Source organism: Kribbella sp. NPDC023972 (assembly GCF_040639075.1).
In the GTDB taxonomy this organism is placed as follows: Bacteria; Actinomycetota; Actinomycetes; order Propionibacteriales; family Kribbellaceae; genus Kribbella.
The window spans coordinates 441,553-497,471 of record NZ_JBEZZH010000003.1 but is presented as its reverse complement, the minus strand read 5'-3'; the positions used below and the strand labels follow the sequence as shown (position 1 = coordinate 497,471).

Here is a 55,919-nt window from a genome sequence, read left to right as displayed (position 1 = left end):
ATCGAGCGACTGCCCGATCGCACCAGCACCGCCATCTCGTGCCAGCCGACACCATCCTGCACATGCGCCCGCCGGAGCAGATCCGCGATGTGCTCGAGCTCGGCCCCGCTGGTGGAGTACAGGTTGGCCTCGACCTTGCCGGCGCCGTAGACACAACCACTCGCATCCGGGTTGCGGAACCGCTCGAAGGTGTCGCGATCCAACGTCCCCGGGACACCCAGCCGGCTGACCACATTGCGTGAGACCCGCTGGAGCGTCGTACCGAACCGTCGCGTCGTGCCGAGCGCGATCTGGGCCGCTTCGGCGCCATCCGCCGTACGGAACTCGTCGGTGAAGCGGAGCAGGCCGCGGACGTCGGCGCCACGAAAGGTGTAGATGGACTGGTCCGGGTCGCCGACGACGACCAGGTCGCCGCCGTTGCCCGCGATCGCCTGCAGCAACTGGGTCTGGCCGGGATCGGTGTCCTGGTACTCGTCGACGAAGACGGCCTTGAACTCGGTGCGCAGCTTGGCCTGGACCTGCGGCTGCTGAGCCAGGATCACCGCGCGATGGATCAGCTCGGAGTAGTCCAGCACCTGCTCGTGGTCGAGGATCTGCAGGTACTCCTCGAAGAAGTCGCCGACCGCGACCCACTCGGCCCGGTCCGCGGAGCGCCCGATCGCGGACAGGTCCTCCGGGTCGAGCCCGAGCTGGCGGGCCTTGCCGATCACCGCCTGCACCTCGTCGGTGAAACCGCGCGTCTTCAGCGCCGGATGCAAACTGCTCGGCCAGTGCACCGCACCGACCTCGCGACTGCCCGACAGAGCCTCACTCAACCGCAACGACTGCTCGGGCCCGGAGGGAAGCCGCAGAGGTACGTCGAACGCGTCGGCCGGAGTGAACCGTCGAAGCAACGCGTAGCAAAAGGAATGGAACGTCATCGACGGCATCACTCGCGTCGTCCGCCCGAGCCGGCCGGTGATGCGGTCGCGCAACTCGGTCGCCGCCTTGCGCCCGAACGTCAGCACCAGCACCTCGTCCGGACTCAGCCCGCGATTGCAGACCCGATCGACAACCGCCTCGACCAGCGTCGTCGTCTTCCCCGTCCCCGGCCCGGCCAGCACCAGCAAAGGTCCGCCGGGATGATCCACGACCGCCTGCTGATCCGCGTCCAGGACAGGAGCATCCGAGCTGCGCTCCTCTGCCCGGACCAACCGGTACCGGGATCCCTGTCTGCTGACCACCGCCACATCCCATCAGACCCCACCGACAATCTCTGACGGCACACACCGCGCATCCCGAACCTCACCGGAGTGCGGACAACTTCGAGCAACTTTCGTGCATCAAGTGGTTCGAAGGCCGGCCACCTCAACGGCGGGTATTCATCGGCGGTGCGGAGGTCCGGGGCGGGGCCGCCGCACCGCCGGTCGTCTTGCTACTCGACCGGTTCCCAGCGCACCTGGCGCAGGTCGACCCGGCCGTTCGTGACGCGTACGCCGTCCGAGCGGAGCCGGTGGAGTTGTTCGTCACCCACCTCGTCGGCGGGCACGCCACTGGCCCGGATCACCCGCCACCACGGCACACCGGCGCCGTACTCGCGCATGATCGCGCCGACCTGGCGCGGCCCGCCTTGGCCGACGTACTCGGCGATGTCGCCGTACGTCGCGACGCTGCCCGGCGGGATCGACTCCACGGCACGCAGTACCGCCTCGACGTACTCCTCCCTGTCCACGGGCCCAAACTTAGCGGGACCGCTCAGGCGAGTAGTGCCAGCGCCTTCGCGAGCGGCTCGACGACGGACGGCGGAGCGTCGAGCGGGAGGTTCATCACGACCAGGTCCACGCCGGCTTCGCCGTACGCCGCCGCCTGGGCAACGGCCGCGTCGAGAGACTGGTCCGGCTCGATCCGGACATTGACCGAGCAGGTGATCTCGTTCACGTCGCGGCCGATGTCCTCACAGTGCTGGACCAGGACGTCCTTGAGCGGCTTCCAGTCCTCCGGGCCGGGCACGATCACGTTCCAGTGCTGTGCCCAGCGGGCGACCGCGCGCAGCGTCCGCTTCGGGCCTTTGCCGCCGATCGTGATCGGTGGGTGCGGGGTCTGCACGGCCTTCGGCTCGCAGTACGCGTCGGTGAGCTTGACGTACTTGCCGTCGAAGTTCGCCACCTTCTCGGTGAGCAGCGCGATCATCGCCTGCACCCCCTCGTCGAACCGGTCGAAGCGCTCCTTCAACGGGTACAGCTCGATGCCGTACGCGGTGGTCTCCATCTCGTTCCAGCCCGCGCCGACGCCGAGCTCGAGCCGGCCGTTCGAGATGATGTCGGTGGTCGCGGCCATGTTCGCGAGTACGGCGGGATGCCGGTAGATCATCCCGGTCACCTGGCAGCCGACCCGGATCCGCTTCGTCGCCTGGGCCAGCGCGGCCAGTGTGGTCCAGGCCTCGAGGTTCGGGCCGGCCATGTCGCCGCTCAGCGGGTAGAAGTGGTCCCAGTGCCACGCGGACTCGAAGATCTCGAAGTCGTCCGCGGCGATCCACACGTCCCGCAGCTGCTGCCAGGTAGTGTGCTCCGGCCTCGTCTTGATCGCGAACCGCATCCCGACCTCCTACTGCTTCGTGGTGGCACTCAGTAATCGTTTGCCGGTTCCGACCTTACTCGTCAGCCGCCGCACATCGGATGGACCGGGCGGCCTTCCTGGAACGCGGTCACGAGGGCGAAGACCTCGAAGATCACCGCGGCGGTCGCGGTCGCGAAAAGGATGAGCGCGATGGGCTGCCGGCTGTGCCTGAACCAGCGCACCCGCAGGAAGAGCGCGATCGCGCCGACCGCCAGCCCGGCGAAGCCCAGCACGTACGCCGTCGTCGGCAACGGGATCGAACCGTCGCAACTGTCCTGCCGTCGGCGGATCAGCTCGGCCTGGGCGTTGGTGGTGATCGTGGACAGCAGCACCCCGACGACCACCAGCCCCAGCACCACGCCCTGTCGGCGCCGGTCACCGACGGGCGGCTCCGCCACGATCGGACCTCAGTCGAGCCCGAGCCGAGCCCGCACCTCGGGACGTCGCAGCGGCGGCACGGTCTGTGGCGGGTTCCGGCGCTCCGGCATCTCGGCCAGCAACTGCTCGGTGATCCGCGCGATCTCGGTCGCGGCCCGCTCGATCGGCTCCCGGGTGGTCGAGCTCAGCGAGCCGACGCCGGTCACCTTGCGGACGTACTGCAACGCGGCCGCGTAGATCTCCTCAGAGGTCGCGGCCGGCTCGAGCCCTCGGAGAACGGTGATGTTTCTGCACATGCCAAGACACTACGTGCCCGAGCGGACAATCCAACCGAAACCTACGAGGTATTGACTTACCTAATACCTTTAGGTTTCCCTCAATCTATGAGCGAGCGGAGCGAGGTCATCATCAAACACTGCGCACCTCGTGTCTCATCCGCGCCCGGAGCGAAGCGAGCACGTGGATGAGCACAACCGGACTGGACCGCAGGACTCGTCGGCGCCAGGAGACGATCGAGGAGATCCTCGAGGTCGCCATCGCGCTGATGGAGACCGAGGGCGTCGCGGCGCTCAGCCTGTCCGCGGTGGCGCGGCGTCTCGGTATGCAGCCGCCGTCGCTGTACCAGTACTTCCCGTCCAAGATGGCGATCTACGACGCGCTCTTCCAGCGCGGCAACGAACAGCTGCGCGACGCGTACCGGAGCGCCTACGAGGCGGCCGACACCGACGATCCGCTCGAGCTCGGCCTGATCGCCGCCACCGCGTTCTGCCGCTGGTGCCTGGAGCACCAGGTGTACTCCCAGCTGCTGTTCTGGCGGACGATTCCCGGCTTCGAGCCCAGCCCGGAAGCGTTCGCCCCGGCAGCGGAGTCGATGCAGGAACTCCGCGACCATCTGCAGTTGATGGTGGACGCCGGGCACCTCCGCCCGGAGGTGGCCGGCGAGGAAGGTGTCGCGCTCTACACCTCGCTGATCGCCGGCCTGCTCTCGCAGCAGATCGCGAACGAGCCGGACGCCTCCTTCGAGGAAGGACGGTTCATCCGGCTGCTGCCCGTCGTACTCGAGATGTTCTATCAGCGGTACGCACCAACCAGGGGGTAAGTCATGACCGCAGTACTCGCGGGGGAAATCGGTCGCGCCGGACGGGAACGGTGCCGGGCGCACCGGGACGCGGAGATCCAGGCGTGGCACGACCTGTTGGCGTCACTCGAGGGGTCCGAGTGGCATCGCCGTACGGTCTGCGACGAATGGGATGTCGCGGACATCGCCGGGCATCTGATCGGCCAGGCGGAGGACGTGATCAAGCCGTGGTCGTTCCCGCGGCGGTTCCGCAAGGCCAGGCGGGTCTATCCGGACAAGCCCCGGTTCGACGCGCACATGATGGTGCAGGCCGACGAGCACCGCGGTACGCCGCCGGCCGAGCTGCGGGCGTTGTTCGACCGGGTGTGGGCAAAGGCGACGCGGCGCATCTCCCGCAATCCCGAGCTGATCCGGCGGGTGACGATGGAGGTGGAGGGCCTCCCGATGGCCCTCGGCTATATCTGGGACATCCTGCTGGCGCGGGACCTGTGGATGCATCGCGACGACGTGTGCCAGGCAGTCGGGCGGCCGTTCGACGCCGGGCCGTACGCCGAGGAGATCATCGCGCAGGTGGTGTACGACGTGGACACGTTGCCGTTCTGGGGTGAGCGGCCGGCCGTCGTACTGGAGCTCACGGGCCAGGGCGGCGGGACCTACCGGCTGGGGAGGGACGAGCCGGTCGGCCGCGCCGCCGTCGATGCCGTCAGCTACATGCGAACCCTCTCCGGCCGCGACGACAACCCATCCGTCTCCGGAGACCCGCTCGCTGTGGAAGCCGTCGCCACCTGCCGCATGCCGTTCTGAACATGACCGAGGGCTGGAGCACACGCTCCAGCCCTCAGCTCACCGCAGGCGCGGCGTTGGTCAGTAGGCCGGCTGGCTCGGGTCGATCTGGTCGACCCAGGCGACGACTCCGCCACCCACGTGGACGGCGTCGGCGAACCCGGCGCCCTTGGCGATGGCGAGGACCTCGGCGGAGCGGACGCCGGACTTGCAGTGGAAGACCAACTGCTTGTCCTGCGGCAGCTTCTCCAGCGCGGCACCGGTCTGGAACTCCGCCTTCGGGATCAGCACGGAGCCCGGGATCCGGTTGATCTCGTACTCGTTCGGCTCGCGGACGTCGATCAGCTCGAAGTCCTTCTCGCCGTTGTCCTTCAGTTTGATCCACTCGCTCAACTGCTTCACCGAGATGGTCGAACCGACGGCCGCGTCGGCCGCCTCCTCGGTCAGCGCGCCGCAGAAGCTCTCGTAGTCGATCAGCTCGGTGACGGTCGGGTTCTCACCGCAGATCGCGCAGTTCGGGTCCTTGCGGACCTTCAGGGTGCGCCAGTTCAGATCGAGCGCCTCGTAGATGTTCAGCCGGCCGAGCGACGGGTCGCCGATCCCGGTGAGCAGCTTGATCGCCTCGGTCACCTGCGCGGCGCCGACGGACGCGCACAGCACGCCCAGTACGCCGCCCTCGGCGCAGGACGGGACCATGCCCGGTGGCGGCGGCTCGGGGTAGAGGCAGCGGTAGCACGGCCCGTGCTCGGCCCAGAAGACGCTGACCTGGCCGTCGAAACGGAAGATCGAGCCCCAGACGTACGGCTTGCCGAGCAGCACCGCAGCGTCGTTCACCAGGTACCGGGTGGCGAAGTTGTCGGTGCCGTCGACGATCAGGTCGTACTGCTCGAAGATCTGGAACACGTTGTCGTTGTCGAGGCGTTCCTCGTGCAGGACGACGTTCGTGTACGGGTTGGCCTCGAGGATCGACTCCTTGGCCGACTGCGCCTTGGACTTCCCGATGTCGGACTGGCCGTGGATGATCTGGCGCTGCAGGTTCGACTCGTCGACGGTGTCGAACTCGACGATGCCGAGCGTGCCGACCCCCGCCGCGGCCAGGTAGAGCAGCGCCGGGCTGCCCAGGCCGCCGGCGCCGATCACCAGCACCTTGGAGTTCTTCAGCCGCTTCTGCCCGGCCATCCCGACCTCGGGGATGATCAGGTGCCGCGAATACCGGCGAACCTCGTCGATGGTCAGCTCGTCGGCCGGTTCGACCAGCGGTGGCAATGACACGTGTCGGCTCCTCGTGAACGATGTCGGTCAGGCTCTCCGGTTTTCAACCATCCTTCCCTCCTCCATGTTCCCGCACATTTCCAGCCACCCCCGCCGGGGTCCGCATCCCGGGATCGGCGTCTCGGCAATGAGACGTGGACCTCCAGGCCCTCACAACCGCGATCCGGTGAGCGCCTTTACGCTCAGCACTCCCGCCCAGCTGCGATTGATGTGGCCTGGAGGTCCGCCCCGGCCTACCTGCCGGTGTGGTGACCGCGGCGAGCGGTGGCGCTCCCGGACGTCCGCAGCCGCAGGTCCTGCTCCGAGTCCACCGCGCCCTGCGCTGTCTCGGCCGTCTGGGCCGGCTCCGGGCGCAGCCGGGTGACCCGATCGATCGAGGTCCGGTCGAGCTGGCTCTTGGCCGAGTCGAGGAGCCCTGGCGCCGACACCGACGTCCGCGCAGTGTGCCAGAGGTCTTCGCCCGTGCCCGACGCGTTGTCGGCCAGGACGAACTCGTCCAGGTAGGACGCGCCGTTGCCGAGATTCCCCATGGCTCCGCTCACAAGCTGCAACTGTTGGTTGACGTCGTCCCGCAGTCTCTCGAGTTCGTCGTCGTTGAAGGCGAACGAGGTGTTGAGCGGCGCCCGGTCGTGCGACTCTGCGGCCACCCTGGCCTCCTCGATCGCCCCCAAGGCATCGTTCAGGTGCGTGACGGCAGGCTTGATGTTCTCCTGTCCACGCAGCACGGCAGCCTTCAGGGCGGAAGCCGCGTCGACGAAGCGCTGCTTGCCCTCGGGACTGCTGTGCCGGTCGCGGGCCAGACGCAGGAAGTCGTTGCCCTCTTCCACGCCCGGCACGTCGATCTGCTCCAGTGCCTTGCTCGCAGCCTTGAGGGAGGCTCCGGCCTTGTGCACCGCCCGGACGGCCGTCTGCCGGTACTCCGCGGCCTCGGCCCGCTTCTGCTCGATCCATGCCTCCGACCACTCGGCGGGCTCTTCCGTACGCTCTGGTTCCTCGTCCGTGCGCTGTGGCTCCTCTTCTGTGCCTTGTGGTTCGGCAGCGGCCGGGTCCACGGCGGCACCGGCGGACGGCTCAGCTGCCGCCGGTTCGGTCGGCGCGCGGCTGACGGGATCACTGCTACGGGGCACGCGCGGCAGCCGTTGCCCGACACCGGCGAACACCCGGCCGATGGTCGCCTGGAGTTCTTCGAGGTCCCTATCGTCCTGCGCCAAAGACTCCACCTACTCGATCGGTGATGTGAGACGTTGTATCGCTGCCCGCCTGGCACTGTAGGTGCCAGGCGGCTCATCGGCGTGGAGAGCGGTCCTCAGTCGTTGTCGGTGATCGTGGCCTTGGCCGTGACCGGGAGCTTGATGTCGGCCCCGTCGACCGCCTGGACGTCGACGGTGAAGGTCTCGGCGGGCTCCTTCGCCTTGTCGTCGACGATCCGGACGGCCAGCTCACCGGCCGTCTTCCCCGGCTCGACGTACCCGTCGATCCCGCGCTCCGGCGGGTTCGTCCCGTCGTCGTACTCGCTGAGGTAGTCCTTCCGGATCACCGCGGTCCCGTCCTTCAGGACACCGGAGATGTTGACCAACTTGTCGCTCGGCGCGGACAGCTTCACTCCGAACCGCAGCGTGCCCGCATTCTCCCCGGCTCGCGCGTTCCCGACCGTCAGCGTCGGTGTGGCGTCGTCGTCGATCACCAGCCCGTGCCCGAACGACTGGTTCAGCAACCCTTCCCGGGGCGCCGACAACACCAGGCTGAACGGCAGGTCGTAGCTGTCCCGCGTGTTGGCCACGACCGGCACGCTCACCTTCTGCCGCACCTGCCCTGGCTTGAACACGAGCTGCCGGGTCACGTCCCCGACGGCAGTCCCCAGGTCCCCGTTCGTCTCGACGTACACGCTGACCGGACGGATGCTCGGCCGCGACAGCGTCACCCAGAAGTCCATCGACGTCGTACCTTTGTCGCCCTCCTTGACCGTCACGCTCGACGCCGACAGCTGCGGGAGGAGCCGGGCAGGAGCCGACAGCCCGACCCCAGGCGACGAGAACGCGACATCACTCACGTACGCCGACCCGCGCGCGACCCGATCAGTCCGCAGCTCGACAGCACGCACGTCCCGCAGGTCCACGCCCTTCAGCGACTCCAGTGGCATCCGCACCGTCCGCAGCAGGTTCTTCGGCAGCCCACTGTCGTTACGCCCCGGCATCCGCACCAGCGCATCACTGACAGCAGACACCGATACGACCGCCGCCCGGCCCCGGCCGTCGACCACACGGACACTCAGATCAGTCCGAGGCGTACCAGCCGGGTCCGGCGCCGCACGGAACGACAACGCGGCATAGCGCCGTACGTCGCGCTGCCAAGCGGGCAGGTTGAGTCGCAGTACGCCGTCCGTCCCGGTCCAGCTCAGCTTGGTCACCGCAGTGGTCGGTGTGCGAGCGGCGTACCAGGCTGCACCCCAGTGCGGGGCGTTGGCCCAGTCGTTACTCGTCATACACGTCGGAGTCGCGGCCATCCGACCGGACGCCTCAGTCACACCGGCACACACCTCAGCAGACGCCTTGCCAGTAACCGCACCAGCCGGCAGAGCCTTGTCAAGCGCGTTCACATCCCGTCGCGACGCCAAGGGCGCCTGCGACACCACTCGTACGACGGCCCGCCCGGCCGAGGCCGCCCGAGCGTCAGAACCGTCGAACTGCGGCAGGAACTGAGTCTCGCGACCCATCTGCAACCGGAAGAACCCCGCGATGTACGCCGTACCGACCGCCTGCTGCTCCTTGGCGGACAACCGGCCCGCGTACTTCGCACCACACGGCGCCTCCTTCTCCTCACCGAACCAGTCGTCGCTCGACGGCGCCTCGGACTGCCCAGGAGTCCACTCGGTGTTGAAGAAGTTGTGGTTCGCGCCGAGCACGGTCACGGTCGACCGGGGTGCGGTGTCGCCGGTGACGGAGTAGCGAGTGTCGTCGTAGAACTTCTGACCCTGCAGGTCGGAGACGTCACCGTCGCAGTACGGCAACAGCACGCTCATCGCGACACCCGGCACGGTGGCACGGGCGAAGTCGGTCGGCGCGAGCGGCAGGACGGCGCGGATGCCGTACTGCCCGCCGCGGTCGGCGTTGAGCACGGCGGCCCGGGCGACGCCCTCGCCACCACGCGAGTGGCCCATCAACCCGATGTTCTGCAGGTTCACCTTGCCGACGAACTGACGGCCGAACGGCCCACCACCGATCGTCGACCACTTCTTCCACAACGCCAGGTGATCAAGGATCAACTCGGCCCGCGCCTGTGCACCCGAGTCGTAGACGTCACCGTCGTACGCGTTCACGGCGTTCGCGCTGATCGACACGACCTGGTAGCCGTTGCTGGCCAGCGCCTTGGCCGGGTCGTCGTACCCGCGGAAGCTCGGCACCGGCTTCGCGCCGGCCGGGCACGGCCACGGCTTGTCCGACGGGGTGACGTCGTCGCCGTAGCAGTACTGGTGACGACCATGCAGGAAGAGCACCAGCGGCCGCGGCCCCACCGCACCGCGCGGCGTGTAGACCTTGCCGCGCAGCTCGGACTCTTGCTTGAGGCCGGGTAGATAGATAGCTTCGTCACCGAGGTCGTACTCGGCTGTGCCGACCTGATACTTGCCCAGCGCACCGGGGTCGTCCTTCAGCAACGGCCCTTGTCGCGCTTTCAGCCAGTCGGCATCGGTCGGCCCGGGCGCCTGGCTCCGGTTGTTGCCGGCGCTCTTCCCGAGGTCACCCGACCAGATCAGCCGTACGTCGCGCGCCTTCAGCACGGCCGGATCGGTACTGACCAGGGTCAGCGTCCGTAGGTCAGGCGACTGCCTGGCCACTCCGATCGGTACGCCGTCAACGGCCAGCAGCGGCAGCGACGCGCGCATCGGCGCCGGCGCGTTCAGGCGCAAGGTCAGCCGGTAGCCGCCCGCGACCGGTTTCACATCCCAATTGTTGCCTTTAGCAACTGATGATGGCGGAAGTGACGGTGTGGCGGCATTCGCGTGCAGCGCCCCCACACCCAGCAGTGCGACCATCCCCAGCGACAGGCTTCTGACAAGTCCGCCCATTACCCGCACAGTGGTCCTCTCGTTCGACGAACACGGTGTTCGTCCGACTCCATGAGCGAGAGGAAAGTTGATCCGACCAGCCGCTCAACCGTGTCTCAGTCCGGGCACAGCTGTGACTCGATCAACCGATCAGCTGACGGAACGCGCGCTCCACCTGTTCGGGATGTTCCATCTGGGCGACGTGACCCGACTGCGGGATGTAGAGCAACCGCGCGTCCCGGAAGCTGCGCTGGGCCTTGGTCCGGATCCGGGCGTCGACCAGTCGGTCCTTGCCGCCGTAGATCAGCAGCACGGGGCACTCGACGCGCGCCGCGTCCACCCACAGCGACCGCCGTGGCGGCGCCAGATAGGACCGCAGGATGCTCCGGGCGCCGTCAACTGTCGCCTGCATCCCCCACGGGTCCGTGTCGCGGCGGCGCAATTCCGCCTCGTACGCCGCCCGCAGCTCGGGCGACACCGATCGCGGGTCACCGAACACCATCGCCAAGGACGCCCGGAACCGCCGGTCGAACGGCAGCCGCCGAGTCCGCTCCAGCACAACCCGGCCGAGCCGGGGTGTGGCGACCGCGGCGAACCACAGGGCGGTGGCGGAGGCCCGCGGATGCGGCAGCGCGGGAGAGATCAGGGTCAGTGAGGCGACCAAGTCGGGCCGGCGTGCGGCCAGTGCCACCGACGACGCTCCACCCATGGAGTTGCCGAACAGGTGCACCGGCTGGTCGGTCTCACGCTCGATCAGCTCGATCAGTACGTCGACCTGCTCCTCGATCCCCGCGGCTCCGGCCAACGGCGTACGCCCGAAGCCGGGAAGGTCCGGCGCCATGCCGCGGACGGTGTCGTTGAGCAGCAGTCCCAGCGAGGTCCAGTTCAGCGACGACCCGCCGAGGCCGTGCACGAACAGCGCCGGCGGCAGGTCCGCCGCCGCGCCTGGGACGTCTCTGACCAGGAGATCAACCCCCGCGACCGGCACTCGCCGCGCCGGCCATTCCTGCGCACCCAACGGCACGACGTTGCCGGTTACTGCCGCGTAACTCTCCACGAATCCCATGGTAAGACCGCAGCCGCGACGTTAGGAGAGGTCTCGGGTGGAGACTGGGACGCATGGCAGCCGCACCGAAGCAACTGACGACCGAGGTCGACGGGCAGACGATGAAGCTCACCAACCTTGGGAAGGTGCTGTACCCGCAGACGGGCTTCACCAAGGCCGAGGTGATCGACTACTACCACCAGGTCGCCGAACTGTTGCTGCCACACCTGTCCGACCGTCCGCTGACCCGTAAGCGGTGGCCTGACGGCACGGAGGCGGCGTACTTCTTCGAGAAGAACGCACCCCGCGGTACGCCGTCCTGGGTGCGGACGGTGACGCTGCCGACCCCCGGGAGCTCGACCGGGAGGGACGAGGCCGACTTCGTGGTGGCCGACGACGTCCAGACGGTGGTGTGGCTGGCCAACCTCGCCGCACTCGAGTTGCACGTGCCGCAGTGGCGGATCAGTCTGTCCGACCAGGGCAGGGACCCACAGGCCGACCTGATCGTGTTCGACCTCGACCCGGGGCCCGGAGCCACCATCGTCGAGTGCTGCGACGTGGCACTCGCATTGCGCGAGCTGCTGAGCCACTTCGGGCTGGAGGGCTGGCCGAAGACGTCAGGTAACAAGGGCATGCACCTTTACGTGCCGATCGAGCCGGCGTCGTCGAAGAAGACCAGTGCGTTCGCCAAACAGCTCGCGGAGCAGCTCGCCGAGGCGTTGCCGGAGAACGTGACCGCCAACATGACCAAAGCGCTCCGACCTGGCAAGGTGTTCATCGACTGGAGTCAGAATGCGAGCGCGAAGACCACACTGGCGCCGTACTCACTGCGCGGAGCCGAGGAGCCGCGGGTGTCCACCCCGATCGACTGGGACGAGGTAGCTTCGGCCACCGCACCGGAGGAGCTCCGCTTCCTGCCACACGAGGTGCTCGCCCGGATCGAGGAGTACGGCGACGTCCTGGAAGGCATGTACGACGACCCGAAGCCGCTACCGTCGTAATCGTCGTACCAGCTGTAACCGTTCGTGACCGTCGTTGACCGAGAGGAGAGTCAGTCGCATGACCAGCGAGACCGACTATGAGGGTCCCGGCATCGGCAGCGTCCCTGACGACGCCCCCGAGGCCGACGTACTGGAGCAACGCCAGAGTTCGACCGTGGTGGACGACGAGACCGAGGAGACCGGCGTACCGATCGAGGCCGACCCGGCTGACGTGGACGACCAGCGCCGCGAGATCGGCGACGCCGACGAGGACGACTACCGCTGAGCCGCCCGGCGCGGGACACCGGCCACGGGTCGGAGCAGTACGCCGGAACGGTGGTGAGTACCACGATGGAACACCGAACGGTGGGGAAGCTACTGGCCGGAAGGACTGCTGGGTAGGATTCGGGGAACGACCCGGCGGTCGAGCCCGCGCCGCCGGTGCCGCACCATCGAAGGAGCCGACGTGTCGACGACACCCGAGACCGCGCCGAAGCGCGGCAGCCGCCTGCCGCGGCTGGCCCGCCGTGCGCAACTGCTCGAGGCGGCCCAGGAGGTCTTCGTCGCGAACGGCTACCACGCCGCCGCGATGGACGACATCGCCGACCGCGCCGGCGTCTCGAAGCCGGTCCTCTACCAGCACTTCCCCGGCAAGCTGGAGCTGTACCTGGCGCTGCTGGACACCTCCTGTGATGCAATCATCGCCTCGGTCCGGGACGCGCTGAAGTCGACCGACGACAACAAGCAGCGGGTCACCGCCACCATGCACGCGTTCTACGACTACGTGGCGAACGCGCAGGGAGCGTTCCGGCTGGTGTTCGAGTCGGACCTGACCAACGAGCCGGCCGTCCGCGAGCGGGTCGACCGGGTCACCCACGCCTGCGCCGAGGCGGTGTCCGAGGTGATCAGCGCCGACGCGGGGCTGAACCGTGAGCAGTCGATGGTACTGGCGGTCAGCCTGGTCGGCATGGCGCAGGTCAGCGCCCGCTTCTGGCTGGCCGCGGACAACCCGTCGCTGCCCCAGGAGCACGCCGCCGACCTGGTCGCGTCACTGGCCTGGCGTGGCATCGGCGGCTTCCCCCGCACGGAGAGCTGACGCCGTACGGCGACGGCCCGCGTCCCGGCGTCCGCCGTACTCGCGAGGTTCTGCTCTGGGCGGACGGGTGAGAGCTGACGGCGCGCAGCGGATAGGCTCGAACCGTCACCGGCGAGAGCCGCCGGTCGGAACGTGCCCGGAGGGTTTCGTGGAGGTCAAGATCGGCGTGCAGCACGCCAATCGTGAGTTGGTGCTGGAGAGCGAGCAGAGCCCGGACGAGGTGCAGCAGGCCGTGGCCGACGCGCTGAGCGGCAGCTCGGCGCTGTTGCAGCTGACCGACGACAAGGGCCGCCGGGTGATCGTGCCCGCGGACCGGCTCGCGTACGTCGAGATCGGTGAGGTGTCGATCCGAAAGGTCGGCTTCGGCGCGATCTGACCGAAGCCCTCCTGACGCTGAGTTGCAATCCGGCGGCGACTAAACCGCAACACGTTTGGGCAGGTCGGCGACCGGCAACCGTTCGGGTGCGGCGAGACAATCGTCACGCCGCGTGGACGCGGTCGTCACAAGAAGGAGCCAGCGTCATGGAAATCATCGGTGTGATCGTGGCCGGTATCATCATCGGCCTGCTCGGCAAGTTCGTCGCCCCCGGCGACAGGGACAACATCCCGTTGTGGCTCACCGTGCTGTGCGGTATCGGCGGGGTCCTGATCGGTTACTACGTGGCCGCGGCGCTCGGCGTCGAGGCCACCAGCGGGATCGACTGGATCCGGTGGGTCGTCAGCATCATCGTCGCCGCGGTACTCGTCGTCATTGCCGCCATGGTCACCGGACGAGGCAAGGCCCGCTCCGTCTGATCCTCGCCTTCCCCGACCGGCCGCATCCTCTGGTGTGGCCGGTCGGCGTCGTCTAGGGACCCAGGCGACCGAAGGCTGGCGCGGAGACCTAGGCCTGAAGGCCGAGGGCGGCCGTGCGGGCGTGCTCTCGTTTGTCACGGGGCACCGGACAGGGGGAAGGTAGGCATCCCTCAAGGAGGAACCGTGTACTGGGTCTGGATGATCATCGTCAGCCTCATCGCGGGCATCATCTTCGGGCCGCTGGCCCGGCTGGTGCTCCCCGGCAAGCAGAACATCAGCCTCGTCTGGACCATCCTGGGCGGCGGCATCGGCGCCTTCCTCGGTGGTCTGATCGCCTACTTCCTCGGCGTCAAGGACACCAGCGGGCCGGACTGGATCCAGTACCTGATCCAGATCGTCTGCGCCGCGATCGTCATCGCGGTCATCTCCGCCCGCAACACCGGGTCGAGAACCACCGCCTGACCGAGCAACTCACCGGCCGCTGACCCCCTGGGGTGTGGCGGCCGTTGCCATTTCCCTGGCTGACCCAGCAGATTGGGGGTTCAGCACCCGGATTCAGGGTGGCAAACCCACCAAGTGCTGGGTCAGCCAGGGAAATGGGAGCTCAGGGCTGGAGGCCCAGGGCGGTCATGCGGGCGGTGTGGGCCTCGGTCAGGCGGGTGAGCATGCGGCCGATCGCGGCCAGGTCGAGGCCGGGGCGGTCGACGCTGCCGGCCAGCAGTGCGGCCAGGGAGTCGCGGTCGGCGGCGATCCGTTGCGCCTGGCTCAGCGCCTCGCCGACCAGGCGGCGTCCCCACAGCGCCAGCCGGCCGCCGAGTTTCGGGTCCTCCTCGATCGCGGCCCGGACCCGGTCCACCACGAACTCGGCCTGCCCGGAGTCGGCGAACACCTCGAGCACCAGGGCCCGGGTCTCCGCGTCCACGAACGACGCGATCTCGCGGTAGAAGTCGTTCGCCAGGCCGTCCCCGACGTACGCCTTGACCAGGCCCTCCAGCCAGTCCGACGGCGCGGTGTGGTCGTGGAACGCCGTCAGCGGCGTCACGAACGGCGCCATCGCCTCCATCGGGTCCACACCGAGCGCGACCAGCCGGTCCCGCAGTTGCTGGAAGTGCTGGAACTCGGTCGTCGCCAGCGCGGCCAGCTCCGCCTTGTCGTTCAGCGTCGGCGCCAGTTTGGCGTCCTCGGCCATCCGCTCGAACGCGGTCAGCTCGCCGTACGCGAGAACTCCCAGCAGATCCACCGCCGCGGCCCGGTAGGCGGGATCATCAAAGGCCGTCTGCTCCATGCCCGGCACCTTATCTGCCCCCGGCTCCGCGTGGCGTAAAGCACACTCCCCTGCTCCGACGAGGGTCGGGTGGAGCGGCGGAAGGCACACGAAGCGGCGTTGACAGGTCTAGGGTGCGTCTCCCAGTTCCCTGCAGTAGCGAGCAGGTGCTCGGCGGAGTGCAGCGCAAGGCGGAGGGCGAGGCTCGGAGTGGGGTTCTCCGTGCCTCGCCCTCCAACGCCGCGATGTGCCCGCCGAGTGCCGCGCAGCACGCAGGGAACTGGGAGACGTGCCCTAGCGGTTACACTGGTGGGCGATTCGCCGGTGACGCGCCCAGATGGGCAAGCTGGTGCGAGGTGCTTGCACAGTGTCCCCGCGCCTCACGACGGGGCTGAAGAGCCCCAGGCGCCCGGCCACTGATGCAACTGTCCGTACAAGCATGTGAGAGGCGATCAGCCTGACCACCTTCCGAGAGCTCGGGGTGCTGCCCGAGATCTGTGACGCGCTCGACCGCGTCAACATCGTGGAGCCGTTTCCGATCCAGGAAATGACGCTCCCCGTCGCCCTGATGGGCACCGACCTGATCGGCCAGGCCCGGACCGGGACCGGCAAGACGCTCGGCTTCGGCATCCCGCTGCTGCAGCGCACCATCTCCCCTGGCGAGCCGGACTACGAAGAGCTCGCCGCGCCCGGCAAGCCGCAGGCGCTGGTCGTCACCCCCACCCGTGAGCTGACCATCCAGGTCGCCAAGGACCTGCAGACCGCGTCCACCGTCCGCACCGTCCGGGTCCTGACCGTGTACGGCGGGGTGGCGTACGAGCCGCAGCTGGACGCGCTGAAGAAGGGCGTCGACGTCGTCGTCGGCACCCCCGGACGCCTGCTGGACCTGGCGAACCGCGGCGTGCTCGACCTCAGCCACATCAAGGTGCTGGTGCTGGACGAGGCCGACGAGATGCTCGACCTCGGTTTCCTGCCCGACGTGGAACGCATTCTGCGCAAGACCCCCGAGCTGCGCCAGACGATGTTGTTCTCGGCAACGATGCCGTCGGCCGTGATCGCGCTGGCCCGCACCCACATGCGGCACCCGCTGAACATCCGGGCGGAGTCGCACGAGGACACGCAGATGGTGCCGACCACGGCCCAGTTCGTCTACCGCGCGCACGACCTGGACAAGCCCGAGGTGGTGGCCCGGATCCTGCAGGCCGAGGACCGCGGCCGGGTGATGATCTTCTGCAAGACCAAGCGCGAGGCGTCCCGGCTGACCGACGATCTGCAGGACCGCGGTTTCCAGGCGGCCGCGATCCACGGTGACCTGAACCAGCAGGCCCGCGAGCGGGCGCTGATGCGGTTCCGCGGTGACAAGATCGACGTACTGATCTGCACCGACGTGGCGGCCCGCGGCATCGACGTCGAGGGTGTCACCCACGTCATCAACAACACCTGCCCCGAGGACGAGAAGGCCTACATCCACCGGATCGGCCGGACCGGCCGGGCGGGGGCCAGCGGGATCGCGATCACCTTCGTCGACTGGGCGGACGTGACCCGGTGGAAGACGATCAACAAGGCGCTCGACCTGCCGTACGACGAGCCGCAGGAGATCTACTCGACGTCGACGGAGCTGTACCACGACCTGGGCATCCCGAGCGAGGCGAAGGGCCGGATCAAGCCGGCCCGGGAGCCACACGAGGACAAGCCGGCGGGGCGTCGTACCGAGCGGGCCGGCGAGCGTAGTAGCGAGCGTGGCGGCGAGGAGAGCGGCGAGCGTACGACGCGGAAGCGGAACCGGAGCCGGAAGCGTTTGCGGTCCGGACAGGTGGTGGAGGTGAAGTCCGAGGCCGACGTCACCGCGAAGACGCAGGTGCCGCCGACCGAGGAGTCCTCGACCGAGGCCGCCGAGGCACCCCGCGAACGCAAGCCCCGCAAGCGCACCCGCACCCGCAAGGCCACGGAGCCCGCCATTGAGTCGGCTGCCGCGAAGCCGACCGCTGCTGAGCCGACCGCGGCCGAGCCGGCCGCTGCTGAGTCGGTGACTGCCGAGGTGGTTGTGGACGAGGCGGCCGAGAAGCCGGCCAAGCGCACCCGGACCCGGAAGTCCGCAGAGCCCACCGCTGCTGAGCCGGCGACTGCCGAGGCTGTGGTGGACGAGCCGACTGAGAAGCCGGCCAAGCGCACCTGGACCCGGAAGTCCGCAGAGCCCACCGCTGCTGAGCCGGCGACCGCCGAGGCCGTGGTGGACGAGCCGACTGAGAAGCCGGCCAAGCGCACTCGGACCCGGAAGTCCGCGGAGCCCACCGCTACTGAGCCGGCGACCGCCGAGGCCGTGGTGGACGAGCCGGCAGACAAGCCGGCCAAGCGCCGAACCCGAAAGTCCGCGGAGCCCACTGCGGAGGCGCCTGCCGAGGAAGCCACGACCGGTGAGGCAGCTGACGCGCCGGTCAAGCGGACGCGGACCCGGGCTCGCAAGGCCGCGGAGTCGAAGACGGCTGAAAGCGATGCGCCGGCCGCGCCGGCGCCGGGGACCAGCCCGACGGTCCCGTTGTTCACCGCTCCGGAGTGATCTGCCCGTCGCCCGACCGTGGCTGAACAGTGATCTGAACCTGCAACACCCTGCCCCTCGGTTGCCGTCCTAGCGGTAACCACGAGAGAGGGGCATGGGTGATGAGGCGGATCAAGACTGCCGCGGCCGGGGTGGCGTTGCTGGGGATGGTGCTGCTGGCGGGGTGCTCGAGTGGCGGCGACGACAGCGTGTCGGGAGCGGCCGCACCGGCCGACCGGCAGGATGCCGGCTCCGGTGAGGCGTCCAAGGGCAAGGAGAGCGGGAGCGCACCGCAGGCGCAGGACAAGCCGGGCGCCGAGCCGACGTTGACGCGGGCGATCATCAAGACCGGATCGCTGACTATCGAGGCCGAGGACGTGGACGCCCAGCGGCAGAAGGCGATCACGGTCATCACCGGCCTGAAGGGACAGGTCGCCTCCGAGGACACCGGTAGCGACCACGGGGGCAAGATCACCCGGGCGAATCTCGTCCTGAAGGTGCCGACCGCGTCGTACGAGACCGCGATCCAGCGGCTGTCCGAGCTCGGCAAGCGGATGCAGATCCACCAGGAGTCCAGTGATGTCACCGAGCAGGTCGTCGACGTGGAGAGCCGGATCGCCTCTCAGCGCGCCAGCCTGGAACGGATGCGTACCCTGCTCGCCAAGGCGAACACGATCGGCGAGATCGTCTCGGTGGAGACCGAGCTGACCCGGCGCGAGGCCGACCTGGAATCCCTGCTGGCGAAGCAGAAGAACCTCGCCCTGCAGACCGAGCTCGCCACGCTCGCGCTCACGTTGACCGCGAAGGGCGAGGCGCCGCCGGTTCCCCAGGACCCGGAGCGCGGGTTCATGGCGGGGCTCAAGGGCGGCTGGGGCGCCTTCGCCGCCACGTTCGTCGTGCTGGCCACGGTCCTCGGCGCGGTGTTGCCGTTCCTGGTCCTGCTCGCTCTGATCGTCGTACCGCTGTACCGGTACCGGCACCGGCTGCGCCGTCAGCCGGCGCTCGCTCCCGCGCAGACTCCGGACAACAGGCAGTAGATCAGAGCAACGCGCCGGCCAGCGCCCGGTACGCCTTCGCACCGGGCGAGGCCGGCGACGTGCTCAGGATGGTCTCGCCGATCGCCGGCGCCTCCGCGAACCGGATCGACTTCGGGATGGCCGGCTCCAGCACGTCCAGCGAATAGGTGTCGGCGATCGTCTCCAGCACCGTCCGGGCGTGCGTCGTACGCCCGTCGTACAGGGTCGGCAGGACGCCGAGCACGTTGAGACCGGGGTTCGTCAGCCGCTGGACGTCGTGGACCGTGTCGAGTAGTTGCCCTACGCCACGATGTGCCAACGTCTCGCACTGCAGGGGAATCAGTACGTCGGACGCCGCGGACAGCCCGTTCACCGTGAGCAGACCGAGCGTCGGCGGGCAGTCGACGATGATCCAGTCGTACGACGCTCGCAGCGGGCGTAAGGCGGTCCGCAACATCTGCTCCGGGCCGCTCTCCCGGGCCAGCTGCACCTCCGCCGTCGCCAGCTCGATCGTGGCCGGCAGCAGATCCGGCCCGCCCTCGAACTCGACCAGCACGTCGCGGGCCTGCACACCACCGAGCAGGACCTGATGGATCGACTTGTCCAGGTCCTCGGGGTCGATCCCGAGCGAGAACGTCAGACAGGCCTGTGGGTCCAGGTCGACGACCAGCACCCGTTGACCGCGCTCCGCCAGGGCAGCGCCGAGCGTCGCGACCGTGGTCGTCTTGGCCACGCCGCCTTTCTGGTTGGCAACCGCCATCGTGCGAGGCACCCGGCCATTGTGCCGTACCCCGGAACGCCGGAACGCACCCCGGGGGGTGTTGACCTCAACTATGCTTCAACTTTCACCATGATGGGCATGACCGGAACGACACTGTGCCCCGATCCGCCGACCCCCGACTGCGATGACGACACCCGCGCCGGCGTTACCCCCGCGGCCGATCCTGTCCCGCTCCGCGCCGGCCGCCGGGAGTGGCTCGGGCTGGCCGTGCTCGCCCTGCCGACCATCCTGATCGGCCTGGATGGGACTGTGCTGCACCTCGCGGCGCCAGTCGTGAGCACCGACCTGGCTCCCAGTTCGTCCCAGTTGCTCTGGATCATCGACGTCTACGGCTTCGTGGTGGCCGGTCTACTCGTCACGATGGGCACGGTCGGCGACCGGATCGGCCGCCGCCGGCTGCTGATGATCGGCGCCGCCGGGTTCCTGGCCGCGTCGGTCCTGGCCGCGTTCGCGACCAGTCCCGAGCTGCTGATCGCCGCTCGCGCGCTGCTCGGCCTGGCCGGTGCCACCTTGATGCCCTCGACGTTGTCACTGCTCAGCAACATGTTCCGCGATCCTCATCAGCGCCGGCTGGCGATCGCGATCTGGATGACCAACTTCATGATCGGTGGCATGGCCGGACCGCTGATCGGCGGCGTACTGCTCGACCATTTCTGGTAGGGTTCGGTGTTCCTGATCGGCGTACCGCCGCTGATCGTGTTGCTGGTGGCTGGTCCGATCCTGCTGCCGGAGTTCCGGAACGTGCGGGCCGGCCGGGTCGACCTGCTCAGCGTCGCGCTCTCCACCGGGGCGATCGTCACGGTCGTGTACGCCATCAAGGAGACCGCGAAGAGCGGGCCGCACCTGGGCAGCTTGGGCATCGCGCTCGTCGGTGTCGTCCTGGGCTGGGTCTTCGCGCGGCGACAACTGGTGCTCGCGGACCCGCTGATCGATCTGCGGCTGTTCCGGCGGGCCACGTTCAGCGCGTCGCTCGGAGCGCAGATGTTCGGGTTGTTCGTGCTCGCGGCGATGCAGTTCCTGACGGTTCAGTACTTCCAGCTCGTGCTCGGCATGTCCCCGCTCGAGGCCGGGCTGTGGATGCTGCCGATGATGGTCACCGGGATCATCGGTACGCTCGGCGCGCCGTGGGTCGTCCGCCACCTCAGGTCCGGTACGGCGATGACCCTCGGCTTCGCGGCCGCCGTACCAGGGCTCGCGCTGATGGCCATCGCCGGGCGCTTGCCAGTCGTGATCGGCCTGGCAATCGTCAGTCTGGGCATCCAGGTGGTCCTTGCTCTGACGTACGACGTTGTGGTGAGCAGTGCACCGCCGGAGCGAGCGGGTGTCGCGTCTGGGATGGGTGAGACCGGCACGGAGCTCGGCATCGCTCTTGGGATCGCCATCGGGGGCAGCATCGTCACCGCTGTCTACCGCGCTGGTGTACCAGAGTCCGCAGGCGACACGCTGGGTGGTGCGGTTGCGGCTGCTGAGCAATTGCCTGGCCCGGTCGCGCAGGAGCTGTTGTCGGTCGCTCGTGACGCCTACACGAACGGTGTTCAGCTGGCAGTCGTGGTCAGCGCCGCGATCGTGGTTCTGCTCGGGGTGGCCACGGCCACACTGGTTCGGACGGACTGAGCGGATACCCTCTTTACTTGTGAGTACGCCGCGTTCGCTGACGTTGCCCGACGGGGTTCGCCCTGCGATCCTCGAGACCGACCGTGGGTCCTTCGCGACCCTGATGGCCGTGCCCGACATCGGTACGCCGCTGGGGACGGTGCTGCTCGTGCCGGGATGGACCGGCAGCAAGGAGGACTTCACCCCGCTGGTGGACCACCTGTGCCGCTACGGCTGGCGTACGGTCGCGGTGGACCAGCGCGGCCAGTACGAGACCCCGGGCCCAGCCGACCCGGCGGCATACACGCTGGCAGAGCTCGGCGCCGACGTGGTCGCGATGAGCAAGGCACTCGGCGGCTACAGCCAGCTGGTCGGGCATTCGTTCGGTGGCCTGGTGGCGCGCGAGGCGGTGCTCACCGATCCGTCGGTGTTCTCGACGATCAGCCTGCTGTGCTCCGGTCCGGCGGCGTTCACCGACGAGGTGACGCTGCAGGGCCTGCAGATGCTCGCGTACGGGCTGGACAACCTGCCGATCGAGCAGGTGTACGACCTGAAGCTGCAGCACGAGAGCACCGGCCCGCGGTACGTCGCACCACCCGAGGAGATCGCGGCCTTCCTCCGCAAGCGCTTCACCGGCAACGTCCCGGTCAGCCTGGCGGAGATCACCCGGCGGCTGATTGACGCGCAGGACAAGACCGATCAGCTGGCGAAGTCCGGCGTACGCGCCCAAGTACTGTACGGCGAAGGTGACGACGGCTGGCCGATCGAGGTGCAGCGCGCCATGGCCGAGGCCCTGGGTGTGGAGCCCCAGGTCATCCCCGAGGCGTTCCACTCCCCCGCCATCGAGCAGCCGGCCGCCACGGCAGGGCTACTGGTGAGGTTCTTCCACGACCGCTGAGCTACTTGACCGGTCGGACCGCTGGCGCGACCTCCACCATGTCCAGGCCCACCGGGGTGAGCGCGGCTTTCACCTGCTCGGTGTAGGCGAGCAGCTGGACCAGGACACGGCCGCCGTCCAGCCCCGAACCGCCGGACATGGTGATGCCGAGCTCCCGTTGGCTCATCAGGTCGCCCACCTGCTGGTTGACCCGGTCGGTGTCGGTGCGGCTCAGCAGGACCGGGGCCACGCACAGGTTGCCCTCATACACCTTCTCGAAGGCTGTCCGGAAGGCTTCCAGGTCACCGTGGGCGACGCCGACCATCATCACGACCGGCGCACCCCGGGACGAGCCGTTCGGGTAGTACGTGACCGGGCCGTAGATCTGGTCCGCGCGCGCGGCCAGGAAATCCACCACCGCGGGCGAGTTGATATTGCTCGGCTTCGATACCCAGCCACCGGCCGGCGGCGGGCACGGCAGGGGCGCGAGCGGCTTGCTCACCGGTACGACGGGTGCCTTCTGCTCCTGCACGTCGATGGAGCGGTCACCCCAGAGCCCGATCACCGCGGCGCGGCCGGTGCGAACACCCTTGATCATCTTCGGGTCGGTGAGGCGGTCGAGGTTCACGCCCTTCAGCGTGACCGCGAGAGTGTCCGGACAGCTGGGCGCCGGTTCCTTGCCGGGCGGGTAGCCGATGGCCGGCTTGGCCAGCGGCGGGCAGAACACCGGAGCCTTCCCCGGTACGGCGATCACGTCGCCGCTGACCTGGACCTTGTCACCGGGGCGGATCAGCAGGTCGTCGTTCGACGACCCGGACTGCACGGTCCGCGCTTCCGGTTGATTGCTTTGAGCAACCGACTGGCTCGGTCCGGCAGTGGGCTCCGGACCACCCTCGGGCAGCACGGTGAGCGCGGCGGCGGCGATCGCGGCAACGCTCGCGGCGGCCAGCGCCGGCACCCAGGCGCGGTTGCGGCGGCCGCCGAGCATCCGTTCCAGGTCGGGTTCGGGAGCTGACGGCTGGTCCGCGCGCCACCGCACGCCGGCCCTGGTCAGCAGGTCGTCGACCTCGTCGGTCGGGTTCATTCGCTGATCTCCAGAAGGGTGCGCAGGCGAGCCCGCGCATCGGACAGGGTGGACTTGACGGTGCCTTCGGAGCAGCCCATCACCGCGGCCGTGTCGGCGACCGACAGGTCCGCGAAGTAGTAACAGTCCACCGCGAGGCGTTGCCGTGCCGACAAGGTGGCGAGCGCGTGGTCGACGTCCATCCGGGCATCCAGATCCGGCCGCGACACCGGACCGTCGTGGTAGTCCAGCTCCCCGACCGGCCGCAACCGCCGGGCCGCCTTCCGGGCCTGGTCCGCGGTGATCGCGAGCAGCCAGGCCGACGCGGTCCCCCGGCTTGCGTCGTACTGACTCCGCTTGGACCACGCCCGCGCGAGCGCCTCCTGCACGATGTCGTCCCGGTCCGCGCCCATCGCGAGCCGCCCCGCCAGCCGAGCCATCGCCGGCAGATGCGGCCGCACCCACTCCACGAACCCGGACCCATCCGCAGGCGGACCCACCTCCACCACCACCGCCGGCTCATCCGTCATCGTCGGCATACCCTGTCTACCCCCGAATCCCACTTCCGGTTGGGTCCCTACCCGACTTCCAACGACCCCGCCCACTCCAAGTCACACCCCCACCCCGATCCGTAACCTCCCCGAGTTATCCACAAATCCCCAAAACCCACCCCGAACCCCCTCCCCCACTCACTACGGTCAAAGAACCAACCGACCTGGGGAGAACACATGCCACCCGCTCCGGACCGCCCACCCGAGCCCTCCGCCCTCCACGAAGCCTTCGAACGCAACGGCCCTCTCGACTGGGGCGAGAACTCCCTCTCGACAGCCGATATCGCGCACCTCCACGGGACCGACGCCGCCTGGAGGAGCCTCTGGCTTCTCGAACGAGCTGCCATCGTCGAGCCGAACGTGACCGCGCAGTTCTTGGAGTCCCTGCCCCCGACCGCTTCGGCCCACGAACTGGCGAAACGGGTGAAATCGCCGGTGTCGCTCGCTCGCAAGATCCGGGACTGGTCGGAGGCCGAGAGGCGCTTCCCGATCGACGACGTGCTGCGGTACACGGTGCTGACAGAGACGCCAGCCGACTTGGTAGCCGCAGCTCGTCACACCGTTGACGAGCTCGGCGACCATGGATGGCGGGTGACCTATGCGATGCAGTCATATACCGACGGCTCGCGGTACAAGGGCATACACGCGTACCTGGCCTCACCGGAGATAGCTCAGGCTGAAGTTCAGTTCCATTCGGTAGCGTCTGCAAAGGTCAAGGAGCTGACGACCCGCTGGTACGAAATCGAGCGCAGTGCCACGGCCACCCCGGAGGAGCGCGCAGCCGCGCGGCAGCGGTGCGTCGACCTGTCTGGGACACTCCGACCGCCCGAGGGGATCAGCGACCTGAAAATGCTTGGCGGTAAACGGGTCGCGGTCAAGAACTACAGTGACTCCAGAGATCCGGTGGACCAGCGGGGAACTCTTTCTGCCAGCACTACACGGCGGGCAGCACACCCGACAGCACTCGACAAGCATGATGGGATCGCGCGATGAAGCTCTATCTGGTGAAGGAAGGAGAGCGCCGGGTCTGGGTGGCGGCGTTGGCGCACGAGACGATGTACGCGTACGTCGCCAATACGGGCAAGTTTCACGACAACAATGCTTTGCGCAACGACTTCTACATGGAGCGCTGGTTCACGTACGAGGAAATCGGCCCGTCCGAGGCGCGTCGGTTGATCGACGATGGGGTCGGTCGGCTTGATGAGCGTTCCGACGCTCTCGAGCGATGGCGGGCCGATCCCAACCCCCTCGACCCAGCCGACGTGCTCTCGATCGCGGCCGGGTACAACCGCTGATGACGCGGTTGTATTTGGTGAAGGATGGGGAACGGGAGCTGTGGGTGGCGGCGTTGGTGGACGAGGATGTCTGGACCTACGTGGTGAACACAGGGAAGTTCCACCGCAACGAAGGTGCGCGACATGACTTCTACTTCTTGAATGAGTTGGAGTACGTCGACATCGGGATCGCCGAGGCGCAGCGGCTGATCCGGGCCAGGGTGGGGACGGTGGACGAGCAGGAGTTTCCGGACTCGGCCCGACGGTGGCGGGAGGACGAGCACGCGATGGACTCGGAGGTCGTCTTCGCCTCCATGGCCGCTGATCTCGGTTAGCTGGGGGTTGGGGTGTAGAGCTGGGTTATGACTGATTCGATGGTGGGTTCGGCGAGGGTCAGGTCGACCAGGGGGTAGTTGGCGGCTATGTGGGAGAGGAGTGGGGCGGCTTTGGTGGTGGTGGGGAAGGTCAGGTGCTGGCGGGGGCCGTTGACTTTCACCACGGTGGCGCCGGGGACTTCGATGGGTGGTAGCGAGGTGGCGAGGTCGACGACGAGGGTGCGGGGTGCGGATTGGCTGGCTTTGAGGCGGTCGAGGGTGCCGTCGAAGATCTGGTGACCGTGGTCGATGACCATCACCCGTGAACACAGCGCCTCGATGTCGTCGAGGTCGTGGGTGGTGAGGATGACGGTGGTACGGCGTTCCGCGTTGACCTGGGCGAGGAATTCGCGCAGCCGGGCCTTGCTGATCACGTCGAGGCCGATCGTCGGCTCGTCCAGGTAGACGATCTCCGGGTCGTGCAGCAGGGCGGCCGCGATGTCGCCACGCATGCGTTGACCCAACGACAGTTGGCGGACCGGTACGTCGAGCAGATCGCCGAGGTCGAGCAGTTCCACGAACGTCGCCAGGTTCTCCGCGTGCCGTGCTCGGGGTACGTCGTACATCTTCTGCAGTACGGCGAACGAGTCCTTCAACGGAAGGTCCCACCACAGCGTGGTGCGCTGGCCGAAGACCACGCCGATCCGTTTGGCCAGCTTGAGCCGGTGGCGCGACGGATCGACGCCCGCGACCCGGATCGAGCCGCCGCTCGGCACCAGGATGCCGGTGAGCATCTTGATCGTGGTCGACTTCCCGGCGCCGTTCGGGCCGATGTAGCCGACCACCTCGCCCGGCTCGACCGTGAACGACAGACCGTCCACGGCGCGGACCTCGCGGCGGGTACGGCGTAATCCGGTCCGCGACGTCACGGTGAAGGCGCGGGACACGTTGTCCAGCTCGATGACTGCCACTGCTCAGCTCCCTGTGCTGCGGTAACGACGGAGACCGGCCCGCCAGGCCAGTGACGCCAGCGCGACCATCGCGACGGCGACCACCGGGGACAGCAGGCCGATCCAGGACGGCAACCCCAACGGGGCCGGTTTACCCAGCACGTAGAGCACCGGGTAGTAGTTGACGAAGGCAAGCGGTACGACGAACGTGACGGCGCGGACGATGTCCTTGCCGAACACCGACAACGGGTACTGCGTCAGCGTCTGACCGCCGTACGTGAAGGCACTGGCCAGCTCGGCGGAGTCGATTGCGAGGAACTGGAACGCCGCGCCGAGGACGAAGATCGCGGCGAAGATGATCGACCCGGTCACCATCGACAGGGCCAGCATGATGCCCTTGGCAATCGTCCAGTCGACATTGACGTTGCCGAGAGCAAACACCAGCACGACACCGGCCTGCAGCGGCCGGCCGAGCCGGCGGAGCGCGAACCCGTCCGCGGCGGTCTGGATGAAGGCCGGCACCGGGCGGATCAGGTAGACGTCCAGCGAGCCTTCGCGGATGCGCTGCCCGACCCGCTCGATCGAGCCGGTGAACAGGTCGGCCAGACCGAGCGTCATCGAAGCTGTTGCGTAGAGCAACGCCATCTCCCCGAGAGTGAATCCGCCGAACGCGTTGATATGGCTGAACATCAGCACGATCGCGGCGAAGTCCGTCACCGTGACCAGCATCGTGCTCACCAGCATCAGCACGAACGACGCCGGGTAGGCCAACGCCGACCGAACCCACATCGCCACCAGCATCCAGTACTGCGCCGGGGCCTGGCGGAGCCGCTCAACCACCGTTGATCACCACCTTCCGGGTCGCCAGGGTCGTGGCCAGCTGAGCGATCAGCAGCAGCACCAGGATCCAGCCGAGCTGGAACACCAGCGCGGACCCGATCCCGCCCGGGTTGCGGCCGAGCCAGATGTCGATCGGCACCTGCAGCGTCGCGGCCCACGGCGTCGCCCGGGCGAACTCGCCGATCCAGCCGGGGAACACCACCAGGGGGAGGATCGTGCCGGAGAAGAACAACGACAGCACCAGCGCGAGTGCCTCCATGCCCCGCGAGTCGGTGATCCAGAACCCGGACAGGGCGACCAGATACCGGATGCCGAAGCTCACCAGGATGCCGAGCGTCAACCCGGCCACGACCGCCAGCCAGGTGATCACACCGGAAGGAAACCTGAGGTCGAAGATCAACGCGCCGACCAGCAGCGGCGCACCGCCGCGGACGATCAGCTGGAACATCGCCCGCCCGAAGTCGACCGACAGCCACCACAGCAGCAGATGGGTCGGCCGGTACAGGTCGACCGCGATCGCGCCGCTGCGGACCCGCTCGCCCAGCTCGATCGTGGTAGTGGCGCCGAAGATCCCGATCGGCATCAGCAACCCCTGCTGCAACCACACGAACGTCAGCGCGTCAGGTACGTCGTACCCGCCGAGACCGGGCCGCTCGTTCCACAGGGTCAGGTAGACACCGCACAGGATGAACCCGAACACGGTGTTGGTGAACGCGCCGGACGCGGTGGCGATCCGGTACGTCGAGAACCGGCGGAACGACCGTACGCCGATCGCCCAGTAGACGCCCACGGCAACCTCCTCATCACGTGCCCAGAGGTGGTGTCCGATCGGTCCAGCGGCACGCGGAACTGCCCCGGACCTGAAAAGACCCGGGGGTTCGGACACCACTGTGACAGGCATGGCTGGCCCACGCCGTTATCAAGGAAAGGATCGGACAGTACGCCGCGCGGCCCTCAACCGTCAACTGGATTTCTTCCATGCGCCGAGCCGCGGGAGGCGGAGAAGCGCACGTGATGGGGGTGGGAACTGTTCCGCTGGTGCTGGGAGGGTCATCCCCGATCCGAGCAGAAACTCCCAGAACACCCGGCTGCGCTGACGCGCAGGCTCAGCCGGCGTCCTCCGTCGGAATGGGCGCGCTGTCGTCGAGGCCGGACCAGGGGTCGCGGGGTGGGGCGACGCGGCGGCCTTGGGGGCAGATCCGGACGAAGTCGCACCAGCCGCACAGCGGCGAGGGCTCGGGTGGGAACGCCTCGTCCGCCTCGGCCGGGGTGAGGCCTTCGTGCCAGCGGGCCTCGGCGGCGGCCGCGTCATCGGCGATGGACTCGGCCCGGCGTTGGTGGCGGGCCAGGGAGGCGTCGTCGTGGTCCGCGGCCGCGACCGTGTTGGTGGGCAGGTGGTGCAGCTCGACGCGGGTACAGGGCTTGTGCAGCATTCGCCGGGCGCCAAGCACGTACAGCGCCATCGCCAGCGACGACCGCGCGTCCGCCGACGTCAGCGGGCGGCGTCCGGTCTTGTAGTCGACGATGGCGAGCTCGGTCCCGCCGGTCCCCTCACGGGCCGGCCGCTCGTCGATCCGGTCCACCCGGCCGCGCAGGGACGCGCGGTCGGTCGTGAAGGCGACCGTGCGCTCCACTCCGCGTGGCTGGTAGTACGGATCGGAGTCCCGCAAATAGCCCAGCACCATCGAGGTCGACCGCTCGCGCCAGTCGATCGACTGCAGTTCGTCCCGGAAGCCCTCGCTCCGCCAGCTGGACCGCATCTTGGCGACCACCTCGTCCGGCGTACGGCGGGAGGTCGGCCACCGACCGAAGAAGTCGGCGAGCACCTCGTGGACGACGGCGCCGACCGTGGTGTGCGCCCAGGGCGGGCCCTTCGGCGGCCGCGGCGTCTCGAGGTACGTGTAGCGGTACTTCCGCTTGCAGTCGGCGAAGGTGAGCAGTTTGGTCGGGGTCGCGACGAACAACCGCGTCGGCATCCCGGGCAGCAGGTCATCCATGTCACCCCGCCTTGATGAAGTCGGTGACCGCGTCCGCGACCAGCTGTACGGCGATCGCACTCAGCAGCAGACCGGCGATCCGGGTGACCAGGAGTACGCCGTTCTCGCCCAGGATCCGCATGATCACGCCGGAGAACCGCAGCGTCAGCCACATCACCAGGTGGATCAGGATGATGCCGACCGAGATCGCGACCACGTCCGGCAGCGACCCCTCCGCGCGCTGCACGAACACCATCGTGGCGACGATCGCGCCCGGCCCGGCGAGCAACGGCGTACCCAGCGGGACGAAGGCGATGTTCACGTTCTTGGTCTGGACCGGATCCTCGGCGGTGTCGGTCAGCAGCTGCAACGCGATCAGCAGGAGCAGCAGGCCGCCCGCGGCCTGCAGGGCCGGCAGCGTGATGCCGAGGTTGTGCAGGATCTGCTGGCCGAACGCGGCGAACACGACGATCACGCCGAACGCGACCAGCACCGCCTGCCACGCGGCCTTCTTCCGGACCGCGCGGGACTGGCCCGCGGTCAGCGAGATGAAGACCGGGACCGTGCCCGGCGGGTCCATGATCACGAACAGCGTGACGACGACCTCGCTGAGCAACCCCAGGTTGATGACACTGTTCACGGCAGGTAGGCCTCGGGCACCGTCGCGCCGACAGCCGCCGCGGCGTTGACCTTCGCGACCTCGAGCAGCCGCTCGAACTGCTCCGGCTCGGTGGAGTTCACGCCCAGGTCGTGGTCGATCTTGCCGACGCCGTGGTGATCGCTCGAGCCGGTGTAGATGATGCCGAGGTCGCGGGCGATCCCGCGCAGCGCCGTCCGGGACGCGTCGGAGTGGTCCTGATGCTCGACCTCGATCCCGGCGAGGCCGTGGTCCTCGACCAGGCGGGCGATGGTGTCGGCGGTCATCACCTTGTAGCTGGACCGGCCCCAGGGGTGCGCGATGATCGGTACGCCGCCGGCCTCGCGGACCAGGTCGATCGCGCGGCCGGGCTCGATCGCGTAGTGCGACACGTGCCCCGGTTTGCCGTCGGCAAGGAACCGGTCGAAGGCCTCGCCGCGGTTGGCGACCGTCCCGTTGGCGACCAGCGCGTCGGCCACGTGCGGCCGCCCGACGGACGGCGTACCGGTCGCCTGGGCGAGGACCTCGTCGACGGTCAGCGGCACGCCGAGGCCGTTCAGCCGGGCCACGATCGAGGGAATCCGGTCGGTGCGGCCGTCACGGACGATCCGCAGCTCCTCGGCCAGTGCCGGGTAGGACGGATCGGGCAGGTACCCGAGCAGGTGGACGCTGATGCCGTTGAGCTTGCAGGAGATCTCCAGGCCCGGGACGAAGCCGATGCCGAGCTCCTCCGCGGCGCGCCGCCCGTCGGCCCACCCGTCGGCCGTGTCGTGATCCGTGAGCGCGATCACGTCCAGGCCGGCCCGCTTGGCCTGCGCCAGCAGGACGTCCACCGGGTCGGTGCCGTCCGAGCGGTTCGAATGGGTGTGCAGGTCGATACGCACGAGCGGGGCCGGATCCCTTCCATGGACAACTGTCACGGCCGATGCTATCCGCGTCCGCCCCCAGAACCGGCCGGTTGTCCCCAGACAGGCCCACAGCCTCCTCGTGGCTCGCGCCCCGGCGGAAGCCTTATCGTGTGGTGGCATGGATGCGCACCGCGTCGACTGCGTCGGGGCTCTCGTGTACGACGACCAGCACCGGCTGCTCGTGGTCCGGAGAGCCAACGAGCCCGGGCGAGGCCTGTGGTCGATCCCCGGCGGGCGGGTCGAGCCGGGTGAGGACGACCCGGCCGCGGTGGCGCGGGAAGTCGCGGAGGAAACCGGTCTGACCGTCGAGGTCGGCGACCTCGTCGGCGAGGTCGAACGCGACGGCCCGAAGGGCATGCTCTACGTGATCCGCGACTACGAGGCGACGGCCGTGAGCGGCAGCCTCACGCCGGGTGACGACGCGTCCGACGCGAAGTTCGTCACCCGCGCGGAGTTCCTGACCCTGCCGACCACCACGCTCCTGGCCTCGACGCTGGAGCAGTGGAACGCCCTCCCGGGGTAGCTATGCGCGAGATCGAGGAGAACGCTGCCGAACTGCTGATGGCGATGGGCGCCGCGGGTGGTGGAGTGCAGCGAGACGACGGCACGGTGCGATGGACGATCGGCGGATCACCGATCGACTATCACAACGCGGTGGTGGCGGCCGATCTGACGGCTGACAAGGTCGACAGCACCATTACCGAGTCACTGGAGTTGATGCGGCAGCGCGACGTACCCGGCAGCTGGCATGTCGGTCCGTCGATGCGACCGGCTAATATCGGCCAGCGTTTGATCGAGGCCGGCTTCAGGTACGACGGCAGCGAGCCCGGGATGGCCGTGAAGTTGTCCGAGCTGCGACGGCCCAGCGTCGTACCCGGGCTCGAGATCACTCGTGTGCGCAACGACGACGACCTCGCGATCTGGGCGGCGACGCTCGGCGGAGGTTTCGGCGAAGGGGAGCGGGAGGCGCGCTGGGTCGGGTCCGTCTACCGCAAGCTCGGGTACGGCGATCCCTGGCGGCACTACCTGGGATGGCTGGATGGCCAGCCGGTGGCAACGACCACCGTCTACCTCGCCGCCGGGGTGGCGGGGGTGTACTTCGTGATGACCATCCCAGAAGCACGTCGCCGCGGCATCGGTGCGGCGATCACGTACGCCGCGCTCAGAGAGGCCGGCGATGTCGAGTACGGCGTACTCGGCTCGTCGCCCGCCGGACGATCGGTGTACGCCGGGCTCGGGTTCCGCGAGTACTGCAGGATCGAGCTATTCGTTGTTCCAGCGGTGGATCGCGGGTGAGCCTCGGTCCCAGCCGAGCACGGAGACGGTGGCGGTGTTGAGGACGAAGTGACGACCCTCGGTGACGTCGAGCTCGAGCCAGCGGGCGGTGAGCGCGCGCAGGGCGTGTGAGTGACCGAAGACGAGCACGTCACCGGGTACGGCGGCGATGCGGGCGTTGACGCGGTCGAGCCGGGCGGCGATCTGGGCGGGGGTTTCGCCGTTGGGTACCGGATTGGCCCAGACCGTCCAGCCTGGCACGGTCTCGCGGATCTCCGCGGTGGTGATGCCTTCGTAGTCCCCGTAGTCCCATTCGACCAGGTCTTCGTCCACCTCGGCCTCCGGGAAGCCGGCGAGTTCCGCCGTACGACGGGCCCGTTCCCGCGGTGAGGTCAGCACCAGCTCGAAGGTCTCGTCGGCCAGCCGCGCTTTCAGCGACGCCGCCACGCGCTCACCTTCCGCGGTCAGCGGGAGGTCGGTGGTCGACGTGTGCCGGCCCGACCTGCTCCACTCGGTCTCGCCATGCCGGATCAGGAACAGCTGGTCCTGTCGCTCGTGTGTGGTCACGCCTTCATCCTCGCAAAAAACGAACCGCATCGTCACAGACGACACCCGACCTCTTGACCAACCACCCCGGACAGGGCAGGGTCGAAAACTGTAAGCGCTTCCACTATGACCCCCGAGGAGCGAGCAGTGCCCTCCGGACCCACCGGCCGGCCGGCGACGATCTACGACGTCGCGGCCTTGGCGAAGCTGTCCATCGCGACGGTTTCGCGTGTGCTGCAAGGAACCGGACCGGTGTCGGAGAAGGCCCGGATCAGGGTCGACGAGGCCGCCCGAGAGCTCAACTACGTACCGTTGCGCGCCGCGCGAAGCCTCGCGGTGCAACGACATGAGGCGCATGGACTCGTGCTGCCCGACCTGGCCGGACCGTTCTACGGCGACCTGCTGATGGGGTACGAGCGCTGGGCCGGCGAACACGGCCAGAGCGTCATCATCACGGTCACCCACGGACATCCGGACCCGCGCCGCAGCATCCGTGACCTGGCCAGCCGGGTCGACGGCATCGTCGCCCACGCGGACGCGGTGGAGCTGTCGCTGATCCAGGACCTGCGCCGCGCCAACGTGCCGGTCGTGCTGATCGCTCATCCGCCGGTCACCGGCTGCGACTCGATCCGCAGCGAGAGCCTGCTGAGCGCGGAGCAACTCACCGGGAGACTACTCGACAGTGGCCGTAGGCAACTGCTCTTCGTCGGTGACCCGGACACCCCGTACGACGCGACGGCCCGCTACGAAGGCTTCACCAACGCGCACCGCCAGCGCGGCCTGTCCGCGCCGGATCCGGCCCGGGTGCGGCTGACCGAGGCCGCCGGCGCCCAGTTCGCCCAGCAGTTGCTGCAGGAGAAGAAGTTGCCGCAAGCACTTGTCTGTGGCAACGACGAGGTCGCGTTGGCGGTGCTGAAGGTCTTGCGGACGGCGGGTGTCGGCGTACCGGACGATGTCGCCGTCACCGGGTGGGACGACGTGATGGCAGCCCGGTACGTGACACCGGGACTGACCACCGTGCGGCAGCCGATCGCCGAACTGGGCCGGCTCGCCGCCCAACGACTGAACGAGCGGGTGACCGGTGAACGGACCCGCGCTCGCAACGACGTACTGGCAACACAGCTCGTGCTGCGGGACAGCTGCGGCACGGTACCGCCTGACCGGGGCGGTGGGGTGGGCGGCGAATGAGACAGCTGCAGAAGTATCCGAGTGAGGAGACACAGATGATCACCCACAGCATCCGCCGCCGACTGGTGATCGGCAGCGCTGCGATGACGGCCATGGCCCTGGCGTTGGCAGGGTGCGGCAGGTCGGAGGACACCCCCAGCGGGGGTTCACAGGCAACGACGACGGTCAGCGAAGGACCTGCCACCGGCAACCTGACCGTCTGGGCGATGGGCACCGAGGGCGAGAACCTGCCCAAGCTGATGCAGCAGTTCCAGCAGGCCAACCCGGGCGTGAAGGTCTCTGTCACACCAATCCCGTGGGATGCCGCGCACAACAAGTTCACCACCGCGATCACCGCGCAGACGCTGCCGGACGCCGCGATGGTCGGCACCACCTGGATGGGCGAGTTCGCCGACCTCGGCGCACTCGACCCGACCCCACAGGGCTTCGACAACGAGGGCTTCTATCCCGGCGCGCTGGACACGACCAAGGTCGGCGACACGCAGTACGGCGTTCCCTGGTACGTCGAGACCCGGTTGGTGTACTACCGCAAGGATCTGGCCGCGAAGGCCGGTTTCAGTACGCCGCCGACGGACTGGGACGGCCTGAAGGCGATGGCCAAGGCGATGAAGGAGAAGGCCGGCGCCAAGTACGGGATCAACCTGCAGCCGGGCGGTACCGGGTCCTGGCAGACGGTGATGCCGTTCGCCTGGTCGGCGGGCGCGGAGATCACCAATGACGAGCAGACCGAGTTCACCTTCGACACGCCGGAGACGCAGGAAGGGCTGAAGTACTACCAGAGCTTCTTCACCGAGAAGCTGGCCGGGACCGACCTGCCGCCGAACCAGACCGAGGCGCAGTTCGTCAGCGGCCAGGTGCCGATGTTCATCTCCGGGCCGTGGATGGCCGGGTCGGTGGCAAAGCTCGGCGGTGACGCGATCAAGCCGAATATCGGTGTCTTCGAGATCCCCAAGAACAAGACCTCCACGTCGTTCGTCGGTGGTTCGAACTTCGTCGTGTTCAAGAACTCGAAGAACAAGGACAGCGCCTGGAAGCTGGTCAAGTTCTTGTCCGACCCGAAGACACAGGCCAGCTGGTTCAAGATGTCGTCCGACCTGCCCGCGGTGAAGAGCGCGTGGGAGGACCCGAGCATCGCGTCCGACCCGCTGCTGCCGGTGTTCGGCAAGCAGCTCGAGTCCGCCAAGGCGCCGCCGGCGATCGTGAACTGGGAACAGGTCGCGACCGTGTTCGACACCGAGGTGGAGAAGATGGCCAAGTCCGGCCAGTCCCCCGCCGACACAGCCAAAGCCATCCAGACCCAGGCCACGTCGATCGGCACAGGTAGCTGATCGCCGATGAGTCAGAAGACAGCTCCCGCCGGGACGCCGCGTGTCCCGGCGGGAGGGTCCCCGCGGGTGAGTGGCGCCGGGTCGCCGCGGCGCCGCCGGCTGCATCATCAGACGGCTGCCGCGTGGATTCTGGTGCTGCCGTTTGCGGTGTTGTTTCTGGCGTTCACGGCGGGGCCGGTGCTGGGGTCGCTGCTGACGAGTTTCACCGATATGCGGCAGCGGGATCTGCGGACGCCGTTCGCGGTGAACGGGGTCGGTTTCGACAACTACGTCCGGGCCTTTCAGGACGAGACGTTCCGGAAGGCCGCGTTCAACACCGCGTACTTCGTCGTTCTCGGCGTACCGCTGACCCTGCTGGTCGCGCTGGCCGCCGCGGTGCTGCTGGACCGCGGGCTGAAGAGGTTCCAGGGCCTGTTCAAGGTCGGCTACTACCTTCCGGTGGTGACGTCGATCGTCGCGATCGCGGTGATCTGGCGGTTCGTGCTGGCCCCGGACGCCGGCCTGCTGAACACCGTGCTCGGCTGGTTCGGCATCGACGGCCCGAACTGGCTGGCGTCGAAGACGTGGGCGATGCCGTCGCTGATCGCGATGGCCGTCTGGCGGAACTTCGGCTCCGCGATGATCATCTTCCTGGCCGGCCTGCAGGGCATCCCGCAGTCCGTCGAGGAGGCCGGCCAGATCGACGGTGCGGGCCCCTGGCAACGGTTCCGGTACCTGATCCTGCCGTTGCTGCGGCTGACCATCCTGTTCAACTGCGTGACGACCGGTATCGGTTACCTGCAGTTCTTCGAGGAGCCGTTCGTGATGACCGACGGCGGTCCGCTGAACAGCACCCTGTCGGTGTCGATGTACACCTACGAGCAGTTCGGCTTCGGCAACTACGGGCTGGCCACGTCGATGGCCTACCTGCTGTTCGTCGTGATCGCGGTCGTCACGTTCATCCAGTTCCGGTTGCTGAGGGAGAAGTGATGCGCCGTACCTGGTGGATCTACCTGATCGGCGTGCTCGGCCTGGTCGCCGTCGCGGCGCCGTTCGTCTGGATGCTGCTCGGCAGCTTCAAGAGCCAGGGCGAGCTGCTCCGGGTCCCGCCGACCTGGTGGCCCGACCAGCCGACCAGCCAGAACTACGTGGACCTGTTCAACAAGGAGAGCTTCCCGCGCTACTTCCTCAACTCGACGATCGTCGCGCTGGTGGTGACGGCCGGGAACCTGGCCTTCTGCTCGATGATCGGCTACGCCCTGGCCAAGCTGCGGTTCACCGGCCGCAACGCCCTGTTCGTGCTGGTGATGGCCACCTTGATGATCCCCGGCATGGTCACCTTCGTGCCGCTGTTCGTCCTGGTCACCAACGCCGGGCTGGCGAACAGCTACCCCGGCCTGATCCTGCCGTTCCTGGTCTCGCCGTTCGGGGTGTTCCTGATGCGGCAGTTCTTCCTCGGCCTGCCGGACGACCTGATGGACGCCGGCCGGGTGGACGGCAGCAGTGAGCTGGGCATCTTCGCCCGGATCATGCTGCCGCTGACCAAGCCGGCCCTGGCCACGCTCGGCATCCTGACCTTCCTCGGTTCCTGGAACAACTTCCTCTGGCCGCTGGTGATCGCCCAGACCCAGGACAAGTACACCCTTCCCGTCGCCCTGGCGCTGTACTCGAAAGGCCAGAACGCGCAGAACTACGGCCTGTTGATGGCCGGCGCGGTCGTGGTCGTCATACCCGTGCTGGTGATGTTCCTGATCTTCCAGCGCCACGTCACCAAGGGCATCGCCGTCACCGGCATCAAGTAGACCCCTTTCTCTGGAGACAAGATGACCGCCAACATCAGTCGCCGCACCCTGCTCACCGCCGCCGGTTCCGCCGCTCTCATCGGGACCACGGCCAGTACGACGTACGCCGGAGCAGTGTCGAACTCTCAGGCTGACCCTGCCGCGCTGCTGAAGGGCAACTGGCAGCCCAGCCGGGCCGACCGCGCCTTGGTCGGCCGCTGGGCCCGGGACACCTGGCGCAGCCTGGTCGCGATGACCGACGAGAGGACCGGACTGCCCGCCGACAACATCGGCGCGTCCGTCACGGACCCGGTCCGCAGCCGCTACACCTCACCCACCAACATCGGCGGCTACCTGTGGAGCACAGTCGTCGCCCGCCACCTCGGCATCATCTCGCCCGCCGAGTCCCTGCAACGGATCACCCAGACCCTGACCACGATGTCGAAGGTCGACCACCACGACCCGAGCGGCATGTACTTCAACTGGTACGACGAGTCGACCGGCGAGGTGCTGTACACGGACCCGGACGGGACCAAGCCGATCACGCCGTTCGTGTCGAGTGTCGACAACGGCTGGTTCGCCGCCGCGCTGATGGTGGTCCGCAACGCCGAACCACGAGCCCGCTCGCTCGCGGAATCCCTGCTGGGCAAGATGAACTTCGCCTTCTACTACAACCCCGCGGCCCGCCCCGGCGGCCTGATGCGCGGTGGTTTCTTCGAGACCCCGCCGCCGGACGAGGAGACCGACAAGGCCAACCACGCCGGCGTCGGGCCGGACGTGTACTACCGCAAGTTCCACTACGACACCTGCAACACCGAGGCGCGGATCGCGCCGTACATCGGATTCGCGCTCGGTCAGGTTCCGCACACGCAGTACTTCGCCACCTACCGGACCTTCCCGGACTCGTGTGACTGGTCCTGGGTGGAGCAGCGGCCCAAGGGCGTGCACCGGACCTACCTCGGCCTCGACGTGTTCGAGGGCACCTACTCGTACCGCGGGATGCGGCTGGTGCCGTCGTGGGGCGGCGACATGTTCGAGTCGCTGATGCCCGACCTGTTCGTGCCCGAGTCGGCCTGGGCACCGCGCAGCTGGGGTGTCAACCACCCGCTCACCGTCCGGGCGCACATCGAGCACGGACTCGACGACGCCAAGTACGGCTACTGGGGATTCTCACCCGCCTCCAACCCTCGCGGTGGGTACTCCGTGTACGGCGTCGACGCGATCGGGATGGACCCGGGCGGCTACCCGTCCGACCTGGAGGCGACGAACTATGACGCCGGCTTCGAGGGCTGCCGGGAAGGCACCAACCCGAACCCGGCCTTCGGCGACGGCGTGGTCACCCCGCACGCGGCCTTCCTCGCGATGCAGTACGCGCCGCGGCAGGCGATCGACAACCTGCGCCGGATCGAGACGGACCTGAAGGCGTACGCCGGTGGTGGCTTCTACGACTCGGTCGCGGTGAAGTCCGGCCTGATCGCCAAGCGGTACCTGTCCCTCGACCAGGCGATGGTGATGGGCGCCATCGGCAACGTCTTCGCCAACGACGTGATCCGGCGGAACTTCGCCTCCCGGCAGGTCGAACGGCGGATCCGCCCCCTGATCGCGATGGAGCGGTTCGAGTCCGGCCTCGAGTGACGGGAAAGAGACACTTCATGCAGCACGACGCCAAAGCTGAGTGGGATGCGCGGATCGCGATCCGGAGCGACGAGGAGCGGGAGTTCAGCTTCCCGGACCTCGACCCGCCCAAGGAGGTCACCGCGGTCGGCGGGGTCGGTCAGGTGACCGTCGACTGGACGCCGGTCGAGGGAGCGGTGGGGTACCTGATCCTGCGCGGGACGGGTGAGCACGGACCGTTCGAGCCGGTCGACCACCACAGCGGTGACGTCCTGTCGGTCCCGGCGCCGCCGTACGTCGACACCACCTGCACGCCGGGGACGCCGTACCGGTACGCCGTCGCGAGCGTCCCCGAAGTGACCGTGACCGGGCGCGCGAGTGCCGCTGCGGGCGCCGTTCCGTTGGTTGCCGACGGCACGGTTCCGGTGGTGTCGGTGACCGTCGATGCGGTGGCCGAGGGCACCGAGCTGGCGAAGCCGTGGGTGCCGATGATCGGCAGCGAAAGGCTCAGCCAACTACTCTGCACCGACCTCAGCGGCGGCTGGGAGATCGGCGCCGAGCTGGAGCAGGCACTGCGCCGGATGCATGACGAGATCGGGGTACGGAGCGTCCGGGCCCATGCGATCTTCCATGACGACACCCGGGTCTACACCGAGGTCGACGGCGTGCCGTCGTACGACTTCTCGGTCGTGGACGCGATCTACGACAAGCTGCTCGGGATCGGGCTGCGGCCGGTGGTCGAGCTCGGGTTCATGCCGCGCGACCTGGCCAGTGACCCGTCGAAGACCGTGTTCGCGTACGGCGCGATCATCTCGCCGCCGAAGTCGTACGAACGCTGGTATCACCTGGTCCGCGCACTCGTACGGCACCTCGTCGATCGGTACGGCCTCGACGAGGTGCTCGGCTGGGACTTCGAGGTCTGGAACGAGGCCAACCTGGAAGTCTTCTGGTCCGGCACCAAGGCCGAGTGGCTCCACCTGTACGACGCGACCGCGGCGGCGGTGAAGTCCGTCGACGAGCGACTCGCCATCGGTGGTCCGTCGTCGGCCGCGGCCGGATGGGTCGACGACCTGCTCGCGCATGCGGCCACGAGCGGCGTACCGGTGGACTTCGTGTCGACGCACACCTACGGGAGTCCGCCGCTCGACGTCCGGGCGTCGCTGGATCGGCACGGGTTCAGCGACGCGCGCATCCTGTGGACCGAGTGGGGTGTGACACCGACGCACTTCAACCCGATCAACGACTCGGTGTTCTCCGGTGTGTTCCTGCTGCGCGGGATGCGGTCGGCGGCCGGACGGGTGGACGCATTGGCGTACTGGGTCGCGTCGGACCACTTCGAGGAACTGGGGCGCCCGCCCCGCTTCCTGCACGGCGGTTTCGGCCTGCAAACCGTTGGTGGGCTGGCGAAACCGCGCTACCACGCGATGAGCCTGCTGAGCCGGCTCGGGCCGGTCGAGTTGCCGGTGACGCTGACCGGTGATGGCGCCGGGAGTCTGGTGGAGGCCTGGGCGTCGCGTGATCGCGACCGGATCGCCGTACTGCTGTGGAATCTCACCCTCGACCAGACGAAAGCCGACGGTGCTCCGGAACTGTCCAGGACGGTCCACGTCGAACTGCCCGGCGTGGATCCGTCCTGGCAGGCCACGGCGACGACGCTCGGCATCGGGGCCGGCGATCTGGCCACGGCCGCGGCCGAGCTCGGGATCGGCGACTGGCCCACTGATGACGAACTCGCGGAGCTGGCCGAGCGCAGCCGGCTGGTCAGTACTCCGCTGGAGTGGAGCGGCTCGGGACTCGAGTTGACCCTGCCGATGCCTTCGGCCGTACTGCTGGACCTAGTGCGATCCGGGCCCGGTAGGGGGCCGGCGCAGGCTGTCGATGATCCGTCCCACTGACGGACCTCGAGCACCCGGGTCAGGGCGAGCGCCTCGTCGGTGACCCGCACACACACCTCCTCACAGGTCGGCGCAGGCATCCGACGTCCGATGCGCACACATCGGATGTCTAGGGCGGGATCTCCACGCTCAGTTCGGAGCGATCGTCCTGAATTAAGGACATGAACTGTTGACTCAGTCAAGACAACGACATATAGATCGGACGAATCAGTTCGTTCTTCGAGGTATCAGTTTCCCCTGGATGTCAGGATGAACCGAACACCGGCGGCTGGGTGGCCGATGAATCTCTACTACTCCGAGGAGTGCTGACATGACCGACGCGCCTCCAGCGTCCTCCGTCGAGAAGTTCCGCGACTGGCGGTTCGGCCTGTTCGTCCACTGGGGCCTGTACGCGCTGCCGGCTCGGCACGAGTGGGTGAAGAACCACGAGCGGCTGACCGACGAGGACTACCAGCCGTACTTCGACCACTTCGAGCCCGACCTCTACGATCCCCGGAAATGGGCCCGCGCCGCGCGTGAGGCCGGCATGAAGTACGCCGTACTGACGACGAAGCACCACGAAGGCTTCTGCCTGTGGGACTCGGCGGTGTCCGACTACACGGTCGCGAACACGCCGTGGGGCAAGGACCTGGTCGGACCGTTCGTCGAGGCGTGCCGGGCCGAGGGGCTGGGTGTCGGGTTCTACCACTCGCTGATCGACTGGCACCACCCCGAGTTCCCGATCGACCTCGTCCACCCGCAACGCGACGACGAGGAGGCGATCGCCAAGGCGGCCGGCCGCGACATCCAGGTGTACGCCGACTACCTGCACGCGCAGACGCGCGAACTGCTGACCGACTACGGTCCGATCGACATCATGTGGTTCGACTTCTCCTACCCGGGCCGCAAGTACCCCGACGGCCGCGACGGGCATGGCAAGGGCAAGGACGACTGGCGGTCCGAGGAACTGATGGCGATGGTCCGGGAGCTGCAGCCGGACATCCTGATCAACGACCGGCTGGACATCCCGGGCGACTTCGTCACCCCGGAGCAGTACCAGCCGGACGGCCCGATGATGCGCGACGGGCAGCCGGTGCTGTGGGAGGCGTGCCAGACGCTGAACGGCAGCTGGGGTTACGACCGGGACAACCTGGACTGGAAGTCGCCCGAGCTGCTGGTGAAGATGCTGGTCGACTCGGTCTCCAAGGACGGCAACCTGCTGCTCAACGTCGGCCCGACCGGGCGAGGCGAGTTCGACCCGCGGGCGCTGGCCACGCTGAGTTCGATCGGCGAGTGGATGAGGCTGCACGAGCGGTCCGTGCGCGGTGCGCGGCCGAGCGAGTTCACCGCACCCCCGGACTGCCGGTACACGCAGAAGGGTGACCGGCTCTACCTGCACCTGTTCTCGTGGCCGATGGGCCACGTGCATCTGCCTGGCCTGGGCGGGAAGGTGAAGTACGCCCAGTTGCTGAACGACGCGTCGGAGATCCAGCGGATCGCCAACGACCCGCACCAGACGGCCCAGAACACCACGATGGGTGGCGTCTCGTCCGACGTACTGACCCTGAAGCTGCCGATCCAGCGGCCCGACGTACTGGTCCCGGTGATCGAGATCTTCCTCTAGACGATCGGTCCGCGGTTGGCGAGCGGCCCGCCCCGGGTAACACCCCTCCCCGGGCAGGCCGCTCGCCTGTCCCCATTTGATGGGTTGACCCAGCAGATGGCGGGTTTTGCACCCGGATTCCGGCTGGCAAACCCACCGTTTGGTGGGTCAGCCAGGGAAATGGGGGTTGGGTCAGTCGCGCTCGATCGGGGTGGGGCGGCCGGGTTGTTCGCCGCCGCGGGACTCGAGGTAGTTGTTCTTGGGGACCATGACCTTGCGGCGGAACAGGCAGACGACGGTGCCGTCCTGCTTGTAGCCCTTGGTCTCGACGTACACCACGCCGCGGTCGTCCTTCGACTTCGACTCCCACTTGTCCAGCACCACGGTCTCGCCGTAGATGGTGTCGCCGTGGAAGGTGGGCGCGACGTGCCGGAGCGACTCGATCTCCAGGTTGGCGATCGCCTTGCCGCTCACGTCCGGTACCGACATGCCGAGCAGGATCGAGTAGATGTAGTTGCCCACCACAACGTTCTTGCCGAACTGGGTGGTCTCCACCGCGTAGTTCGCGTCCAGGTGCAGCGGGTGGTGGTTCATGGTGAGCAGGCAGAACAGGTGGTCGTCGTACTCGGTCACCGTCTTGCCCGGCCAGTGCTTGTAGACCGCCCCGACCTCGAACTCCTCGTAACTGCGCCCGAACTGCATCTCTCGGCTCCTTGTCAGGTGTCCCCGGGGGCCATGCTGCCGAAAGATGACGTGACTGGGCAGTAGCCCGCGCGTGGCCTAGCTCTCAACCGGGCGAGATCTTCATCACCCGGGCCGGTCAGTCGTGCGGCTGCTGGAGAGGTGCCTGCTGCTGCACGTGCTGCTCGGGGATGCGCGGGCTGACCTCACCCTTGAGGGCGAGCTTGGCCAGGTGGTTGCGGGCCTCCTCGGCGTACTTGAAGTCGCAGAGGACGTCGTACGTCGTCGCGACCACCGCGGTGCGGGAGGTGAAGTCGCGCCGGCCGGCCGACTGTGCGTACCCCAGGCCGCCGAACACCAGGCCGAAGAATGCGCCGAGCACCACACCAGTCAGCACAGTGGCGATCCAGTTGCCGGTGGTGAACAGCCCCAGCAGCAGACCCACGAACAGGCCGAACCAGGCACCGCTGGCCAGCCCGGCGGTCAGCGCCTTGCCCCAGGTGAGCCGGCCGGTGATCTTCTCCACCTGGCGGAGGTTGTTGCCGACGATGGTCGTGTGCTCGACCGGGAACTTCTCGTCCGAGAGGTAGTCGACAGCTCGCTGCGCCTCCCGGTAGGTGTCATAGGTCCCGATTGTCAGGCCGGTCGGCCGGGGGTCCATCGAGGGCATGCCCTGCGTGGTCATCGTCGTTCCTCTCCACGTGCTTCCACCCCCATCATTGCCGACGCCTGGTTACGGAGCCTTGATAGCCTCGCCGGTGATGACCGGGCGACGGTGGGACATGGGCGCAACACGCCGGATGGGACGCGTCTTCGCCCGGCGTACTCCGGGGGTTCCGGACCCGGTGGACCTGGTCGCCAGCGGCAGGCTTGACGGTGCTCTGGTCGACTGGGCGTTCTACCGCGACGGCCGCCGCGACCGGAAGGTGGACTCCTACACCGAGGCGCTCAGCCGCGCCCGGCGCGGTCAGGGGTTCGTCTGGATCGGCCTGTTCCAGCCGAACGAGCGGCAACTGGCCGTCATCGGTGCGGAGTTCGGCCTGCACCCACTGGCGCTGGAGGATGCCACCGAGGCGCACCAGCGCCCCAAGCTCGAGCGGTACGACGACACTCTGTTCGCCGTACTCAAGACCGTCACCTACGTCCCCCATGGGGATCTGACCGCCACCAGCGAGGTGGTGGCGACCGGTGAGGTGATGGTGTTCTGCGGGGCCGGGTTCGTCGTCACGGTCCGGCATGGCGATCACAGCGAGCTGACCGGCCTGCGGCAGCGGCTGGAGCAGGAGCCGGAGCGGCTGGCCACCGGTCCGGGCGCCGTCCTGCACGCGATCGCCGACCATGTGGTGGACCACTACCTGGAGGTCGCGGGCGCGGTCCAGGCCGACATCGACCTGATCGAGACCGAGATGTTCAGCCCGCGCGGCTGGCGGAACATCGACCGGGTCTACCAGCTCAAACGCGAGGTGCTGGAGCTGAAGCGGGCGGTGGCACCGCTGACCGGGCCGATGCGGTCGCTGTCGACGCTGCGGCATCCGCTGATCAGTGACGAGACCCGGAACTACTTTCGTGACGTCGACGACCACCTGCTGCGGGTGAAGGAGCAGGTGGTCTCGTTCGACGAGCTGCTCAGCTCGATCCTGCAGGCCGGCCTGGCCCAGGTGCAGGTGTCCGAGAACGAGGACATGCGGCGGATCTCGTCCTGGGTGGCGATCCTGGCGGTGCCGACGATGATCGCCGGGATCTACGGGATGAACTTCGACTACATGCCGGAGCTGCGCCTGAAGTACGGGTACTTCGTCGTACTCGGCCTGATGGCCACTGCGTGCACGGTGCTGTACCGGCTGTTCAAGCGCAACCACTGGCTCTGAAGGCTGCGCTGGCAACCTTGTGCCATGGCCGCCACTGCCGACCCTTTGGAATGTTCAAAAGGTTGTGCGGCATTTGAGCGGCTTGGTTGAATTCGGCCATCGCTTTCGGTCAGCGACCCGCCACATTCTGCGACCGCCCGTCGGCATCGGGGATGTCGTGACGACCAGGCATCACCAGGGAGGGCCCGCCGTGCTTCGGATTCATTTCACGCCGCGCGATCTCGCCCGTGTCACGGTCGCCGCCACTCCAGCGCCGCTGTGGGAGGTGCTGCTCAGCCTGCACATGCTGCAACAGTCCGACGGCCGGCTGATCTTCGAGGACTGGCGCCGGCACGTCCGGGCCAAGGTCGCGCCGGACCAGATGCGCCTGCTGCTGGAGCTGACGCCGCCCAAGGGCTACTCCCCCGACTTCCTCACCCCGGCGGGGGCGGCTCCGGATTTCGAGACCGCGCTGGAGCTGACACTGGCGACACCGCGCCAGGAGATCCGTCACCAGCTGGGGCTGCTGAGCAAGGACCGCCCGATGTCGCCGTGGACCCGGGAGCTCGCGCAGGGCGATCGGGCCTCGCTGCACAAGCTCGGCCGGGCCATCCGGACCTACCACGCGGCCGCGATCGCGCCGTACTGGAAGTCGATCGGGACACATGTGTCGGCCGACCACGCGCATCGCGGCGAAGCCCTGTCCCGGCATGGGGTGGACCGGCTGCTGTCCACGCTGCACCCGCGGGTGAAGTGGGTGGCGCCGGTGCTGCAGGTGCTGGACATGCACGACCGTGATCTCTACCTGCAGGGGCGCGGGATCGAGTTGCAGCCGTCGGCGTTCTGCTGGCAGGTGCCGACCAAGCTGCGCGACCCGGAGCTGAAGCCGATCCTGGTGTACCCGATCCACCACGCGCCCGGCATCCTGCGGCAGCAGTCGACGGACGCGATCCCGTCGAGTGACCCGCTCAGCTCCCTGCTCGGCTCGACCCGCGCCGCCGCGCTGGAGGCCACCGTCGAGGGTTGTACGACGACCGAGCTGGCGAGACGCTGCAAGATCTCACCGGCCGCCGCCAGCCATCAGGCGACGGTCCTGCGAGAAGCCGGGCTGATCACCACCCGCCGGGCCGGCGCATCCGTCCGCCACGAGATCACCCAGCTCGGTATCTGGCTGCTGGCCGGTCACGGCTCCGGCGCCTTGGGCCGGCCCCAGCCCCGTCTCACCGCATAGCCCCTGCCCCGCCGCGTGCTTGGGCCGACCGGCACCGCCCCGCCTGTCGACCCAGCACGCCGGCCGGCTGTCCGGCGCCGTACCGGGAATCGATCAGGTCAGAGCTTGTAGTCCTCCAGGAGGCGGCGGCCGATGATCATCCGCTGGATGTCCGCCGTCCCCTCGCCGATCAGCAGCATCGGCGCCTCCCGGTAGAGCCGCTCGATCTCGTACTCCTTGGAGAACCCGTACCCGCCGTGGATCCGGAACGAGTCCTCCACGACCTGGTGGCAGTACTCGCTGGCCAGGTACTTCGCCACGCCGGCCTCGAAGTCGTTGCGGGAGCCGGCGTCCTTCTTCCGCGCCGCCTTCACCATCAGCTCGTGCGCGGCCTCGACCTTGACCGCCATGTCGGCGAGCCGGAACAGCACCGCCTGGTGCTCGGCGATCTTCTTGCCGAACGTCTCCCGCTGCTGCGCGTACGCGATGCCCAGCTCGAACGCGCGCCGGGCCACCCCGCAGCCGCGGGCGGCCACGTTCACCCGGCCGACCTCGACTCCGTCCATCATCTGGTAGAAGCCCTTGCCCGGTACGCCGCCGAGGATCTGGCCGGCGTCGATCCGGTAGCCGTCGAAGACCAGCTCGGTGGTGTCGACGCCCTTGTAACCCATCTTCTCGATCTTGCCCGGCACGCTGAGGCCCTTGTCCACCTCGCCGAACCCGGGCTCCTTCTCGACCAGGAACGTGGTCATGTTCTTGTAGACCGAGTCCTGCCCTTCGTCGGTCTTCACCAGTACGGCGACCAGGTTCGACGAGCCGCCGTTGGTCAGCCACATCTTCTGGCCGTTGATCGTGTATGCGTCCGCCCCTTCGGCCGACACAGTCTTGACCGCCTTGGTCTTGATCGCGGCCACATCCGAACCGCAGCCCGGCTCGGACATCGAGAACGCGCCGCGCACCTCACCGGTCGCCATCCGCGGCAGGTACTTCTGCTTCTGCTCATCGGTGCCGTGCTGGAGCAGCATGTACGCGACGATGAAATGGGTGTTGATGATGCCGGACACGCTCATCCAGCCGCGGGCGATCTCCTCGACGCACAGGGCGTAGGTGAGCAGCGACTCACCCAGGCCGCCGTACTCCTCGGGAATCATCAGGCCGAACAGGCCGAGCTCCTTGAGACCCTCGACGATCTCGGCCGGGTACTCGTCGCGGTGCTCCAGCTCGGTGGCGACCGGGAGGATCTCCGACTCGACGAACGCGCGGACCGTCTTCAGGATCTCTTCCTGGATGTCGGTCAGCCCGTCGGTCTGCTGCAACCTGCTCATCGTCGGCTCCTTGGGTGTCGGTGCGCCTTACCCGCGAGTATCGCGTTCTCAGCATCCCCGCACGAGGGTGACACCCGCTGTGACACCGGCCACCCGGAGGAGGTCGGATGGCTCACTCCGGCACGACCGGCGCCGCTACTCCCCCGAATTCCGTTCCCCGTCGCCGTCGCCGTTGCCCTCACCGTCCGGTCGCGGGAGGACCTGGCTGACCGCAGCGAACAGCCCGGCGATCTGCGGGGTCGCCTGCCAGCGGTTGTTCTGCTGCGCCTCGGCCAGCCGCTTCCGGGCGTCGTAGAAGTTCTTGGCGGCCGACTCGGTGTCGCCGCGGTCCACAGCCTCCGCGGCGCGGTCCAGGTCGTTCGCGGCCTCTCGCGGAGCTTTGCTCCGGGCCCCCTGCTGGGTCTGCCGCACCTGCGCGGCCAGTGTCCGCAACGTCTGCACCAGCGCGCCCTGCGGGTTCTGTTGCTGCGTCTGCTGCGGGCTCGGCTTGGGGGTCGGCTTCTTCGACGGAGTCCTGGAGGGTGTGGGCGTCGTCTTCGGCGCGCTGGACGCCTTGGCCGCCGGCGCCGACGGCGTTCCGCCGGCAGCGGCCGGCGGGTCCGTGGTCACGCTCTCCCGCAACATCAGTCCGCCGACGACAGCGGCCAGGACCACTGCCATGGCCACGAGCACCTTCGCGAACGGGAAACCCTTCGGCGGCGCCCGGTGCGTTCCGGTGGCGGCCGGCTCCTCCTGCCAGGTGCCGACCTCGAGCACGTCGTCCTTGGCTGGGAGCAACGGAAGCACCTGCGTGGCGGGGGCCGCAGCCAGCAGGGCCGTCACGGCGGCAGCCGACGATGGGCGGTCCCCCGGGTTCTTGGCCAGCAGTTGCAGGACCAGGTTGGCCAGTGCCGGCTCCACGTCTGCCCGGTTGATCGGCTCCGGGGCCACGTCCAGGTGCTGGCGCATCACCGACTCCACGTTCGGCCCGGTGAAGGGCGGCGTTCCGGTGAGGAGCTCGTAGAGGACGCAGCCGAACGCGTACCAGTCGCTAGCAGGGGTGGCAGGCTCACCACGGACCTGCTCCGGCGAGACGTACGACGCCGTGCCCAGGAGCACACCGACACCGGTGGTCTCCGTACCGGCGCCTTTCGCGATGCCGAAGTCGGTCATCTTGAGCGTGCCGTCGGCCGCGAGCATCAGATTGCCCGGCTTGACGTCCCGGTGGACGATGCCGGCCGCGTGGGCGGCGTCGAGGGCACGCGCTCCCTGGGTGGCGATGTCGGCGACCAGCTTGCCGCTCGGCAGACCCCCACTGCGCATCAACTGCGACAGGTCCGGGCCGGACACGAGTTCCATCACCAGGAACACGTGCCCGTCCGCGGTGCCGACGTCGTACGTCGCGACCACGTTCGGGTGCATCAGCCGCGCAGCCGCCTGCGCCTCGGCGCGGAACCGCTCGACCGCGTCCATCGGGTCGCCCTCGAGCCGCCGGAGCAGCTTCACCGCGACCTGCCGGGCCAGCACGGTGTCTTCGGCCTGCCACACCTCACCCGCGCCGCCTCTGCCCAGCAGGGTCAGCAGCCGGTAACGCCCTGCCAGTACCTCGCCGTTCACACACACACACCTTCCGCAGCGGACCGCAACACCTTAGGCGGGGCACGCGTTTGAGAGCGAGTTCTGGCCCGAAACCTTGAAGAAGCTCTGCACAGAGCGATCGGGGTACTACGGTGAGCAGCATGAAGCGATCAATCACCGCCCTGATCGCGGCCACTCTGGTCGCGACGACGCTCACGACCACCACCGCGTCGGCCGCACCGGCCGGTCACTCGAAGCCGGTGGTGAAGTGCGAGTTCACGCCCACGCCGGAGAACCCGGCCGCCAAGCCGGTCCGGATCCCGTCCCCGGTCGCCCGCGCGAAGGGCACGGTCGACGTGTACTTCGTGACCAACTACGGACCGTTCGTGGTCCGGATGGACCGGGCCAACGCGCCGTGCGGCGTGCACAACTTCGTGCACCTGGTGAAGAGCCGGTTCTACGACTTCACCCAGTGCTTCCGGCTGACCAACTCCGCCCGGCTCGGCGTCCTGCAGTGCGGCGACATCTACCGGCAGGAGGAGGGCGGCCCGGGGTACAAGTTCCCCGACGAGGTCACCGGCAAGGAGACCTACCCTCGCGGCACCGTTGCCTACGGCAACCAGGGACCGGGGACGAACGGCAGTGAGTTCTTCGTCGTCCACTCACACGCCAACATCGCCCCGAACTACACCGTCCTCGGCCAGGTGATCGCCGGGATGTCCACCTTCGACCGGATGGTCGCGGCCGGTATCGCCGACCCCGACCAGGACGGCCCGCCGGCGAAGCCCATCCACATCTACAAAGTCTGGAGCCACTGAGAAGAGGGCATTTCGGCACCCTCGGCGCTAGCGTGAGGGGGTGGGCGCCGCGCCGACCTTCGGAGTTGGCGCGGCGTACCCGCCGACAGCGCCCGGCGACGACAAGGAGGTCCGGGATGACGGTGCAGCTAGGGGTGATCGGGCAGATCGCCCGCCCGGTCAGTGACATCCCGACCGCGGTCGAGTTCTACGGCAAGGTGCTCGGGCTTCCGCATCTCTACACGTTCGGGAACCTGGCGTTCTTCGACTGTGGCGGGATCCGGTTGTTCCTGAGCGCGACCGAGCGGCCTGCCGATCCGTCGATCCTGTACTTCAAGGTCGACGACATCCAGGTCGCGTACGACGAACTGCGCGAGCGCGGCGTGGAGTTCGAGGATGCGCCGCAGCTGATCCACCGCCATGACGACGGGGTCGAGGAGTGGATGGCGTTCTTCCCCGACCCCGACGGCCACCTGCTCGCGATCATGGCGCAGGTACTGCCTGACACCGCCTAGTCGGCGGGCGGCTGCCAGACATCCGTGCGGGTCATGCCGGCGGCGCGGCCCTTGGCGGAGATGACCAGGGCCATCTTGCGGGAGGCCTCGTCGATCATCTCGTCGCCGAGCATCACCGCGCCGCGGGCACCGCCGGCCGCCGAGGTGTAGTGGTCGTAGGCGTCGAGAATGTTCTCGGCGTGGTCGTAGTCCTCCTGGCGCGGCGAGTAGACCTCGTTCGCGGCGGCGATCTGGTCCGGGTGCAGCACCCACTTGCCGTCGAAGCCGAGCGCGGCCGACCGGCCGGCGACCCGGCGGAACCCGTCGACGTCCTTGATCTGCAGGTACGGCCCGTCGATGGCCTGCTTCCCGTGCGCCCGGGCGGCCATCAGGATCTGCATCAGGATGTAGTGGTAGGCGTCGCCGACGTCGTACCCGGGCGGCTGCTCGCCGACCACCAGCGACTTCATGTTGATCGACGCCATGAAGTCGGCCGGGCCGAAGATGATCGTCTCCACCCGCGGCGACGCCTGGGCGATCGCGTTCACGTTGGTCAGGCCGAGCGCGTTCTCGATCTGGGCCTCGATCCCGATCCGGCCGGGCTCCAGGCCGTGCACCTTCTCCAACTGGGTGAGCAGCAGATCGAGCGCGACCACCTGCTCGGCGGTCTGCACCTTCGGCAGCATGATGCAGTCGAGGTTCGCGCCCGCGCCCGAGACCACCTCGATCACGTCGGCGTACGTCCACTCGGTGGTCCAGTCGTTCACCCGGACCACGCGGAGCTTGGTCCCCCAGCCGCCCTCGTTGAGCGCGGCGACGATGTTCTTGCGCGCGTCCACCTTGGCGATCGGCGCGACGGAGTCCTCCAGGTCGAGGAACACCTGGTCGGCGTCCAGGCCCTTCGCCTTGGCCAGGAACCGCGGGTTCGACCCCGGGGTAGCCAGACAAGACCGCCTACTACGCAGTGCTTGAGGCCTTCCCCGTCCCGCCCCGGTCACCTGCTCCGCCATCACCGCGTCCTCTCCTCGGGTTACCCGCCGGTCACCGGCAGCGTACGGCGAATCCGCCGCCGCTCCGGTGACCCGGCTCACTTCCCCTCCGAGTGTGGCCCGATTCACCGTGCGGTGAGGCCGTACGCGCGCTTGATCGTCTGCTTGATCGTGTTGCCGGCCGCGTCCACGCCTTCGGTGCGCAGACTCACCGCACCCGTGGTGCTCTGCAGCCGAGGGTGCTTGAGTACGGCGGTGTACTCGCTGCGGCCGGACTTCTTTGTCTGGACCTGGTACGTCGTACTGCCGCCGGACACAGCGCTGGACGTGCTGGCCCGTCGTCGGGAGCGGGAACTGGCCGACGCCCGCCGGAAGATGGTGGAGCTGACGGTCCGGTTCCACGGCAGTACGGCGCGCCGCGAGCCCGCGGACCTGATGGAGGTGCTGCACGGCGAGCACGAGATCGCCCAGGGCATGACCAGGTTGTTGCTCAGTGCCCGTAACGAGGTCTGTGGCTGGGACGCGCCGCCGTACCGGGACGACCCGAACCAGGTGAACCAGCTCGAGCTGGACCAGCTGAAGCGCGGTGTCACCTTCCGGGTGGTGTACGACCGCCGCGGTTCCGTGGACAGGCCCGGTCGGCTGGCCGCACTCATCCAGGGCATCGCGGACGGAGAGCAGGCCCGGGTGGGCGACGTACCGCTCAAGCTGACCGTCAGCGACGCACCTATGGCCTTCGTCCCTTTCGACGTACGGGCGACCAGACACCAGACCGCGCTGCTGATCCACGACCCCGTGATGGTGGCCGGGCTGGCCGCACTGTTCGAGCTGTACTGGGACAGGGCCGTGCCGCTGGCGACGTACGACGGCCAGCCCACTGTCGACCGGCCGACACCCGAGGAGCGGGATCTGCTGGCGCTGCTGATGTCCGGCTTCACCGACCTCGAGATGGCCGCTCACCTCGGTTGGAGCGAGCGGACCGTCCGCAAGCACATCGACGGCATGTGCACCGGTTGAACGCCGATACTCGCTTCCAGGCCGGCTATCAGGCCGTACTGCGTGGCTGGCTGGAGCATCGTGGGTGACCTGACCGCACTCGGCTCTCCCCGGCAGAGGAGGCGACGTACTGCGCTCTGGTCGGTCAGCCGCCCAGCAAAGCTCGACCGGGCCAGGAAGCCGCACTGCAGAGCCTGCTTGCCAAGGGACTGGTCAGCGCCGTTGACGGCCTGTACGTCGCGGTCGCTCCGGACATCGCCTTGGAGGTCCTGCTGCTCGACCAGGAGCGACTCCTGCGCGACGCCCGCATGCGCATCGATCAACTCACCGCGGACTACCGCAACCACACCGGCGCGCCCACCGCCACACTGTTGGAGCTGGTCACCGGTGCTGGTGCGGTCCAGCAACGGATTGTGCAGGTCCAGCAGGCAGCACGGACCGAGTTGCGCCGGCTGGTGAAGGCACCGTACGGCGCTCCCCCGGCACATCGTGCCGACTGCAGGACCGTGTACGAGAGCGCCGTACTCGATGCTTCTGGCAACGAGACAGCCAGAGTGCTGCCGTCGGTGCCGATCCAGCTCTACCTGGCTGACGACCGGCTGGCGCTGGTACTACTGGCTCCCGACTCCGCTGTGATCCTGCAGCCGTGTGGATTGTTCGATGCGTACGCCGAGCTGTTCGAGCGACTGTGGGAGCGGGCTCTGCCGGTCGAGTCGACCGACCACGACAGGCTCGTCGCACTGCTGCTCGCCGGGCTCACCGACCAGGCGATCGCCCGCCAGCTCGGGGTGAGCGCCCGTACGGCCCAGCGGAAGATCGCCGCGCTGATGCAGGAGCTGGGTGCACGCACCCGCTTCCAGGCGGGCGCGCAGGCCGCTATCCGTGAGCTCGGTGTGACACCCTTGGAACCGTGACCATGGACGACGCTGCGGACGCTACTGCTGAAATCGCCGGTGTCATGAAGAAGGCCGGCCTGGTCTGGTTGTCGTGGAACGGCGGCCGACCGGCTCCAGCCTGGTTCGCCACGGTCGACGGGCAGTACGTCGTACTGGCGGATGCGGCCGATGGTGCGGAGCAGCCACTCCCCGGACTGGCCACGGCAGGTGCTGCCGAGGTCGTCGTACCGGCCAAGCCGGCTACCAACAGGCTGGCGAGCTGGAAGGCGACAGTACGACGGCTGGAGCCCGGGAGTGAGGAGTGGACCGCAGCGGCCCAGGTACTGCGGACAGAGCGGCTGAACGCGGCCGAGCTCGACACCCAGCTCGAGCGGTGGAAGACCGAGGCTGACCTGCTCGTCCTGGAGCCCACTGGTGAGATCACCGAGCGATCCGGCCAGTACGACGACCGCCCGCGAGCCGAATCACCGGTCGGGACACCTGCCACGACCAGAGGGAAACCCCCGATCACCCTGCACCGTCGCATCCGCCGGCGACCGCGCCTGAGCTGAGAGTCCCCGTCCGCGGGTTAGCCTTCGAACATGAACGAGCATCGCGAGTTCATCATCAGGCACAGGCTGTCTCGTGTCTCATCCGCGCCCGGAGCGAAGCGAGGACGTGGATGAGCACATCACCGTCGCGCGTGTATGTGGCCCGGCTGGCTGGTCTCCCCCTGTACGACCCGAACGGAGACCAGGTCGGCAAGGTCCGCGACGTCGTGGTGATGCTGCGGCAGGGCACCCAGCCACCGCGGGTGCTCGGGCTGGTGGTGGAGGTGTTCACCCGGCGGCGCATCTTCCTGCCGATGACTCGGGTGACGTCTGTGGACGCCGGGCATGTGATCACCACCGGCCTGGTGAACATGCGCCGGTTCCAGCAGCGGGCGACCGAGGTGCTGGTACTCGGCGAGATGCTGGACCGCACGGTCACCATCCGGGAGACCGGTGCGACCGCAGTCGTGTTCGACATGGCCATGGAGCAGTGGCGGACGCGTGACTGGGTGCTCTCGAAGGTAGCGGTCCGGGAAGGCGCCAAACGCTTCCGGAGGCGCGGTCAGTCGCATGTCCTCGACTGGACCGACGTGAGCGGCTTCGCCCAGGTCGAGGAGGGTCAGGGCGCGACCCACATCCTGGCCGCGTTCGAGTCGATGAAGGCGGCCGACCTGGCCGGCGTGCTGCATGACCTGTCCCCCAAGCGGCGCAAGGAGATCGCGGCCGCGCTGAACGACGAGCGGCTGGCCGACGTACTGGAGGAACTGCCCGAGGACGACCAGGTGGAGATCCTGGCCGGTCTGGACACCGAGCGGGCCGCGGACGTGCTCGAGGAGATGTCTCCGGACGACGCGGCCGACCTGATCGCCGAGCTGCCGACCGACACGGCCGAGCGGCTGCTGACCCTGATGGAGCCCGAGGAGGCAGAGGACGTACGGCGCCTGCTGACGTACGAGGAGCGCACGGCCGGTGGGCTGATGACCTCGGAGCCGGTGATCCTCCCAGCGGACGCGACCGTGGCCGACGCCCTGGCCCACGTGCGGAACGCGGAGCTCAGTCCGGCGCTGGCCGCGATGATCTACGTCTGCCGTCCACCGCTGGAAACCCCCACCGGGCGGTTCATCGGTGTCGGCCACATCCAGCGGCTGCTGCGGGAACCGCCATCGGAGCTGGTGTCCGCCGTACTGGACACCGATCTCGACGGGCTGCGGCCCGACGACAGCCTGCACACGGTCAGCAAGTACCTCGCCACCTACAACCTGGTGGCCGCGCCGGTGCTCGACGACGAGGGCCGGCTGCTCGGAGCGGTGACCGTCGACGACGTCCTCGACCACCTGCTCCCGGAAGACTGGCGCGAGTCCGAACAGCAGGAGGTGGACCGCCATGCCCCGTGACGACCGCAGCACCGACGACCGCCGACTGCTCCGCAGTACCGCCCGGCTGGACGTGCCGCGCGACGCCCGCCGTACCTTCATGCTGCGTCCCACGTACGACGCGGACGCGTTCGGACGGCTGTCCGAGCGGATCGCCCGCTTCCTCGGCACCGGGCGGTTCCTGGTCTACATGACCGCGACGATCCTGTTCTGGGTCGCCTGGAACATCTTCGCGCCGCAGGACCTGCGTTTCGACGAGTACCCGTTCATCTTCCTCACCCTCGCGCTCAGCCTGCAGGCGTCCTACGCGGCTCCCCTCATCCTGCTGGCGCAGAACCGGCAGGAAGCGCGCGACCGCGTGCAGTACGAACGCGACCGCGACGTCGACGCGCGCAGCCGCGCGGACATGGAGTTCCTGGCCCGGGAGATGGCGTCGCTGCGGATGGCCGTCGGCGAGGTCGCCACCCGCGACTTCCTCCGCTCCGAACTGCGCTCCCTGCTCGCCGACCTGGACACCCGCGAGGACGACCGGGTCTGAGCGCTTCCACACCGAGCTAGGCTCGCTAGCAGGTGAGGAAGGGACCGATGCCGTGAAGAGTCGCTTCAAGCCCGACCGCGGGCTGACCAACCGGATGGTGGTCACGAGTTTCCTGCTCGGCCTGCTGTACGTCGCTTTCGTCGCACTGCTGATCGCGTTGACGAAGAGCGCCGTACTGGCCGTCGTGATCGCGGGCGGCCTGCTGTTCGTGCAGTACTGGTTCTCCGACCGGATCGCGCTGTACGCGATGCGCGGCCGGATCGTCAGCCCCGAGGAGGCGCCGCAGCTGCACGGCGCGATCGACCGGCTGTGCGCGCTGGCGGACATGCCCAAGCCGAAGGTCGCCATCGCCGACGTCGACCTGCCGAACGCGTTCGCGACCGGCCGCAACCCGGACAAGGCGGTCGTCTGCGTGACCACCGGGATCCTGCGCCGGCTGGACACCGACGAGCTCGAAGGCGTGCTCGCCCATGAGCTGTCCCACGTGGCCCACCGGGACGTGGCGGTGATGACGATCGCGTCGTTCCTCGGCGTACTCGCCGGACTGATCACCCGGTTCGGCCTGTACGGCGGTCTGGGCGGTGGCGGCCGGCGGGACCAGAACACCGCGATGGTGGTGCTCACCATCGTGCTGGTGTCCGCGGCCGTGTACGCGATCTCGTTCCTGCTGACCCGGGCCTTGTCGCGCTACCGCGAGCTGGCCGCCGACCGGGCTGCCGCGATGCTGACCGGCCGACCGTCGGCGCTGGCCTCCGCGCTGACCAAGATCAGCGGCGACATCGCCCGGATCCCGTCCCGCGACCTGCGCCAGGCCGAGGCGTTCAACGCGTTCTTCTTCGCCCCGGCGGCGGCCG

Annotated in this window: 61 protein-coding genes (2 of these 61 only partly in view); 35 read left to right on the top strand and 26 right to left on the bottom strand. The window is 68.3% G+C overall.

Annotated elements, in window-relative coordinates; genetic code table 11:
• The 5 genes from AB0F43_RS15550 to AB0F43_RS15530 form a co-directional block, all read right to left on the bottom strand.
• A protein-coding gene (locus tag AB0F43_RS15550; protein ID WP_360475972.1) for an ATP-dependent DNA helicase crosses the window boundary here: on the bottom strand, positions 1-1,223 show its beginning. It extends 1,993 nt beyond the left edge of the window; the window shows 1,223 of its 3,216 coding nt (coding positions 1-1,223); it begins with the start codon at positions 1,221-1,223; its stop codon lies off the left edge, out of view.
• Between the two features lie 191 nt (positions 1,224-1,414).
• The gene (locus tag AB0F43_RS15545; RefSeq protein WP_360475969.1) at positions 1,415-1,711 is read right to left on the bottom strand and encodes an MGMT family protein; all 297 of its coding nucleotides are present in this window, start codon (positions 1,709-1,711) and stop codon (positions 1,415-1,417) included.
• Between the two features lie 23 nt (positions 1,712-1,734).
• The gene (locus AB0F43_RS15540; RefSeq protein ID WP_360475966.1) at positions 1,735-2,574 is read right to left on the bottom strand and encodes a TIGR03560 family F420-dependent LLM class oxidoreductase; all 840 of its coding nucleotides are present in this window, start codon (positions 2,572-2,574) and stop codon (positions 1,735-1,737) included.
• 62 nt (positions 2,575-2,636) lie between these two features.
• Positions 2,637-2,993, bottom strand: coding sequence for a hypothetical protein (locus AB0F43_RS15535; RefSeq protein WP_360475963.1), 357 nt, complete (start codon positions 2,991-2,993; stop codon positions 2,637-2,639).
• A 9-nt stretch (positions 2,994-3,002) separates the two neighbouring features.
• The gene (locus AB0F43_RS15530) at positions 3,003-3,269 is read right to left on the bottom strand and encodes a DUF2277 domain-containing protein (protein WP_360475960.1); all 267 of its coding nucleotides are present in this window, start codon (positions 3,267-3,269) and stop codon (positions 3,003-3,005) included.
• A 167-nt stretch (positions 3,270-3,436) separates the two neighbouring features.
• Here AB0F43_RS15530 and AB0F43_RS15525 point away from each other — a divergent pair, with 167 nt between their 5' ends.
• Both AB0F43_RS15525 and AB0F43_RS15520 read left to right on the top strand, forming a co-directional pair.
• Positions 3,437-4,072, top strand: a complete 636-nt coding sequence (locus tag AB0F43_RS15525; protein WP_360475957.1) for a TetR/AcrR family transcriptional regulator — start codon at positions 3,437-3,439, stop codon at positions 4,070-4,072.
• A 3-nt stretch (positions 4,073-4,075) separates the two neighbouring features.
• On the top strand, positions 4,076-4,855 hold the full coding sequence (locus AB0F43_RS15520; RefSeq protein ID WP_360475954.1) for a maleylpyruvate isomerase family mycothiol-dependent enzyme: 780 nt from the start codon (positions 4,076-4,078) through the stop codon (positions 4,853-4,855).
• Positions 4,856-4,915: 60 nt separating this feature from the next.
• On the opposite strand, the gene moeZ is transcribed toward AB0F43_RS15520, so the two are convergent.
• The 4 genes from moeZ to AB0F43_RS15500 all read right to left on the bottom strand — a co-directional run bounded on the left by moeZ (position 4,916) and on the right by AB0F43_RS15500 (position 11,214).
• On the bottom strand, positions 4,916-6,106 hold the full coding sequence (moeZ, locus tag AB0F43_RS15515) for an adenylyltransferase/sulfurtransferase MoeZ (RefSeq protein ID WP_360475951.1): 1,191 nt from the start codon (positions 6,104-6,106) through the stop codon (positions 4,916-4,918).
• A 233-nt stretch (positions 6,107-6,339) separates the two neighbouring features.
• The gene (locus AB0F43_RS15510; RefSeq protein WP_360475948.1) at positions 6,340-7,317 is read right to left on the bottom strand and encodes a hypothetical protein; all 978 of its coding nucleotides are present in this window, start codon (positions 7,315-7,317) and stop codon (positions 6,340-6,342) included.
• Positions 7,318-7,412: 95 nt separating this feature from the next.
• Entirely contained in the window at positions 7,413-10,043 is a 2,631-nt protein-coding gene (locus AB0F43_RS15505; protein WP_360475945.1) for a Calx-beta domain-containing protein, read from the bottom strand.
• 247 nt (positions 10,044-10,290) lie between these two features.
• Entirely contained in the window at positions 10,291-11,214 is a 924-nt protein-coding gene (locus tag AB0F43_RS15500; protein ID WP_360475943.1) for an alpha/beta hydrolase, read from the bottom strand.
• A gap of 53 nt (positions 11,215-11,267) precedes the next feature.
• Between AB0F43_RS15500 and ligD the strand changes: the two genes are divergently transcribed.
• The 6 genes from ligD (at position 11,268) to AB0F43_RS15470 (ending at position 14,526) form a co-directional block, all read left to right on the top strand.
• Positions 11,268-12,194: a non-homologous end-joining DNA ligase gene (gene ligD, locus AB0F43_RS15495; RefSeq protein WP_360475940.1), complete on the top strand. Its 927-nt coding sequence runs from the start codon at positions 11,268-11,270 to the stop codon at positions 12,192-12,194.
• Between the two features lie 58 nt (positions 12,195-12,252).
• Positions 12,253-12,459, top strand: coding sequence for a hypothetical protein (locus AB0F43_RS15490; protein ID WP_360475937.1), 207 nt, complete (start codon positions 12,253-12,255; stop codon positions 12,457-12,459).
• Positions 12,460-12,639: 180 nt separating this feature from the next.
• A complete protein-coding gene (locus AB0F43_RS15485; RefSeq protein ID WP_360475934.1) occupies positions 12,640-13,269 on the top strand; it encodes a TetR/AcrR family transcriptional regulator in 630 nt (209 codons plus the stop codon).
• A 148-nt stretch (positions 13,270-13,417) separates the two neighbouring features.
• The gene (locus AB0F43_RS15480; RefSeq protein ID WP_360475931.1) at positions 13,418-13,645 is read left to right on the top strand and encodes a DUF3107 domain-containing protein; all 228 of its coding nucleotides are present in this window, start codon (positions 13,418-13,420) and stop codon (positions 13,643-13,645) included.
• A gap of 146 nt (positions 13,646-13,791) precedes the next feature.
• The gene (locus AB0F43_RS15475; protein WP_360475929.1) at positions 13,792-14,064 is read left to right on the top strand and encodes a GlsB/YeaQ/YmgE family stress response membrane protein; all 273 of its coding nucleotides are present in this window, start codon (positions 13,792-13,794) and stop codon (positions 14,062-14,064) included.
• Between the two features lie 183 nt (positions 14,065-14,247).
• Positions 14,248-14,526 carry a GlsB/YeaQ/YmgE family stress response membrane protein gene (locus tag AB0F43_RS15470; protein ID WP_360475926.1) on the top strand — a complete coding sequence of 93 codons (279 nt, stop codon included), beginning with the start codon at positions 14,248-14,250 and terminating at the stop codon, positions 14,524-14,526.
• 142 nt (positions 14,527-14,668) lie between these two features.
• On the opposite strand, the gene AB0F43_RS15465 is transcribed toward AB0F43_RS15470, so the two are convergent.
• Positions 14,669-15,349, bottom strand: coding sequence for a ferritin-like fold-containing protein (locus AB0F43_RS15465; RefSeq protein ID WP_360475923.1), 681 nt, complete (start codon positions 15,347-15,349; stop codon positions 14,669-14,671).
• A gap of 460 nt (positions 15,350-15,809) precedes the next feature.
• Here AB0F43_RS15465 and AB0F43_RS15460 point away from each other — a divergent pair, with 460 nt between their 5' ends.
• Both AB0F43_RS15460 and AB0F43_RS15455 read left to right on the top strand, forming a co-directional pair.
• Complete coding sequence (locus tag AB0F43_RS15460; protein ID WP_360475920.1) at positions 15,810-17,885, top strand: DEAD/DEAH box helicase; 2,076 nt, start codon at positions 15,810-15,812, stop codon at positions 17,883-17,885.
• A 101-nt stretch (positions 17,886-17,986) separates the two neighbouring features.
• Positions 17,987-18,901, top strand: a complete 915-nt coding sequence (locus tag AB0F43_RS15455; protein WP_360475918.1) for a DUF4349 domain-containing protein — start codon at positions 17,987-17,989, stop codon at positions 18,899-18,901.
• Between the two features lies 1 nt (position 18,902).
• Here the strand turns inward: AB0F43_RS15455 and AB0F43_RS15450 are convergent, their stop codons facing one another.
• Positions 18,903-19,652, bottom strand: coding sequence for a ParA family protein (locus AB0F43_RS15450; RefSeq protein WP_360475915.1), 750 nt, complete (start codon positions 19,650-19,652; stop codon positions 18,903-18,905).
• 87 nt (positions 19,653-19,739) lie between these two features.
• Here AB0F43_RS15450 and AB0F43_RS15445 point away from each other — a divergent pair, with 87 nt between their 5' ends.
• Genes AB0F43_RS15445 through AB0F43_RS15435 form a run of 3 tightly spaced genes read left to right on the top strand, consistent with a single transcriptional unit; the run spans position 19,740 to position 22,152 of the window.
• A complete protein-coding gene (locus AB0F43_RS15445; protein ID WP_360475912.1) occupies positions 19,740-20,321 on the top strand; it encodes an MFS transporter in 582 nt (193 codons plus the stop codon).
• Between the two features lie 6 nt (positions 20,322-20,327).
• A complete protein-coding gene (locus AB0F43_RS15440) occupies positions 20,328-21,275 on the top strand; it encodes a hypothetical protein (protein WP_360475909.1) in 948 nt (315 codons plus the stop codon).
• A 19-nt stretch (positions 21,276-21,294) separates the two neighbouring features.
• Complete coding sequence (locus tag AB0F43_RS15435) at positions 21,295-22,152, top strand: alpha/beta hydrolase (protein WP_360475906.1); 858 nt, start codon at positions 21,295-21,297, stop codon at positions 22,150-22,152.
• 1 nt (position 22,153) lies between these two features.
• Here AB0F43_RS15435 and AB0F43_RS15430 read toward each other — a convergent pair whose 3' ends face one another.
• Both AB0F43_RS15430 and AB0F43_RS15425 read right to left on the bottom strand, forming a co-directional pair.
• The gene (locus AB0F43_RS15430; RefSeq protein ID WP_360475903.1) at positions 22,154-23,215 is read right to left on the bottom strand and encodes a hypothetical protein; all 1,062 of its coding nucleotides are present in this window, start codon (positions 23,213-23,215) and stop codon (positions 22,154-22,156) included.
• Positions 23,212-23,724 carry an RNA polymerase sigma factor gene (locus tag AB0F43_RS15425; protein ID WP_360475900.1) on the bottom strand — a complete coding sequence of 171 codons (513 nt, stop codon included), beginning with the start codon at positions 23,722-23,724 and terminating at the stop codon, positions 23,212-23,214. The genes AB0F43_RS15430 and AB0F43_RS15425 overlap by 4 nt, the downstream gene beginning before the upstream one ends.
• Before the next feature lie 198 nt (positions 23,725-23,922).
• Here AB0F43_RS15425 and AB0F43_RS15420 point away from each other — a divergent pair, with 198 nt between their 5' ends.
• Genes AB0F43_RS15420 through AB0F43_RS15410 form a run of 3 tightly spaced genes read left to right on the top strand, consistent with a single transcriptional unit; the run spans position 23,923 to position 25,354 of the window.
• The gene (locus AB0F43_RS15420; RefSeq protein WP_360475897.1) at positions 23,923-24,738 is read left to right on the top strand and encodes a hypothetical protein; all 816 of its coding nucleotides are present in this window, start codon (positions 23,923-23,925) and stop codon (positions 24,736-24,738) included.
• Positions 24,735-25,040 (top strand): hypothetical protein, encoded by a 306-nt coding sequence (locus tag AB0F43_RS15415; protein ID WP_360475894.1) that lies wholly within the window; start codon positions 24,735-24,737, stop codon positions 25,038-25,040. Before AB0F43_RS15420 ends, AB0F43_RS15415 begins: the two co-directional genes overlap by 4 nt.
• A complete protein-coding gene (locus AB0F43_RS15410; protein ID WP_360475891.1) occupies positions 25,040-25,354 on the top strand; it encodes a hypothetical protein in 315 nt (104 codons plus the stop codon). Before AB0F43_RS15415 ends, AB0F43_RS15410 begins: the two co-directional genes overlap by 1 nt.
• Here AB0F43_RS15410 and AB0F43_RS15405 read toward each other — a convergent pair.
• The 6 genes from AB0F43_RS15405 to AB0F43_RS15380 form a co-directional block, all read right to left on the bottom strand.
• The gene (locus tag AB0F43_RS15405; RefSeq protein ID WP_360475889.1) at positions 25,351-26,304 is read right to left on the bottom strand and encodes an ATP-binding cassette domain-containing protein; all 954 of its coding nucleotides are present in this window, start codon (positions 26,302-26,304) and stop codon (positions 25,351-25,353) included. The genes AB0F43_RS15410 and AB0F43_RS15405 overlap by 4 nt on opposite strands.
• Before the next feature lie 3 nt (positions 26,305-26,307).
• Positions 26,308-27,123, bottom strand: coding sequence for an ABC transporter permease (locus AB0F43_RS15400; protein ID WP_360475886.1), 816 nt, complete (start codon positions 27,121-27,123; stop codon positions 26,308-26,310).
• Complete coding sequence (locus AB0F43_RS15395) at positions 27,116-27,913, bottom strand: ABC-2 family transporter protein (RefSeq protein WP_360475883.1); 798 nt, start codon at positions 27,911-27,913, stop codon at positions 27,116-27,118. The genes AB0F43_RS15400 and AB0F43_RS15395 overlap by 8 nt, the downstream gene beginning before the upstream one ends.
• Before the next feature lie 316 nt (positions 27,914-28,229).
• A complete protein-coding gene (locus AB0F43_RS15390) occupies positions 28,230-29,120 on the bottom strand; it encodes a PD-(D/E)XK nuclease family protein (protein ID WP_360475880.1) in 891 nt (296 codons plus the stop codon).
• Between the two features lies 1 nt (position 29,121).
• The gene (locus tag AB0F43_RS15385; protein ID WP_360475877.1) at positions 29,122-29,739 is read right to left on the bottom strand and encodes a MarC family protein; all 618 of its coding nucleotides are present in this window, start codon (positions 29,737-29,739) and stop codon (positions 29,122-29,124) included.
• Positions 29,736-30,620 (bottom strand): PHP domain-containing protein, encoded by an 885-nt coding sequence (locus tag AB0F43_RS15380; protein ID WP_360475874.1) that lies wholly within the window; start codon positions 30,618-30,620, stop codon positions 29,736-29,738. Before AB0F43_RS15380 ends, AB0F43_RS15385 begins: the two co-directional genes overlap by 4 nt.
• A 142-nt stretch (positions 30,621-30,762) precedes the next feature.
• On the opposite strand from AB0F43_RS15380, the gene AB0F43_RS15375 reads away from it, so the two are divergent.
• The gene (locus tag AB0F43_RS15375) at positions 30,763-31,167 is read left to right on the top strand and encodes an NUDIX domain-containing protein (protein WP_360475871.1); all 405 of its coding nucleotides are present in this window, start codon (positions 30,763-30,765) and stop codon (positions 31,165-31,167) included.
• Positions 31,146-31,940, top strand: a complete 795-nt coding sequence (locus AB0F43_RS15370) for a GNAT family N-acetyltransferase (protein ID WP_360475868.1) — start codon at positions 31,146-31,148, stop codon at positions 31,938-31,940. Before AB0F43_RS15375 ends, AB0F43_RS15370 begins: the two co-directional genes overlap by 22 nt.
• Here AB0F43_RS15370 and AB0F43_RS15365 read toward each other — a convergent pair.
• Entirely contained in the window at positions 31,908-32,516 is a 609-nt protein-coding gene (locus AB0F43_RS15365) for a histidine phosphatase family protein (RefSeq protein ID WP_360475865.1), read from the bottom strand. The genes AB0F43_RS15370 and AB0F43_RS15365 overlap by 33 nt on opposite strands.
• 96 nt (positions 32,517-32,612) lie before the next feature.
• Here AB0F43_RS15365 and AB0F43_RS15360 point away from each other — a divergent pair, with 96 nt between their 5' ends.
• The 7 genes from AB0F43_RS15360 to AB0F43_RS15330 all read left to right on the top strand — a co-directional run bounded on the left by AB0F43_RS15360 (position 32,613) and on the right by AB0F43_RS15330 (position 41,853).
• Positions 32,613-33,653: a LacI family DNA-binding transcriptional regulator gene (locus AB0F43_RS15360; RefSeq protein WP_360475862.1), complete on the top strand. Its 1,041-nt coding sequence runs from the start codon at positions 32,613-32,615 to the stop codon at positions 33,651-33,653.
• A 35-nt stretch (positions 33,654-33,688) separates the two neighbouring features.
• A complete protein-coding gene (locus AB0F43_RS15355) occupies positions 33,689-34,981 on the top strand; it encodes a sugar ABC transporter substrate-binding protein (protein WP_360475859.1) in 1,293 nt (430 codons plus the stop codon).
• 66 nt (positions 34,982-35,047) lie between these two features.
• Positions 35,048-35,950, top strand: a complete 903-nt coding sequence (locus AB0F43_RS15350; RefSeq protein WP_360475856.1) for a sugar ABC transporter permease — start codon at positions 35,048-35,050, stop codon at positions 35,948-35,950.
• Complete coding sequence (locus AB0F43_RS15345) at positions 35,950-36,762, top strand: carbohydrate ABC transporter permease (protein WP_360475853.1); 813 nt, start codon at positions 35,950-35,952, stop codon at positions 36,760-36,762. Before AB0F43_RS15350 ends, AB0F43_RS15345 begins: the two co-directional genes overlap by 1 nt.
• Before the next feature lie 21 nt (positions 36,763-36,783).
• A complete protein-coding gene (locus AB0F43_RS15340; protein ID WP_360475850.1) occupies positions 36,784-38,376 on the top strand; it encodes a glucoamylase family protein in 1,593 nt (530 codons plus the stop codon).
• Between the two features lie 17 nt (positions 38,377-38,393).
• On the top strand, positions 38,394-40,250 hold the full coding sequence (locus AB0F43_RS15335; RefSeq protein ID WP_360475847.1) for a xylan 1,4-beta-xylosidase: 1,857 nt from the start codon (positions 38,394-38,396) through the stop codon (positions 40,248-40,250).
• Positions 40,251-40,560: 310 nt separating this feature from the next.
• Entirely contained in the window at positions 40,561-41,853 is a 1,293-nt protein-coding gene (locus AB0F43_RS15330; protein WP_360475844.1) for an alpha-L-fucosidase, read from the top strand.
• Between the two features lie 171 nt (positions 41,854-42,024).
• On the opposite strand, the gene AB0F43_RS15325 is transcribed toward AB0F43_RS15330, so the two are convergent.
• Both AB0F43_RS15325 and AB0F43_RS15320 read right to left on the bottom strand, forming a co-directional pair.
• A complete protein-coding gene (locus AB0F43_RS15325) occupies positions 42,025-42,552 on the bottom strand; it encodes a MaoC family dehydratase (RefSeq protein ID WP_360476804.1) in 528 nt (175 codons plus the stop codon).
• 100 nt (positions 42,553-42,652) lie between these two features.
• Positions 42,653-43,198 (bottom strand): general stress protein, encoded by a 546-nt coding sequence (locus tag AB0F43_RS15320; protein WP_360475841.1) that lies wholly within the window; start codon positions 43,196-43,198, stop codon positions 42,653-42,655.
• A 76-nt stretch (positions 43,199-43,274) separates the two neighbouring features.
• Here AB0F43_RS15320 and corA point away from each other — a divergent pair, with 76 nt between their 5' ends.
• Positions 43,275-44,381, top strand: a complete 1,107-nt coding sequence (gene corA / locus AB0F43_RS15315) for a magnesium/cobalt transporter CorA (RefSeq protein ID WP_360475838.1) — start codon at positions 43,275-43,277, stop codon at positions 44,379-44,381.
• A gap of 190 nt (positions 44,382-44,571) precedes the next feature.
• Positions 44,572-45,591: a winged helix-turn-helix domain-containing protein gene (locus AB0F43_RS15310; RefSeq protein WP_360475835.1), complete on the top strand. Its 1,020-nt coding sequence runs from the start codon at positions 44,572-44,574 to the stop codon at positions 45,589-45,591.
• A 98-nt stretch (positions 45,592-45,689) separates the two neighbouring features.
• Here the strand turns inward: AB0F43_RS15310 and AB0F43_RS15305 are convergent, their stop codons facing one another.
• Both AB0F43_RS15305 and AB0F43_RS15300 read right to left on the bottom strand, forming a co-directional pair.
• A complete protein-coding gene (locus AB0F43_RS15305) occupies positions 45,690-46,895 on the bottom strand; it encodes an acyl-CoA dehydrogenase family protein (RefSeq protein WP_360475832.1) in 1,206 nt (401 codons plus the stop codon).
• Positions 46,896-47,030: 135 nt separating this feature from the next.
• Positions 47,031-48,491, bottom strand: coding sequence for a serine/threonine-protein kinase (locus AB0F43_RS15300; RefSeq protein WP_360475829.1), 1,461 nt, complete (start codon positions 48,489-48,491; stop codon positions 47,031-47,033).
• 122 nt (positions 48,492-48,613) lie between these two features.
• Between AB0F43_RS15300 and AB0F43_RS15295 the strand changes: the two genes are divergently transcribed.
• Together AB0F43_RS15295 and AB0F43_RS15290 are read left to right on the top strand one after the other, a co-directional pair.
• Positions 48,614-49,270 (top strand): peptidylprolyl isomerase, encoded by a 657-nt coding sequence (locus AB0F43_RS15295; RefSeq protein ID WP_360475826.1) that lies wholly within the window; start codon positions 48,614-48,616, stop codon positions 49,268-49,270.
• Between the two features lie 116 nt (positions 49,271-49,386).
• Positions 49,387-49,764: a VOC family protein gene (locus AB0F43_RS15290; RefSeq protein ID WP_360475823.1), complete on the top strand. Its 378-nt coding sequence runs from the start codon at positions 49,387-49,389 to the stop codon at positions 49,762-49,764.
• Here the strand turns inward: AB0F43_RS15290 and AB0F43_RS15285 are convergent.
• Both AB0F43_RS15285 and AB0F43_RS15280 read right to left on the bottom strand, forming a co-directional pair.
• Entirely contained in the window at positions 49,761-50,753 is a 993-nt protein-coding gene (locus tag AB0F43_RS15285) for a CoA ester lyase (protein ID WP_360475820.1), read from the bottom strand. The genes AB0F43_RS15290 and AB0F43_RS15285 overlap by 4 nt on opposite strands.
• 104 nt (positions 50,754-50,857) lie before the next feature.
• Positions 50,858-51,049 (bottom strand): hypothetical protein, encoded by a 192-nt coding sequence (locus AB0F43_RS15280; protein ID WP_360475817.1) that lies wholly within the window; start codon positions 51,047-51,049, stop codon positions 50,858-50,860.
• Positions 51,050-51,059: 10 nt separating this feature from the next.
• Between AB0F43_RS15280 and AB0F43_RS15275 the strand changes: the two genes are divergently transcribed.
• The 6 genes from AB0F43_RS15275 to htpX form a co-directional block, all read left to right on the top strand.
• The gene (locus tag AB0F43_RS15275) at positions 51,060-51,749 is read left to right on the top strand and encodes a hypothetical protein (RefSeq protein WP_360475815.1); all 690 of its coding nucleotides are present in this window, start codon (positions 51,060-51,062) and stop codon (positions 51,747-51,749) included.
• A 239-nt stretch (positions 51,750-51,988) separates the two neighbouring features.
• On the top strand, positions 51,989-52,642 hold the full coding sequence (locus AB0F43_RS15270) for a LuxR C-terminal-related transcriptional regulator (RefSeq protein WP_360475812.1): 654 nt from the start codon (positions 51,989-51,991) through the stop codon (positions 52,640-52,642).
• A gap of 2 nt (positions 52,643-52,644) precedes the next feature.
• Positions 52,645-53,175: a hypothetical protein gene (locus tag AB0F43_RS15265; protein ID WP_360476802.1), complete on the top strand. Its 531-nt coding sequence runs from the start codon at positions 52,645-52,647 to the stop codon at positions 53,173-53,175.
• 110 nt (positions 53,176-53,285) lie between these two features.
• Positions 53,286-54,548 carry a CBS domain-containing protein gene (locus tag AB0F43_RS15260; RefSeq protein ID WP_360475809.1) on the top strand — a complete coding sequence of 421 codons (1,263 nt, stop codon included), beginning with the start codon at positions 53,286-53,288 and terminating at the stop codon, positions 54,546-54,548.
• Entirely contained in the window at positions 54,538-55,065 is a 528-nt protein-coding gene (locus tag AB0F43_RS15255) for a DUF1003 domain-containing protein (RefSeq protein ID WP_360475807.1), read from the top strand. The genes AB0F43_RS15260 and AB0F43_RS15255 overlap by 11 nt, the downstream gene beginning before the upstream one ends.
• 52 nt (positions 55,066-55,117) lie before the next feature.
• A protein-coding gene (gene htpX / locus AB0F43_RS15250; protein WP_360475804.1) for a zinc metalloprotease HtpX crosses the window boundary here: on the top strand, positions 55,118-55,919 show its 5' portion. Its footprint extends 101 nt past the window's final position; 802 of the gene's 903 nt are visible here — the first part of the coding sequence; the start codon lies at positions 55,118-55,120; the stop codon falls past the right edge of the window.

Excerpts from the sequence above, each read along its gene's own strand:
- AB0F43_RS15465 (WP_360475923.1), bottom strand. The coding sequence starts at position 15,349 with ATGGAGCAGACGGCCTTTGATGATCCCGCCTACCGGGCCGCGGCGGTG.
- AB0F43_RS15265 (WP_360476802.1), top strand. The coding sequence starts at position 52,645 with ATGGACGACGCTGCGGACGCTACTGCTGAAATCGCCGGTGTCATGAAG.
- AB0F43_RS15330 (WP_360475844.1), top strand. The coding sequence starts at position 40,561 with ATGACCGACGCGCCTCCAGCGTCCTCCGTCGAGAAGTTCCGCGACTGG.
- AB0F43_RS15500 (WP_360475943.1), bottom strand. The coding sequence starts at position 11,214 with ATGGGATTCGTGGAGAGTTACGCGGCAGTAACCGGCAACGTCGTGCCG.
- corA (WP_360475838.1), top strand. The coding sequence starts at position 43,275 with ATGACCGGGCGACGGTGGGACATGGGCGCAACACGCCGGATGGGACGC.
- AB0F43_RS15365 (WP_360475865.1), bottom strand. The coding sequence starts at position 32,516 with ATGCGGTTCGTTTTTTGCGAGGATGAAGGCGTGACCACACACGAGCGA.
- AB0F43_RS15475 (WP_360475929.1), top strand. The coding sequence starts at position 13,792 with ATGGAAATCATCGGTGTGATCGTGGCCGGTATCATCATCGGCCTGCTC.
- AB0F43_RS15455 (WP_360475918.1), top strand. The coding sequence starts at position 17,987 with ATGAGGCGGATCAAGACTGCCGCGGCCGGGGTGGCGTTGCTGGGGATG.
- AB0F43_RS15525 (WP_360475957.1), top strand. The coding sequence starts at position 3,437 with ATGAGCACAACCGGACTGGACCGCAGGACTCGTCGGCGCCAGGAGACG.
- AB0F43_RS15340 (WP_360475850.1), top strand. The coding sequence starts at position 36,784 with ATGACCGCCAACATCAGTCGCCGCACCCTGCTCACCGCCGCCGGTTCC.
- AB0F43_RS15355 (WP_360475859.1), top strand. The coding sequence starts at position 33,689 with ATGATCACCCACAGCATCCGCCGCCGACTGGTGATCGGCAGCGCTGCG.
- AB0F43_RS15425 (WP_360475900.1), bottom strand. The coding sequence starts at position 23,724 with ATGACGGATGAGCCGGCGGTGGTGGTGGAGGTGGGTCCGCCTGCGGAT.
- AB0F43_RS15445 (WP_360475912.1), top strand. The coding sequence starts at position 19,740 with ATGACCGGAACGACACTGTGCCCCGATCCGCCGACCCCCGACTGCGAT.
- AB0F43_RS15255 (WP_360475807.1), top strand. The coding sequence starts at position 54,538 with ATGCCCCGTGACGACCGCAGCACCGACGACCGCCGACTGCTCCGCAGT.
- AB0F43_RS15520 (WP_360475954.1), top strand. The coding sequence starts at position 4,076 with ATGACCGCAGTACTCGCGGGGGAAATCGGTCGCGCCGGACGGGAACGG.
- AB0F43_RS15540 (WP_360475966.1), bottom strand. The coding sequence starts at position 2,574 with ATGCGGTTCGCGATCAAGACGAGGCCGGAGCACACTACCTGGCAGCAG.
- AB0F43_RS15390 (WP_360475880.1), bottom strand. The coding sequence starts at position 29,120 with ATGGATGACCTGCTGCCCGGGATGCCGACGCGGTTGTTCGTCGCGACC.
- AB0F43_RS15345 (WP_360475853.1), top strand. The coding sequence starts at position 35,950 with ATGCGCCGTACCTGGTGGATCTACCTGATCGGCGTGCTCGGCCTGGTC.
- ligD (WP_360475940.1), top strand. The coding sequence starts at position 11,268 with ATGGCAGCCGCACCGAAGCAACTGACGACCGAGGTCGACGGGCAGACG.
- AB0F43_RS15420 (WP_360475897.1), top strand. The coding sequence starts at position 23,923 with ATGCCACCCGCTCCGGACCGCCCACCCGAGCCCTCCGCCCTCCACGAA.
- AB0F43_RS15430 (WP_360475903.1), bottom strand. The coding sequence starts at position 23,215 with ATGAACCCGACCGACGAGGTCGACGACCTGCTGACCAGGGCCGGCGTG.
- AB0F43_RS15335 (WP_360475847.1), top strand. The coding sequence starts at position 38,394 with ATGCAGCACGACGCCAAAGCTGAGTGGGATGCGCGGATCGCGATCCGG.
- AB0F43_RS15305 (WP_360475832.1), bottom strand. The coding sequence starts at position 46,895 with ATGAGCAGGTTGCAGCAGACCGACGGGCTGACCGACATCCAGGAAGAG.
- AB0F43_RS15490 (WP_360475937.1), top strand. The coding sequence starts at position 12,253 with ATGACCAGCGAGACCGACTATGAGGGTCCCGGCATCGGCAGCGTCCCT.
- AB0F43_RS15320 (WP_360475841.1), bottom strand. The coding sequence starts at position 43,198 with ATGACCACGCAGGGCATGCCCTCGATGGACCCCCGGCCGACCGGCCTG.
- AB0F43_RS15530 (WP_360475960.1), bottom strand. The coding sequence starts at position 3,269 with ATGTGCAGAAACATCACCGTTCTCCGAGGGCTCGAGCCGGCCGCGACC.
- AB0F43_RS15260 (WP_360475809.1), top strand. The coding sequence starts at position 53,286 with ATGAGCACATCACCGTCGCGCGTGTATGTGGCCCGGCTGGCTGGTCTC.
- AB0F43_RS15295 (WP_360475826.1), top strand. The coding sequence starts at position 48,614 with ATGAAGCGATCAATCACCGCCCTGATCGCGGCCACTCTGGTCGCGACG.
- AB0F43_RS15415 (WP_360475894.1), top strand. The coding sequence starts at position 24,735 with ATGAAGCTCTATCTGGTGAAGGAAGGAGAGCGCCGGGTCTGGGTGGCG.
- AB0F43_RS15375 (WP_360475871.1), top strand. The coding sequence starts at position 30,763 with ATGGATGCGCACCGCGTCGACTGCGTCGGGGCTCTCGTGTACGACGAC.
- AB0F43_RS15410 (WP_360475891.1), top strand. The coding sequence starts at position 25,040 with ATGACGCGGTTGTATTTGGTGAAGGATGGGGAACGGGAGCTGTGGGTG.
- AB0F43_RS15290 (WP_360475823.1), top strand. The coding sequence starts at position 49,387 with ATGACGGTGCAGCTAGGGGTGATCGGGCAGATCGCCCGCCCGGTCAGT.
- AB0F43_RS15285 (WP_360475820.1), bottom strand. The coding sequence starts at position 50,753 with ATGGCGGAGCAGGTGACCGGGGCGGGACGGGGAAGGCCTCAAGCACTG.